The sequence below is a fragment of the Salsipaludibacter albus genome (assembly GCF_019798055.1).
Taxonomy (GTDB): Bacteria; Actinomycetota; Nitriliruptoria; order Nitriliruptorales; family Nitriliruptoraceae; genus Salsipaludibacter; species Salsipaludibacter albus.
Map to the genome: position 1 here is coordinate 56,473 of NZ_JAHOPH010000010.1, position 57,671 is coordinate 114,143.

General features: G+C 72.0%; 45 protein-coding genes and 1 riboswitch (2 of these 46 only partly in view). Of the genes, 22 read left to right on the forward strand and 23 right to left on the reverse strand.

Translation table 11 applies throughout. The features are described from left to right. The 6 genes from KR546_RS08165 to glgB all read left to right on the forward strand — a co-directional run. On the forward strand, positions 1-20 hold the 3' portion of the coding sequence (locus KR546_RS08165) for an ABC transporter permease subunit (protein ID WP_238444214.1). Its footprint begins 1,636 nt before the window's first position; only the last 20 of its 1,656 coding nucleotides appear in the window; its start codon lies beyond the left edge, outside the window; its stop codon occupies positions 18-20. Positions 21-23: 3 nt separating this feature from the next. Continuing rightward, positions 24-848 carry a helix-turn-helix domain-containing protein gene (locus tag KR546_RS08170; protein ID WP_238444215.1) on the forward strand — a complete coding sequence of 275 codons (825 nt, stop codon included), beginning with the start codon at positions 24-26 and terminating at the stop codon, positions 846-848. A 110-nt stretch (positions 849-958) separates the two neighbouring features. After that, on the forward strand, positions 959-1,312 hold the full coding sequence (locus KR546_RS08175; RefSeq protein WP_238444216.1) for a VOC family protein: 354 nt from the start codon (positions 959-961) through the stop codon (positions 1,310-1,312). Between the two features lie 181 nt (positions 1,313-1,493). Further along, entirely contained in the window at positions 1,494-2,870 is a 1,377-nt protein-coding gene (locus KR546_RS08180) for an alkaline phosphatase PhoX (protein WP_238444217.1), read from the forward strand. A gap of 288 nt (positions 2,871-3,158) precedes the next feature. Further along, a complete protein-coding gene (gene treS, locus KR546_RS08185) occupies positions 3,159-6,527 on the forward strand; it encodes a maltose alpha-D-glucosyltransferase (protein WP_238444218.1) in 3,369 nt (1,122 codons plus the stop codon). A gap of 53 nt (positions 6,528-6,580) precedes the next feature. After that, positions 6,581-8,506 carry a 1,4-alpha-glucan branching protein GlgB gene (glgB, locus tag KR546_RS08190; protein ID WP_238444219.1) on the forward strand — a complete coding sequence of 642 codons (1,926 nt, stop codon included), beginning with the start codon at positions 6,581-6,583 and terminating at the stop codon, positions 8,504-8,506. Here glgB and KR546_RS08195 read toward each other — a convergent pair. Beyond that, on the reverse strand, positions 8,503-9,210 hold the full coding sequence (locus KR546_RS08195) for a hypothetical protein (protein ID WP_238444220.1): 708 nt from the start codon (positions 9,208-9,210) through the stop codon (positions 8,503-8,505). The two genes, glgB and KR546_RS08195, sit on opposite strands and share 4 nt — an antisense overlap. A 170-nt stretch (positions 9,211-9,380) precedes the next feature. Between KR546_RS08195 and KR546_RS08200 the strand changes: the two genes are divergently transcribed. Beyond that, a complete protein-coding gene (locus KR546_RS08200) occupies positions 9,381-10,262 on the forward strand; it encodes a helix-turn-helix transcriptional regulator (RefSeq protein ID WP_238444221.1) in 882 nt (293 codons plus the stop codon). Between the two features lie 55 nt (positions 10,263-10,317). Here KR546_RS08200 and KR546_RS08205 read toward each other — a convergent pair whose 3' ends face one another. Further along, the gene (locus tag KR546_RS08205; RefSeq protein ID WP_238444222.1) at positions 10,318-12,045 is read right to left on the reverse strand and encodes a CHAT domain-containing protein; all 1,728 of its coding nucleotides are present in this window, start codon (positions 12,043-12,045) and stop codon (positions 10,318-10,320) included. 132 nt (positions 12,046-12,177) lie between these two features. Between KR546_RS08205 and KR546_RS08210 the strand changes: the two genes are divergently transcribed. The 7 genes from KR546_RS08210 (at position 12,178) to KR546_RS08240 (ending at position 19,163) form a co-directional block, all read left to right on the forward strand. After that, positions 12,178-13,473, forward strand: a complete 1,296-nt coding sequence (locus tag KR546_RS08210) for an FG-GAP-like repeat-containing protein (protein WP_238444223.1) — start codon at positions 12,178-12,180, stop codon at positions 13,471-13,473. A 149-nt stretch (positions 13,474-13,622) separates the two neighbouring features. Then, positions 13,623-14,135 (forward strand): hypothetical protein, encoded by a 513-nt coding sequence (locus KR546_RS08215; protein ID WP_238444224.1) that lies wholly within the window; start codon positions 13,623-13,625, stop codon positions 14,133-14,135. Between the two features lie 198 nt (positions 14,136-14,333). After that, positions 14,334-16,124, forward strand: coding sequence for a M14 family zinc carboxypeptidase (locus tag KR546_RS08220; protein WP_238444225.1), 1,791 nt, complete (start codon positions 14,334-14,336; stop codon positions 16,122-16,124). A gap of 252 nt (positions 16,125-16,376) precedes the next feature. After that, on the forward strand, positions 16,377-16,871 hold the full coding sequence (locus tag KR546_RS08225; protein WP_238444226.1) for a methylated-DNA--[protein]-cysteine S-methyltransferase: 495 nt from the start codon (positions 16,377-16,379) through the stop codon (positions 16,869-16,871). Between the two features lie 58 nt (positions 16,872-16,929). Next, positions 16,930-17,919: an NAD(P)/FAD-dependent oxidoreductase gene (locus tag KR546_RS08230; protein WP_238444227.1), complete on the forward strand. Its 990-nt coding sequence runs from the start codon at positions 16,930-16,932 to the stop codon at positions 17,917-17,919. A gap of 138 nt (positions 17,920-18,057) precedes the next feature. Next, a complete protein-coding gene (locus KR546_RS08235; RefSeq protein ID WP_238444228.1) occupies positions 18,058-18,573 on the forward strand; it encodes an RNA polymerase sigma factor in 516 nt (171 codons plus the stop codon). Then, complete coding sequence (locus tag KR546_RS08240) at positions 18,570-19,163, forward strand: methylated-DNA--[protein]-cysteine S-methyltransferase (RefSeq protein ID WP_238444229.1); 594 nt, start codon at positions 18,570-18,572, stop codon at positions 19,161-19,163. Before KR546_RS08235 ends, KR546_RS08240 begins: the two co-directional genes overlap by 4 nt. Positions 19,164-19,178: 15 nt before the next feature. On the opposite strand, the gene KR546_RS08245 is transcribed toward KR546_RS08240, so the two are convergent. After that, positions 19,179-19,613 (reverse strand): SRPBCC family protein, encoded by a 435-nt coding sequence (locus KR546_RS08245; protein WP_238444230.1) that lies wholly within the window; start codon positions 19,611-19,613, stop codon positions 19,179-19,181. A 198-nt stretch (positions 19,614-19,811) separates the two neighbouring features. Between KR546_RS08245 and glgX the strand changes: the two genes are divergently transcribed. The 3 genes from glgX to KR546_RS08260 all read left to right on the forward strand — a co-directional run bounded on the left by glgX (position 19,812) and on the right by KR546_RS08260 (position 26,429). Beyond that, the gene (gene glgX, locus KR546_RS08250) at positions 19,812-21,983 is read left to right on the forward strand and encodes a glycogen debranching protein GlgX (protein ID WP_238444231.1); all 2,172 of its coding nucleotides are present in this window, start codon (positions 19,812-19,814) and stop codon (positions 21,981-21,983) included. A 65-nt stretch (positions 21,984-22,048) separates the two neighbouring features. Further along, entirely contained in the window at positions 22,049-24,187 is a 2,139-nt protein-coding gene (glgP, locus tag KR546_RS08255; protein ID WP_238444232.1) for an alpha-glucan family phosphorylase, read from the forward strand. A 172-nt stretch (positions 24,188-24,359) separates the two neighbouring features. Continuing rightward, positions 24,360-26,429, forward strand: coding sequence for an acyltransferase family protein (locus KR546_RS08260; protein WP_238444233.1), 2,070 nt, complete (start codon positions 24,360-24,362; stop codon positions 26,427-26,429). A gap of 51 nt (positions 26,430-26,480) precedes the next feature. On the opposite strand, the gene KR546_RS08265 is transcribed toward KR546_RS08260, so the two are convergent. The 5 genes from KR546_RS08265 to KR546_RS08285 all read right to left on the reverse strand — a co-directional run bounded on the left by KR546_RS08265 (position 26,481) and on the right by KR546_RS08285 (position 31,719). Further along, positions 26,481-27,683 (reverse strand): RimK family alpha-L-glutamate ligase, encoded by a 1,203-nt coding sequence (locus KR546_RS08265; protein ID WP_238444234.1) that lies wholly within the window; start codon positions 27,681-27,683, stop codon positions 26,481-26,483. Next, positions 27,680-28,858, reverse strand: coding sequence for a succinylglutamate desuccinylase/aspartoacylase family protein (locus KR546_RS08270; protein ID WP_274387798.1), 1,179 nt, complete (start codon positions 28,856-28,858; stop codon positions 27,680-27,682). Before KR546_RS08270 ends, KR546_RS08265 begins: the two co-directional genes overlap by 4 nt. Next, positions 28,855-29,319, reverse strand: a complete 465-nt coding sequence (locus KR546_RS08275; protein ID WP_338019119.1) for an ATP-dependent zinc protease family protein — start codon at positions 29,317-29,319, stop codon at positions 28,855-28,857. The genes KR546_RS08270 and KR546_RS08275 overlap by 4 nt, the downstream gene beginning before the upstream one ends. A gap of 142 nt (positions 29,320-29,461) precedes the next feature. Then, the gene (locus KR546_RS08280) at positions 29,462-30,571 is read right to left on the reverse strand and encodes a branched-chain amino acid aminotransferase (protein ID WP_420804247.1); all 1,110 of its coding nucleotides are present in this window, start codon (positions 30,569-30,571) and stop codon (positions 29,462-29,464) included. Positions 30,572-30,630: 59 nt separating this feature from the next. After that, the gene (locus KR546_RS08285) at positions 30,631-31,719 is read right to left on the reverse strand and encodes an ArsR/SmtB family transcription factor (RefSeq protein ID WP_238444237.1); all 1,089 of its coding nucleotides are present in this window, start codon (positions 31,717-31,719) and stop codon (positions 30,631-30,633) included. 155 nt (positions 31,720-31,874) lie between these two features. On the opposite strand from KR546_RS08285, the gene KR546_RS08290 reads away from it, so the two are divergent. After that, positions 31,875-32,018 carry a hypothetical protein gene (locus KR546_RS08290; protein ID WP_238444238.1) on the forward strand — a complete coding sequence of 48 codons (144 nt, stop codon included), beginning with the start codon at positions 31,875-31,877 and terminating at the stop codon, positions 32,016-32,018. Between the two features lie 94 nt (positions 32,019-32,112). Here KR546_RS08290 and KR546_RS08295 read toward each other — a convergent pair whose 3' ends face one another. Beyond that, positions 32,113-32,286 (reverse strand): CsbD family protein, encoded by a 174-nt coding sequence (locus KR546_RS08295; protein ID WP_238444239.1) that lies wholly within the window; start codon positions 32,284-32,286, stop codon positions 32,113-32,115. A 149-nt stretch (positions 32,287-32,435) separates the two neighbouring features. Between KR546_RS08295 and KR546_RS08300 the strand changes: the two genes are divergently transcribed. After that, positions 32,436-33,356, forward strand: a complete 921-nt coding sequence (locus KR546_RS08300) for an alpha/beta hydrolase (RefSeq protein WP_238444240.1) — start codon at positions 32,436-32,438, stop codon at positions 33,354-33,356. Positions 33,357-33,369: 13 nt separating this feature from the next. Here the strand turns inward: KR546_RS08300 and KR546_RS08305 are convergent, their stop codons facing one another. From KR546_RS08305 to KR546_RS08345, 9 genes are all read right to left on the reverse strand, one after another. Then, positions 33,370-34,608, reverse strand: a complete 1,239-nt coding sequence (locus KR546_RS08305; protein WP_238444241.1) for an ATP-grasp domain-containing protein — start codon at positions 34,606-34,608, stop codon at positions 33,370-33,372. A 42-nt stretch (positions 34,609-34,650) separates the two neighbouring features. Beyond that, a complete protein-coding gene (locus KR546_RS08310) occupies positions 34,651-35,406 on the reverse strand; it encodes an esterase family protein (RefSeq protein WP_238444242.1) in 756 nt (251 codons plus the stop codon). Beyond that, complete coding sequence (locus tag KR546_RS08315) at positions 35,403-36,479, reverse strand: alpha/beta hydrolase (RefSeq protein ID WP_238444243.1); 1,077 nt, start codon at positions 36,477-36,479, stop codon at positions 35,403-35,405. Before KR546_RS08315 ends, KR546_RS08310 begins: the two co-directional genes overlap by 4 nt. Positions 36,480-36,497: 18 nt before the next feature. Further along, the gene (locus tag KR546_RS08320; RefSeq protein WP_238444272.1) at positions 36,498-36,899 is read right to left on the reverse strand and encodes an NYN domain-containing protein; all 402 of its coding nucleotides are present in this window, start codon (positions 36,897-36,899) and stop codon (positions 36,498-36,500) included. Between the two features lie 110 nt (positions 36,900-37,009). Continuing rightward, complete coding sequence (locus KR546_RS08325) at positions 37,010-38,104, reverse strand: ABC transporter ATP-binding protein (RefSeq protein WP_238444244.1); 1,095 nt, start codon at positions 38,102-38,104, stop codon at positions 37,010-37,012. A gap of 262 nt (positions 38,105-38,366) precedes the next feature. Then, entirely contained in the window at positions 38,367-39,992 is a 1,626-nt protein-coding gene (locus KR546_RS08330) for an ABC transporter permease (protein ID WP_238444273.1), read from the reverse strand. A 136-nt stretch (positions 39,993-40,128) separates the two neighbouring features. Further along, the gene (locus KR546_RS08335; protein ID WP_238444245.1) at positions 40,129-41,295 is read right to left on the reverse strand and encodes a thiamine ABC transporter substrate-binding protein; all 1,167 of its coding nucleotides are present in this window, start codon (positions 41,293-41,295) and stop codon (positions 40,129-40,131) included. Positions 41,296-41,355: 60 nt separating this feature from the next. Next, complete coding sequence (locus KR546_RS08340; protein WP_238444246.1) at positions 41,356-42,012, reverse strand: thiamine diphosphokinase; 657 nt, start codon at positions 42,010-42,012, stop codon at positions 41,356-41,358. Beyond that, positions 42,006-42,131, reverse strand: a riboswitch (TPP riboswitch). Its footprint overlaps the gene before it by 7 nt. Before the next feature lie 75 nt (positions 42,132-42,206). Further along, positions 42,207-43,157: a helix-turn-helix transcriptional regulator gene (locus tag KR546_RS08345; RefSeq protein WP_238444247.1), complete on the reverse strand. Its 951-nt coding sequence runs from the start codon at positions 43,155-43,157 to the stop codon at positions 42,207-42,209. A 244-nt stretch (positions 43,158-43,401) separates the two neighbouring features. Here KR546_RS08345 and KR546_RS08350 point away from each other — a divergent pair, with 244 nt between their 5' ends. After that, the gene (locus tag KR546_RS08350; protein ID WP_238444248.1) at positions 43,402-43,599 is read left to right on the forward strand and encodes a hypothetical protein; all 198 of its coding nucleotides are present in this window, start codon (positions 43,402-43,404) and stop codon (positions 43,597-43,599) included. 185 nt (positions 43,600-43,784) lie between these two features. Here the strand turns inward: KR546_RS08350 and KR546_RS08355 are convergent, their stop codons facing one another. The 5 genes from KR546_RS08355 to KR546_RS19655 form a co-directional block, all read right to left on the reverse strand. Further along, entirely contained in the window at positions 43,785-45,194 is a 1,410-nt protein-coding gene (locus tag KR546_RS08355) for an NAD-dependent malic enzyme (protein ID WP_238444274.1), read from the reverse strand. A gap of 198 nt (positions 45,195-45,392) precedes the next feature. Then, complete coding sequence (locus tag KR546_RS08360) at positions 45,393-46,484, reverse strand: ABC transporter substrate-binding protein (RefSeq protein WP_238444249.1); 1,092 nt, start codon at positions 46,482-46,484, stop codon at positions 45,393-45,395. A gap of 4 nt (positions 46,485-46,488) precedes the next feature. After that, positions 46,489-47,316, reverse strand: a complete 828-nt coding sequence (locus KR546_RS08365) for an ABC transporter permease (RefSeq protein WP_238444250.1) — start codon at positions 47,314-47,316, stop codon at positions 46,489-46,491. Then, positions 47,313-48,149 (reverse strand): ABC transporter ATP-binding protein, encoded by an 837-nt coding sequence (locus KR546_RS08370; RefSeq protein WP_238444251.1) that lies wholly within the window; start codon positions 48,147-48,149, stop codon positions 47,313-47,315. The genes KR546_RS08365 and KR546_RS08370 overlap by 4 nt, the downstream gene beginning before the upstream one ends. Beyond that, positions 48,146-49,285, reverse strand: a complete 1,140-nt coding sequence (locus KR546_RS19655) for a pyridoxamine 5'-phosphate oxidase family protein (RefSeq protein ID WP_338019123.1) — start codon at positions 49,283-49,285, stop codon at positions 48,146-48,148. Before KR546_RS19655 ends, KR546_RS08370 begins: the two co-directional genes overlap by 4 nt. Positions 49,286-49,597: 312 nt before the next feature. On the opposite strand from KR546_RS19655, the gene KR546_RS08385 reads away from it, so the two are divergent. Together KR546_RS08385 and KR546_RS08390 are read left to right on the forward strand one after the other, a co-directional pair. Further along, on the forward strand, positions 49,598-54,298 hold the full coding sequence (locus tag KR546_RS08385) for a prealbumin-like fold domain-containing protein (protein ID WP_238444252.1): 4,701 nt from the start codon (positions 49,598-49,600) through the stop codon (positions 54,296-54,298). A 368-nt stretch (positions 54,299-54,666) separates the two neighbouring features. Then, positions 54,667-57,671 carry the beginning of a DUF11 domain-containing protein gene (locus KR546_RS08390; protein ID WP_238444253.1) on the forward strand. The gene runs 5,401 nt beyond the window's last position, so 3,005 of the gene's 8,406 nt are visible here — the first part of the coding sequence; its start codon is at positions 54,667-54,669; its stop codon lies beyond the right edge, outside the window.

Below are 57,671 nucleotides of genomic sequence, written 5' to 3' on the forward strand. Positions count from 1 at the left end.
GACGCGACCTTCGTGGTTGAGGGATGGAGGTCGAGCAGTTGGACGAGGATGCCCGGGGCATCGTGGCGCCGGACCGGGCGACCCGGGAGTGGTCCCTGGTCCGCTTCGCCCCGTCACCACGGGCCGCGCGCGTGCTGGATCGCACCTGGGTGGCCGCCTGGTCGCTGCCTCCCGGTTTCGTGCACGAGCAGCGGGTCCTGACCCACCCGGTCGCCAACCTGGTGATCGAGGACGCAGCGGCGACGCTCGGCGGCGTGGCCACGCGGACGTTCGCGCGTCGACTGGAGGGGACCGGCTGGGCCCTGGGCGCGATGTTCCGGCCCGCTGGCCTGCGCGTGCTGGTGGACCTGCCGGCCGACGAGCTCACCGACCGCAGTGGCCCCGCCCGGGCCCTCCTCGGCGGGACCGTCGACGACCTCGCGGACGCCGTGGCCCGTGCCGCGGATCCCGACCAGGCCCACCGCCTGGTCGACGACTGGATCGCCGCGCGCGTGCCGGACGAGCACCATCCGTGCGAGGACACGTCCCGGCTGGTCGAGCGGGCGGCGGCGGACCCCGACCTCGTGCGGGTCGACGACCTCGCCGAGCGCGCCGGGGTGAGCGTCCGGACCCTGCAACGTCGCTTCCGGGACCACGTCGGGGTCCCACCGAAATGGGTCCTGCGGCGCTACCGGCTGTACGAGGCCGGCGAGCGGGCCAGGGGCGGCACCGACGTCGACTGGTCGGCGGTCGCGCACGACCTGGGCTACAGCGACCAGGCGCACCTCGTGCGTGACTTCCACGAGGCGTTCGGGATGCCCCCGGCCGCCTACGCCAGCCACAACCGGCCAGACGAATCACCCGACTGACCTCGGACGACGTCGACCGCAAGGCGTGGCGTGTTCCTTCAAGGCCGCGCCCAGGTCGTCCGCCACCGTGGCTGCCGCCACGTTCGCTCCGACCAACGGGAGACCGCACGATGACCCACCCCACCCTGTCCGCCATCTGCATCGACTGCCAGGACGCCTCGTCGACGGCCGCCTTCTGGGCCGCCCTGCTGGACGGCGAGGTGACCCACGACGCCGACGGGGTCGCGGCGGTCGAGGCCCCCGGAGCCACGCTGTACTTCGACGAGGTGGAGGGGTTCACGTCGCCGGGGTGGCCGGCCGACACCAAGCAGTTCCACCTCGACCTGCAGGGTCCCGACCCGTCGTCGTTCGCCGACCGCGTCGTCGAGCTCGGCGGGAGCGTCCCGGACTTCCAGCCCGGCGAGGAACGCTGGACGGTCTACCTCGACCCGGCCGGGCACCCGTTCTGCATCTCCGCCGGCTGACCGGCCCGGGCCGAACCTCGCACGGGTCGGACCACGCCCAGGTCGGACGTTGGCCGATGTTGACCCAGCCTTCACCCGCGCGTGTGGTCACCGTCACCGGCCCGTGTGGGGGGCCTCCGTAGCGTGCGGAGCGCACCCGGACAGACCCGTCCGGACGTCCGCTCCCACAGGAGATCCCCCCGTGTCCGACATCACCCTCGACCGGCGCTCGTTCCTGCGCTCCGCCGTCGCCGCCGCGGCGGTCGGCACCGCCTCCGGCACCCTGCTCAACCTGTCCGCGACGATGGCGTCGGCCAACCCCGGCGTCGGCAACAACCGCGGTGGGACCTCGCCCGACAACGGTGGCTACGGGCCCCTGGTGCCCGACACCCGCACCGACAACCCCTGGGGCGCGCCCCTGCTGTCGCTGCCGGCGGGGTTCACCTACACGGCCTTCGGCCTGACCGGCGAGGTCATGTCGGACGGCAACCCGACCCCGGGCAACCACGACGGCATGGCCGCCTTCCCGGTCGCCGGCGACCCCGATCGCGTCCGCCTGGTCCGCAACCACGAGCTCAGCCCCAACGCCAGCCCCGACACCCGCGCCGACGGCGTCCCGCTGTACGACGAGGGCTCCTCGGGCGGCACCACCAACCTCCTCTACGACCTGCGTGCCAACGTCGTCGAGGAGGCGTTCATCAGCCTCGGTGGGACGACGCGCAACTGCGCCGGCGGACCGACCCCGTGGGGCTCGTGGCTGTCCTGCGAGGAGGACTACGGCACCGGCTTCCCGACCATCGACCACGGCTACGTCTTCGAGGTGCCGGCGGACGCGACCGGCCCGGTCGACCCCGTGCCACTGCGCGACATGGGTCGGTTCGTCCACGAGGCCGTCGCCGTCGACCCGGCCACCGGGTACGTCTACGAGACCGAGGACCGCGGGACGTCCGGGTTCTACCGCTTCGTGCCCACCACCCCCGGTGTGCTCGCCGACGGGGGCACGCTGCAGATGTTGGCCATCGAGGACCAGCCCAACTACGACACGCGGGGTGGGCAGCGGGTCGGCAAGCCGTTGCCGGTCCGCTGGGTGGACATCGCCGACCCGGACCCGTCCGGCAACGACGCCCTCGGGGTGTACCGCCAGGGCATCGCCGGCGGGGCCGCGACCTTCGACCGCCTGGAGGGCGCCTGGTACGGCGACGGCGCGATCTACTTCGTGTCGACCAGTGGCGGCGACGCCGGGGTCGGCCAGGTCTGGGAGTACCGCCCGCGTGGCACCAGCGGTGGCCAGCTGGTCCTGGTCTTCGAGTCGCCCGACTCGGACCTGCTCGAGGCCCCCGACAACGTCTGCGTCTCGCCCGGCGGTGGCCTGATGCTGTGCGAGGACGGCTCGGGACCGGACTTCCTGCGGGGGATCGACCAGAAGGGTCGGATCTTCGACTTCGGGCGCAACGACCTCAACGGCAGCGAGTGGTGCGGGTCGTGCTTCAGCCCGGACGGCTCGACGATGTTCGTGAACATGCAGAGCCCCGGGATCACGTTCGCCATCCAGGGTCCGTGGGACCACGGCGTCCTGTGACCGACCGGCGCGTGTCGGGGGCACCCCGCGCGGACCGTCCGTCAGTCCCGTCCCGACGGGTCGGGCAGGGCGAACGTCCAGCAGGCGGCGGTGCCCTCGACCGCCACGGTCCCGTCGCCCGGTCGCACGGGTGCACGGAAGTCCAGGCATCCTACTCCCGGACACCGATCGGATGGCCGGGGAATCGGCCGGATTCGACCGGATGGCCGGTCGTCCGGGGGTCGCCGGCATGGGGCGAGCCACTAGCGTCGTTGGTGACGCGCGTCCCGACCCGCCGGAGTCCCACCCGTGGTCCCACCTGCAGCGACCGATGATCCCCTGTGGTTCAAGGACGCGATCATCTACGAACTGCACGTCCGCGCGTTCGCCGACAGCGATGCGGACGGCATCGGGGACTTCCGTGGCCTGACGTCGAAGCTGGACTACCTCGCCGACCTGGGCGTGACCGCGCTGTGGCTGCTGCCGTTCTACCCGTCGCCGCTGCGTGACGACGGCTACGACATCGCCGACTACGACACCGTCAACCCGATGTACGGCACCACCCGGGACTTCCAGCGCTTCGTCTCCGAGGCCCACGCCCGCGACCTCAAGGTCATCACCGAGCTGGTGATCAACCACACCTCCGACCAGCACCCGTGGTTCCGCCGCGCCGTCAAGGCGGCCCCGGGTTCGCCGGAGCGTGACTTCTACGTCTGGTCGGACAAGCCGGACAAGTACGAGGAAGCCCGGATCATCTTCCAGGACTTCGAGGGGTCGAACTGGTCGTGGCACCCCGAGGCCGAGGCGCACTACTGGCACCGCTTCTACCACCACCAGCCGGACCTCAACTTCGACAACCCGGCCGTGCGCACCGCCGTCAAGGACGCGCTCGACCACTGGATGGCCATGGGTGTCGACGGCCTGCGGCTGGACGCGATCCCCTACCTGTACGAGCGCGAGGGCACCAACTGCGAGAACCTGCCCGAGACCCACGAGTTCCTCAAGGAGTTGCGTTCCCACCTGGACGACAAGTGGGACAACCGCCTGTTCCTGGCCGAGGCCAACCAGTGGCCCGAGGACGCCGCCGCCTACTTCGGCGACGGCGACGAGTGCCACATGAACTTCCACTTCCCCCTGATGCCCCGGCTGTACATGGCGGTGGCGATGGAGGACCGCTTCCCGATCCTGGACATCCTCGCCCAGACGCCGGAGATCCCCGACAACACCCAGTGGGCCCTGTTCCTGCGCAACCACGACGAGCTCACCCTCGAGATGGTCACCGACGAGGAGCGCGACTACATGCGGCGCACCTACGCGTCGGACCCGCGGATGCGCATCAACCTGGGGATCCGGCGACGCCTGGCGCCCTTGCTCAACAACGACCGGCGCCTGATCGAGTTGCTCAACGTGCTGCTGTTCACGATGCCGGGCACCCCGGTGCTGTACTACGGCGACGAGATCGGCATGGGCGACAACGTCTGGCTCGGTGACCGCGACGGGGTCCGCACGCCGATGCAGTGGAACGGCGACCGCAACGCCGGGTTCTCGCGGGCCAACCCGCAGAGCCTGTTCCTGCCGACCATCATCGACCCCGAGTACCACTACGAGACCGTCAACGTCGAGGCACAGCAGTCCAACCCGCGGTCCCTGTGGTGGTGGATGAAGCGCTCCATCGGGCTGCGTCGCCAGCACGACGTCTTCGGCCGGGGCGACATCACCTTCCTGCCGGTCGACAACCCCAAGATCCTCGCGTTCATCCGGTCCCACGAGGACACCGACGTCCTGGTGGTGGCCAACCTGTCGCGCTACGCGCAGGCCTGCGAGCTGGACCTGTCCGACCATGCCGGGTCGATCCCCGTCGAGATGTTCGGGTCGACCCCGTTCCCGCCGATCGGCGACTGGCCGTACTACCTGACCCCGGGGCCGTATGGCTACTACTGGTTCGAGCTGGTGCGCGACCCGGCGTCCACCGATCGCAGCTACCCGGGCGGGTCCACCCTGCCGGTGCCGGAGGCCGACGCGACCCCCGTGCTGACCACCACCCTGCACGGGACCGACCTGGTCCGGGGTGAGCACTTCGGCTCGATCACCCGGCGCCTGGAGGAGGTCCTTGCCGGCCAGCGCTGGTTCGCCGGCAAGTCCCGCACCATCCGCCGGGTCTCCGTGCTGGACCACGCCACGGTCGTGGCGGCCGGCGGCGACGCGGCCCTGGTGCTGGTGGAGGTCGAGTTCACGACCGGCGACCCCGACGTCTACGCGATGACGGTGGCGTTCGCCTCGGGCGAGGAGGCGCACCGGATCTCCAACGAGTCGCCCGGGGCGGTCCTGCTGGACGTGCGGGCACGCACCGACGACGCGGTCGACGGCGTGCTCTACGACGGCCTGTGGGACCCGACGGTCGCCCATCGCCTGCTCGACGGGATCCGCCGTGGGCGCACGGTCGAGACCCGCCACGGCGAGCTGTCGACCTGGCGCTCGGACCGCCACCCGTTGCCCGCCACCTCGGCGGACCTGCCCGTGACCCCGCTGGGCGCGGAACAGTCCAACACCTCGGTGGTGTTCGGCAGCGACTACGTCCTCAAGCTGGTGCGACGCCCCGAGGAGGGGGTCAACCCGGACCTCGAGGTGACCCGGTTCCTGAGCGAGCGGACCGACTTCGCCAACGTGCCACCGGTCGTCGGGGCGATCGAGCATCGCACCGGGCGCCGGGCCGAGCCCCGGGCCGTGGCCATCCTCCAGGGCTTCGTCCCCAACGAGGGCGACGCGTGGAGGCAGGCGCTGTCGGCGGCCGACCGCTGGCTGGACGAGTCGTGGCCCACCGAGGTCACGTCGACCCGGCGCAACCTCGCGCCGATGGCACTGGCCCGCCGCGCGTTCCCCGAGGCCGTCGAGGACTCCATCGGGCCCTACCTGCAACTGTGCCGCCAGCTGGGGTCGACCACCGCCGCGATGCACGCCGCGCTGGCCAGCGACTCCGAGGACCCGGACTTCGCCCCGGAGGGCTTCACGGCGCTGTACCAGCGCAGCGTCTACCAGGCGATGCGCACCCGGACCCGTCGGACCATGCAGCTGCTGGAGCGGGTCGTGCGCCGCGTGGGCGACGACGACGAGCGCGAGGGTCCGCGACCGTCGCTGTCCGGACTGCTGGACCGTTCCGACGACGTGCTCGACCGGTTCACCCACCTCAAGGCCGACCGGCTGTCCGGCGCGCGGACCCGGATCCACGGCGACTACCACCTCGGCCAGGTGCTGTGGACCGGCAAGGACTACGTGGTGCTGGACTTCGAGGGCGAACCGGCCCGGTCGCTCAGCGAGCGGCGTCTGAAGTACTCGCCGCTGCGCGACGTCGCCGGGATGCTGCGCAGCTACCACTACGCCGCCCACATCCGGACCCGGGACCTGTTGGAGCGCGGGGCGGTCAGCGACGACGAGGTGGCCCGGCTGGACACTGCCGCGACGTGGTGGGGGTCCTGGACCGGTGCGGCCTTCCTCGCCGGTTACCTCGCCGACGCCCCGGCCGACGTCCTGCCCGACACGCGCGACGAGACCGCCAGGCTCCTGGACGCCTACGTCCTCGAGAAGACGCTCTACGAGCTCGAGTACGAGCTCAACAACCGCATCGACTGGGTCGACATCCCGCTGGTCGGCATCCTCGACCAGCTCGATGCCAGCTGGTGAGCCCGACCGACCTCCCGACCTCCCGACCTCCCGCGACGACAAGGCCCGACACCATGGCCGACGACTCCACCTCCGTTCGCAGTGGCGGCTCGCTGCTGGGTGACCAGGACCTCTACCTGTTCAACGAGGGCACCCACCTGCGCCTGTACGACAAGCTCGGTGCCCACCTGACCGAGGTGGACGGTGACCCCGGCGTGCACTTCGCCGTGTGGGCGCCCAACGCCACCCGGGTGGCCGTCGTGGGTGACTTCAACGGCTGGGACGGCCGCAGCCACCCCCTGGAGGTCCGGGGCGACTCGGGCATCTGGGAGGGGTTCGTCCCCGGCGTCGAGCAGGGGACGACCTACAAGTACCGGATCACCCGCAAGGACGGCTCCGACAAGGACAAGTTCGACCCCTACGCCGTCCACACCGAGACGCCACCCAAGACCGGCTCGAAGGTCTGGGACCTGGACTACGACTGGGACGACGACGAGTGGATGGCCGGCCGCGGCGAGCGCCAGACCCAGGACAGCGCCTTCACCATCTACGAGGTCCACATGGGCTCGTGGCAGCGCGGTGACGACGACCGGGTGCTGACCTACCGCGAACTCGCGCCGCGCCTGGCCGAGCACGCCACGAACATGGGCTTCACCCACGTCGAGTTCCTGCCGATCATGGAGTTCCCCTTCGAGGGCTCGTGGGGCTACCAGACGACGGGCTACTTCGCGCCGTCGTCGCGCTACGGCACGCCCCAGGACTTCATGTTCCTGGTCGACACGCTGCACCAGGCCGGGGTCGGCGTGATCCTGGACTGGGTGCCGTCGCACTTCCCGACCGACGACTACGCCCTGCAGGAGTACGACGGGACCCACCTGTACGAGCACGCCGACCAGCGCAAGGGCTTCCACCCCGACTGGAAGTCGTCGATCTTCAACTACGGCCGTCACGAGGTGCGCTCGTTCCTGCTGAGCTCGGCGATCTCGTGGCTGGACCGCTACCACGTCGATGGCCTCCGGGTCGACGCCGTCGCCTCGATGCTCTACCTCGACTACTCCCGCGAGGACGGCGAGTGGATCCCCAACGAGTTCGGTGGCAACGAGAACATCGAGGCGGTCGACTTCCTGCGTCGGCTCAACACCGAGGTGTTCGGCAACTTTCCCGACGTGCAGACCTTCGCCGAGGAGTCGACCGCGTGGCCCGGCGTGTCCCGACCGACCTACCTGGGCGGCCTGGGGTTCGGGTTCAAGTGGGACATGGGCTGGATGCACGACACGCTCGACTACTTCCAGCGTGACCCGGTGCACCGGCGCTTCCACCACGACCGCCTGACCTTCCGGGCGATCTATGCCTGGGCCGAGAACTACTGCCTGCCGCTCAGCCACGACGAGGTGGTGCACGGCAAGGGGTCGCTGCTGGGCAAGATGCCGGGGGACGACTGGCAGCAGTTCGCCAACCTGCGGTGCCTGCTGGCCTGGCAGTTCGCCACCCCGGGCAAGAAGCTGCTGTTCCAGGGCCAGGAGTTCGGGCAGCGAGCCGAGTGGAAGCACGACGCGAGCCTGGACTGGCACGAGCTCGAGTCACCCCTGCACGGTGGCGTGCTGCGGCTGACCCGCGACGCCGCGCACGCCTATCGCGACAACCCGGCCCTGCACGTCGGCGACGTCCACCCCGAGGGGTTCCGCTGGGTCGACGCGTCCGACACCGACCAGTCGGTGCTGTCGATGCTGCGCCAGGCCCGGACCCATCCGCCGGTGCTGGTCGTGGCCAACTTCACTCCGGTTCCCCGCCACGGCTACCGGGTCGGCGTGCCGATGACCGGCTCGTGGACCGAACTGCTCAACACCGACGCCGAGGACTACGGCGGGTCGGGCGAGGGCAACCTGGGTGCGGTGGAGGCCGAGCCGGAGCCGATGCACGGCTTCTCGCAGTCGGTCGCGTTGACCCTGCCGCCCCTGTCGGTGCTGTTCCTGCTCGCGCCCGACCGGGAACCGGCCTAGCCGGCCACCTGGTCGGGACACACGGTGTCCGGGTCGGTCACGGCGGCCGCGCCGAACTGGCGCTCGACCCGCCAGGCCGGCTCCTCGGCCGACCCGGTCGCGACGATCCGGACCAGCGCCGGGCCACCCGGGACCTCGATGTCGCCGAGCCCGTAGGTGACGAAGATGCAGCCGGGTCCGGCATCGAGCACCTCGACGTCGGTGGTCTCGAGGGGCTGGTCGGGCAGCGGCACGCCGGCCAGGCCGGTCACGGCGAACTGCACGAAGTCCTCGAGTCCCGCACCGACGAAGCGCTGGGCAGCGATGGCCCGGACGGCCTCCTCGTCGTCGCCGGCCTGCTGCGCCTGGCGGCCGACCTCCAACTCGAGGTCGGACAGGTCCTGGACCAGGGTCGCCGCGTCCGTGTCGTCCGGCGGGTCGACCGCGACCGGCTCGACCGACAACGGCGGGTCCGCCTGGGTGGGGGCAGCGGGTGCGCTCGTCCCGGAGGCCGTCGGGGCATCGGTGGGCTGCGGGCTCGTCGGCTCGGGGGCCGTCGTCGGGGCGACGTCGGGCGACGGCGTCGCCGGAGCCGGGGCCGGGGAGGCATCCGACGTGGTCGGGGCGGCGGTGTCCGTCGGTGACGGCGCAGGGTTGGCGTCGCCACCTCCGCAGCCGGCGAGGAGGACGGCCGCGAACGCAGCGGCGAGGACGTGGCGTGACATGGGGATTCCGTGGGGAGGGTCGCGTGCAGGGAATCAGTCCACGCGTCCTGCCATCCGCCCTCGACCCGTCCGCGTGGCCGGTGGAGGTCGCGATCCGCGGTGCCGTCGGACCGGTTGAGGGTGGGCCGCGGACCTGCGATGCTGGTCGTGGTGCGGACAGGAGACGACGCGTGGGCCATCCCGGTGACGTGCAAGGCGCCGTCCGCGAGGTGGTGGTCGACCGGGGCAGCGTGACGACGGGGTGGTTCCGTGCCCGACCGGGTGACCTCGGGTTCGGCGGCGGGACCACGGATCGGGCGATCGTGGTGTTCCCCCGGACGGCCGTGGGCATCCGCCACCGGCGACGTGCGGAGGTCGTCGCCGACGCGACGACGGCCATGCTCTACAACCCCGGTGACGCCTACCACCGGCGTCTCATCGATCCGGTCGGCGACCGCTGCGAATGGGTGTCGATCCCGGGTTCGTGGTGGGAACGGCTGTGCGGCGACGTGGATCCCGAGGGGCGGGTCCACGATCGGCGGTTCCGCGACGGACGGGTCTTCGCCGTCGACCACTGCCCGTTGCCCGACGACGCCTACCTCCGCCAGCGCTGGCTGACGACCGGGCTCGCCCGCGCCACGCTGTCGACCCTGGCAGTGGAGGAGACCGCCCTCGACGTGCTGCGCGAGGTGCTGGAGGCCGGCGCCCGACGTCGGCCGGCCAGGTCGTCGACCCAGCCGTCGACCGGGCGACGCCACCGTCGCCTGGTGCAGGACACCCGCGAGTTCCTGGGCGCCTGTCGTGGCGTCGACGTCGACCTCGCGGGCGTGGCCGAGGCCGTGGGGTCCTCGCCCTGGCACCTGCACCGGGTGTTCCGGTCACGCACCGGGACCACGATCCACGCCCACCAGACGTCGCTGCGACTGCGGACCGCACTGGGGTGGCTGCCGGACCGTGAACTGGCGGCGATCGCCCACGACCTGGGGTTCTCCAGCCACAGCCACTTCACGGCGGCGTTCCGCCGCGCCTTCGGCAGCACGCCGTCCCAGGTGCGGGCCGACCTGGCGAACTGACGAGCGCGTCGCCTGCGACGGGCGGGTGTCGCGATGTGGGGTCGTCCGGAGGTGGTCAGGGCACCGGCACGGCCTCGGTGGTGAGGTTCTCGCAGGCCAGGTTGAAGGTCACGGTGACGGCCTCGAGGGCCGTCTCGCCCGGCGTCACGGTCAACACGGCGTCGAGCACCTCGTCGGGGTCGAGGGTCTGGGCCTCGGCCAGGACGCCCTCGTTGGTGGTCAGGAGGTTGCCGTCCTGGTCGCGCACCTCCGTGACGCCGTTGATGACGTACTCAGCCCGGGGGTCGACGTTGACGACGTGCACCGGCAGACGCACCAGCCGGCCACTGCGCTCCGCCGGACCGAGGTGGCCGGACAGCTCGCCCGTCTCGCAGGCCGACGCCACCCGGACGGCGCCGGCCGGGACCGACGACCCGTCGTCGGTTCCCACCTCGTCGTCCCGTGTCGCCCACCAGCCGAATCCCGCGATCACGACGACCAGCACCGTGACCACCGCGATCGCGACGCCGCGGCCACGACCCGTCCGGGTGACAGCACGTCCGTGCGGTGCCGATCCGTCCGGGTCGCGGGTGGCACCGCGTTCGGGACCGCGCTCGCCCGGCGGGTCGCGTGGCCTCGGCGGGATCGCGAACGGCGTGACCTCGGACACGGGCTCATCGGACGTGGAGACCGGGTGCCCGGGCGCCAGGTCGAAGATGCGTCCGTCGGGCGTGCGCATGAACAGCACCGGGGTGGCCCACTCGACGTCGTTGCCCGCCGCGAACAGGGCCTTGCGCCCCTCGGAGACGGCCGCGTCGATCGGGAAGCCGTCCGCGATCGATCGGTGCAACGCCCGCGAGAAGATGATCGCCGCCCGGTCGGTGATCTCGAACTGCATCGCCACGACCGCCGGGATGCCCTGGCGAACGAGTGCCTGCGCGACCCCGCCGTAGGGGTCCTCGGCCCCGGTCCGGGCGCCCTCGCAGGAGTTGAGCACCACCAGCCGGAGTGGGCGATGGTCGTGCAGGATGGTGCCCAGCTCGTCGGCCGTGACCAGCCGGGGCCGGCCCTCCGCGTCCTCCAGCACCACCACCCCCTCCCCGGTGCCGGGGTCGAAGCCGCCGTGGCCGACCACGTGCAGGACGTGGGCGTCGCCACGTCGCAGCCGATCCTGCAGGCCGTCCGCCGTCCCGTCCGGCAGCTGCTCGAGCACGACCCGGCCGGTGGCGACAACGGGCGCGAGCGCGTCGCGGAGGTTGGCCGCCTCGCGGTCGACGTCCAGGGCGGCGGCGCCCTGCGGGAGGGCCACCAGCGCGACCACCCGCAGCGGGGTCGCGACCTGCAACGGTCGAGGCGTGCGGGCCAGGTCGAGGTAGCGCACCAGCGGCGTGTCGAGCGACACGACCAGGAACCGTCCGAGCTCGTCTGACCAGAGGAACTCCCACGGGACGTCGTGGAGCTCCGGGACGTCCGTCAGTCGCAGCCGGATCCGCAGCCGCGCGTCCTCGCGCTCCACCGCGTCGAGGCTGCGCAGCAGGCAGGTCCCCACGGCGCCGCCGAGGACGGTGTCGTGGAGCTGCTGGCCGAAGCTCCGTGCCCGGGCCATCTGTGGGGAGCCGACGCGTCGGACGCCGATCCTGGTCCGTCCCGCCGTGAGCACGAGGAGCTCGAGGTCCCGTGCGTCGAAGGGCCAGTCGAACCGGTGCTCGGCCTGGCCGACCGGCGACTCCAGCACCCGTGCGACGAGGCGGTCGCCCTCGCGGACGACGGCCAGGTCGAAGTTGCGGTAGGTGGGCGGCTGCATGACGACCTCCCGCCCATCCTACGTCGCGGTGGTGCCGTGGCGGGGGATCGCGTGATCCTCGCAAGATCGTGACAGCCGCGGCCGTGTCCGTCGTCGATCCTTGACGTCGTCGCCCCCCACCAGGAGACCACCATGCGACTGGGCCGCACGATCATCGCCGCTATCGTCCTCGCACTCGCCGCAGCCGGCACGGCCGCCGCCGCCCCCGGCTTCCTCGAGGACGACGTGGTCGTCATCGATCGCCTCGACGGCGAGGAGGTGAACGGGTGGTACGGCTGGGTCGCGGCCAACGTCGACGACGTGGACGGCGACGGGGTCGACGACCTCGCCGTCCCGGAGATCAACCACTCACCCGCCGGCGCCGGGAAGGTCACCGTCTACTCCGGCGCCACCAGGGAGGTGCTGGCCGAGCACCTCGGCGCCCCCGGGAACAACCTCGGCTGGTCGACGTCGGCTGCCGGGGACGTCGACGGCGACGGGGTGCCCGACTATGCGGCCGGCGGCCCCGGGGCCTCGGCGTCCGACCCCGGTCGCGTGGTGGTCTGGTCCGGCGCGGACCACGGTGTGCTGCTGGACCTGGACGGTCCGGCGGGACTGCTGTGGGGGTTCTCGGTGTCGGCCGCGGGCGACGTCGACGGGGACGGTCACGACGACGTGGCACTCGGCGCGCTGTTCGCCGATGGCAACCGGGGCCGGGTGTCGGTGCGCTCGGGCGCCGACGGCACGGTGCTGTGGTCGATCAGTGGCCCGAAGGTCGGCGACCTGCTGGGCTCGGCGCTCGGGCTGGTCGGGGACGTCGACGGCGACGGGACCCAGGACCTGGCCGTGGGCGCCACGGGCGGTGGACACGGCGGTGGCGTGGCCTTCGTCGTGTCCGGCGTCGACGGCACGATCCTGCACCGGCTCAACCCGCAGGGCGACGCGGTGGCCTTCGGCCAGTTCTTCGCCTCCGGCGCCGGGGACGTCGACGGGGACGGGATCGGTGACGTGTACGTCGGGGACTTCGCCGGCGGCAAGGCCAACCAGGCCAAGAACCCGCCCTTCAGCGGCGCGGCGTACGTGTTCTCCGGCGCGACGGGCGAGCGGCTCCACCGGTTCACCGGCGAACTCCCGGGCGAGGGCGTCGGCCCCGGTCGCGGCGTCGGGGATGTCGACGGCGACGGCCACGCCGACCTGGTCGTCGCCGGCTACCTGTCCGGTGCCGGTGCCCCGACGGCCGGCAAGGCGTGGGTCCGGTCTGGTCGGACGGGTGACGTCCTCCAGGAGATCACCAGCACGACGGCCGGGGAGAACTTCGGGGTCGACGCCCTGGGCCTGGGCGACGTCGACGGCGACGGTCGCACCGACTTCGTGGTGACGGCGGTGGGCCTGAGCTTCGCCGGCACCGCCCCCGGCACGGCCTACGTGGTGGCCGGAACGACCGGGTGACCCGGGCGGTGGGGGCGACGGGACCGTTGGCGGGGCTGTCAGGTCCTCGTCCGGGTCGTAGCGTCGACCGCGGTCGCACCAGCCGGGCGAGCCGGCCGGTCGCGACCGCCGGTGGCCGTCGCCGCCGGCCCGACGACGGAGGAACCACGATGGTGTCGACGCGCGTCCTCGGACTCGGGATCTCCTCCGCGCAGGACCGACGCTGGAGCTACCTGTCGGACCACGTCGCCGGCGCGGCGGCCGGGTTGGCGCTGGTGCGCCACTGCCGCGACGTGCACCGGGGCACCCCGGCGGGGCCGGTCTTCGGCGGGGTCGTGGTCGACATCGAGCAGGACGAGGCCTGGCTGCGACAGGTCTGCGACACGCTGGTCGTCGAGCCCTCGAGGGTGAAGCAGGCCGCGGCCCTGCTCGGTGAGCGCGCGACCCGTGCCAAGCCCAACGGCCGCCTCCTCGGCTCGTCCCCGCTCAGCCGACTGGTCGAGCTCGAGACCCTGTGCTCGGGCATCGCCGGCAAGCGGAGCCTGTGGCGGTCCCTGCAGGAGGCACTGCCCGGCGAGCCGCTGGAGGTCGTGACCCTGGCCGAGCTGGTCGAGCGGGCCGACGACCAACACGCACGTGTCGAGTCGATCCGCCCGGTGATCGCGGCCGCCGCACTGGCCTGACGGCGGTCGGGCCGGGTGGCGTGACGTTGGTCGCGGTGGGTCGACGTGAAACACCGGTGACATCACCAGGACATCCCCGGGACGGCACCGGGACCTAGGGTCGTCGGCGACGCCGGCCTCCGGGAAGGAGGTGATGGATCTGCGTGGCCCCGGGCCACTGCTCTCCCCGAGATCTCGATCACCACACGAGGCACACCCATGCGAACACCATCCATGTCATCGGGCCGCCATCGGCTCGTCACCCTGCTCGCCCTGGCCGCACTCGTCGCCAGCCTGCTGGCCGTCACCGGGCTGCGTCCCGGGTCGCCGGCCGCCGCCCAGGTCGCTCCCGGCGAGGCGCGCGTCTCGCTCGTCGAGGTCGACACCTCCACCGACGAGGCACGCGAGGCCCTCGCCGACCTCGAGTTGGACGTCGAGTCCATCGCCGCCCCGACGACGTCCGTCCTCGTGCAGGACGGGTCCGACCTGGAGGCGCTCGACGAGGCCGGGCTGGACTGGGAGACCGTCGTCCCGGACCTCACTGCCCGCAACCGCGCGGCCCGCCGGGCCGAGGAGCGCCGAGCGGCGCGCCTGCCCGGCGGGGCTGATGCCGCTGCGGCGGTCGCGACCGCCGACGACGACCTGCCCGAGGAGGTCGACGAGGCCCTCCTGCCCCCGATCGCCCTGGCGGAGGACGGCGTGCTGCCGGCAGAGGCGTCGGCGTTGCCGACCGGCCGGGTGACCTACCGCACCCTGCCGGAGGTCAACCACGAGTTGGCCCACCTCGCCGAGACCTACCCCGACCGCGTGCAGTTGTTCGAGCTGCCCGAGGAGAGCCTGCTCGGCCAGGAGGTCTGGGGCATCGAGATCACCCACGACGTCGCGACGAGGTCCGGCAAGGCCGAGATGCTCATGAGCGGTGTGCACCACGCCCGCGAGTGGCCGACCGTGGACTACACCATGGAGCTGGCCTGGGAACTGCTGCTCAGTGACGGCGTCGACCCCCGGGTGACCGACCTGCTGGACCGGGTCCGGGTCGTGTTCGTCCCGGTCGTCAACCCGGACGGCTACGACATCTCGCGCCGCCTCGTGCAGGAGTTCAAGCGCAAGAACTGCCGGGTCGCACCCGGCGAGATCCCGACCCGCGAGGAGTGCGAGGACCCGGCCAACTTCAGCCAGGGCGTCGACCCCAACCGCAACTACGTGTCCTACTGGGGCAGCATCGGCGCGAGCTTCCGTCCCACGGCCTCCAACTATCGTGGCGAGGCGCCCTTCTCCGAGCCCGAGATCCGCAACATGGAGTGGCTGGCGGGTTCCCGCCAGGTCACCGTGGCGATCAACAACCACACGCCCGACGAGCGCATCCTGCGGGCGCCGGCCGACCTCAACGAGCCGGACCCGGTCGACGAGGCGCCCTACCAGGCCCTGGCCGAGCACCTCGCCGAGCCCCCGAACTACCTGCCGGGGCCGTGGGACGAGATCTACTACAACGGCAGCGGCGTCGCCGAGCAGTACGCCTTCTACTCGACCGGCGCGTGGGCGTTCACGCCCGAGCTCGACCTGGGCGAGGGCGGGTTCCACCCACCCTACGACGGCGTCGCGGACGAGTGGCCCGAGCACCGCGAGATGTACCTGCGGGCCATGGAGGCCGCCGCCGACACGTCCGGGCACGCCGTGATCACCGGGACCGCGCCGCCCGGCGCCGAGCTGACCGTTCGCAACGACTTCGTGCTGTCCAGCGCACCGCCCCAGCTGTCGGGCGGGTCACAGGGCCCGATCATCCAGGTCGACACCACCCGCGAGTCCTCCATCGTGGTCGGCGAGGACGGGACCTTCACCTGGCACGTCACCCCGTCGGTGCGACCGGCAGAGTTCGTGAGCGCCCTGGTGACCGATGCGTGGACCGTGTCGTGTGCCAAGAAGCCCGGCAAGAAAGTCCGTGAGGAGGTCGACGTGGTCGTCGACCGTGGCGACGTCGCCACGGTCGCGTTCGACGACTGCGGCACGTGACCACGCCCCCGTCCTGACGGCCGTGGCGAACCCGGGGCCGGCCGACGTGGCCGGCCCCGCTCCGTGGGTGGGTTCATCCTCCACCGGATGCCCGTTGCTGGTCATGGTCAGTCCCTCGGTCGTCACCGCCGTACGCATCGACGCGAGGGCGGCCCGGTCCGGCCGGGCCCGGCCGGACGTCGTCGTCGGACCTCACGTCGCGGGGCGCCGGTGCGTTGGCATGCTGTGTGTCCACCGTCCAAGGTCGCCATCGTGTCCACGGTCCATGTCCACCATCCCAGCCCGCTGGGGCCGCTGACACTGGTCGGCGACGACCACGTGCTGGTCGGGCTGCACTTCCAGGACCGGACCCATCCCCCCGACCCGGCCGACCTCGGCGCGCACGACCCGGAGTCCCTGGCCGAGGCCCGCCGCCAGCTCGACGAGTACTTCGCTGGGGAGCGCACCACGTTCGACCTGGCCATCGACCCCCGTGGCACCGACTTCCAACGGCGGGTCTGGGAGGAACTGGTCGCCATCCCGCACGGCGAGACCCGCAGCTACGGCCAGGTCGCGGCCCGGGTCGGGGGTCCCTCGACCACCCGCGCGGTCGGGCTGGCCAACGGTCGCAACCCGATCGCCGTGGTCGTCCCGTGTCACCGCGTGATCGGGGCCGACGGCGGCCTCGTCGGCTACGGCGGGGGGCTGGACCGCAAGCGCTGGCTGCTGGACCACGAGTCCGGCACCCAGAGCCTGTTCACGGGCTGACCCCGTCGAGGTCGACACCCCGTCCACGGCACGGTTGGCTGGACCCGGGAGGTGCAGCGTGCAGGTCGTGGTCGTCGGTGCCGGGGTCGTCGGGCTGATGGCGGCACACGCGCTGTCCCACCGCGGCCATGCGGTCGAGGTGCTGACCCACGAGGACCCGCTTGCCACCACCAGCGCGACGGCGGGTGCCAGCTTCAAGCCCCGGCTGGTCGACGACTCGCCACTCCTGCGTCCCCTGCTGGTGGCCAGTCGCGACGTCCTGGTCGGCTGGACGTCGAGCGGCTTCGCGACGACCTTGGGCATCCGCCGGCATCGCCACGCCGTCGTGACCACGAACGGCCCGTTCGAAGGCGACTGGCTCGACCTGGTCGACGACGTCAAGCGCTCCGTGCCGGGGCCCGGGGCCGGACTGTCCGGTGTCGCGGCACCGGGGGACACCGCCGCCGTCGCGTTCACCACCTGGTTCTTCGACGTCGACGAGGTCCTGCCGGCCCTGCTGGGACACCTCCAGGGCGACCACGCGGTGGTCCCCCGCCATCGTGTCGTGTCCCGGCTGGAGGAGGTCGTCGACCTGGGCGAGGTCGTGGTCAACGCGACCGGTGTCGCCGCCAGCCGGCTGGTCGGCGACCCTGACGTCGTCGCGGTCCGTGGAACGGTCGTGCGGGTGCGATCGGCGGCGGTCGCGGACTGGGACCCGGACCGATCCATGTCACGCCACGGCAGCTACGTCTACCCCCGGCGGGACGGGGTCCTGGTCGGCGGGACGGCCGACTGGGGCGCGCACGACCGCACGCCCGACGGCGGCCTGGCCCGTCGGCTGGTGGACGCCGCGGTCCACCTCGCACCGGGGCTGGCCGACGTGCGCGACGCCGAGCTCGAACCGATGGTGGGGCTGCGCCCATGGCGTCGAGGCGGGGTGCGGGTCGAGCGCGGGACGGACCTGGCGGGGACGCCGGTGATCCACGCCTACGGCCACGGCGGTGCGGGTTGGACCCTCGCCCCCGGCACCGCCGAGCGCGTCGCCGACCTGGTCGCGACCCTCCCCTGACCGCTCGCCTCCGTCCGCCCGTCCCAACCCCCTGCCGAGTGTGCAGGGATCGAGCAACAGTCGGCGCCCGTCGGTCACGCTCGGGAGTCGTCGAGGAGGGCCGGCTCACGTTTCGCCCGCGTCGTACGTTGGCAGGGTGTGAACACGCTGCCGTTCGACCCGACCGCGACCCAGTACGCCGACACGGTGCTGCGGGTCTGCCGGGCCGTGCTCGGGCCGACCCCGGAGGCCGAGGACGCGTGGTCGGAGGCCTACCTCGCCGCACTCCGGGCATGGCCCGACCTGCGTCCGGACAGCAACGTCGAGGGCTGGCTCGTCACGATCGCCCACCGCAAGGCGATCGACGTCGTCCGGGCGCGGCGACGCCACGCCGTCCCGGTCGGGGCGGCCCCGGAGCCCCGGCGACCTGGACCCGCACGTGCCGGCGACGACGGGATCCCGCCGCTGCGCGACCCCCGGATCTGGGACGCGCTGGCGGCCCTGCCGGACAAGCAGCGGGCCTGCGTGACCTACCACCACGTCGCCGGCCTGCCCCATGCGGAGGTCGCCTCGATCGTGGGTGGTTCCGTCGCGGCCGCCCGCCGGGCCTCGTCGGACGGCATCGCACGCCTGCGCCGCGACCTGGCCGACGTCCTCGAGGGAGGCGGACCATGACCGATGCCCTGTTCGCCGGGCTCGACCCCGACCCGGCCACCCGTGATCGCCTGCGTGCGCGACTGGTCCGTGACGCGGCCGCGGCGGACCTGCTGGACGTGGTCGTCCGCACCGTCGACAGTCCCGTGGGCCCGCTGCTGCTGGCCGGCACCGACCGCGGCCTGGTCAAGGTGGCCTTCGCGCGCGAGGACCACGACCGGGTCCTGGCCACGCTCGCCACGGAGATCGGGCCACGACTGCTGGCTGATCCGGCCGGTCTCGACGACGTCGCCCGCCAACTCGACCAGTACTTCACCGGCGCCCGCACGTCGTTCGACCTCGACGTGGACCTGCGCCTGGCCCACGGGTTCCGCCGCGATGTCGTCGCGCACCTGCCCGCGATCGCCTACGGCCACACGGCCAGCTACGCCGAGGTCGCCCGCGCCGTCGGTCGGCCCCGGGCGTCGCGCGCGGTCGGCACGGCGTGTGCCCGCAACCCGCTGCCGCTGGTGGTCCCGTGCCATCGGGTCGTGCGCAGTGACGGCACCCCGGGGCAGTACGGCGGGGGCGAGCGCGCCAAGCGATGGCTGCTGGACCTCGAGGCCGGCTGACCGGTCGGTTCGGCCTCAACTCCCCAGGCGGTCGCGCAGCCCGGACGCCGTGCGCTTGCCGACGACCTTGAACAGCGGGGTCGCCGCCGCGTCGACCCAGTCCGGGGCGTCCGAGTCCACCTCGGCGTGGTAGGTGATCCGGGTGCCGGCGTCGTGGGGGGCGAACCGGATGTCGTCGGTCGAGACGAACGACTCGGCGGTCCCCACCAGCACCACCCGGTGCGGCGGGTCCCAGGTGGCGATCCGGTAGTCGATCGTGACCTCGCGGTTCGCGACCTCGGCCACGACCCGGAAGCGGGCTCCCTCGCCGAGGGGCTCGTCGGGGTCGAGGCGCTCGGCCTGGTCGAACATCGGGTCCCACTCGTCGAGGTGGGCGAAGTCCGCGACGTAGAAGAAGGCCGTCTCCGGCGTGGCGTCGACGTCGATGGTCTCGGTGACCGCTGCGGGCATGGTTGCTCCGGGATCGGGAGGCACCCATGGTGGCGACACCTCCGACACGCGCGGTGGCCGATCGGTGGGGCACGGATCCGTGGGTTTTGTTGGCCGTGCCGGGTGGCCGTAGAATGGGCGTTCGTGCCGCCGGCGTCCCTGCCGGGAGTCTTCGGACGTCCGAGCGGCGTCCTCGTTCGATCCGACGCGGGAGCGTGCATGCCCCACTATGAGGTCTGGCCGGGCTCGGCCGAGCCCCTCGGGGCGTCCTACGACGGTCTCGGGACGAACTTCGCGCTCTACAGCGAGACCGCGGAGGGCGTCGAGCTGTGCCTGTTCGACGACGACGGCGCGGAGACCCGGCTCGAGCTGACCTCGTTCACCAACCACCGGTGGCACGGCTACGTCCCCGACGTCGGCCCCGGGACCCGCTACGGCTACCGCGTCCACGGGCCGTGGGACCTCGCCGCCGGCGACCGCTGCAACCCGGCGAAGCTGTTGCTGGACCCCTACGCCCGGGGGATCGTCGGGGATGTCGACTGGGACCCGTCGGTGCACGGCCACGACCTGCAGGACATGGCCCGGCGCCCCGATCCCCACGACTCCGCGGACCACGTGCCGCGCTCGGTCGTCGTCTCCTCGTCGTTCAACTGGGGCAACGATCGCCCGCCCGAGCACGAGTGGGCCGACATGGTCATCTACGAGGTCCACGTCAAGGGGTTCACCCACCGGATGCCCGACGTGCCGCGCCACCTGCGTGGCACCTACGCCGGCATGGCCCATCCGGCGGCGATCGACCACCTGACCCGCCTCGGCGTCACCTCCGTCGAGCTGATGCCGGTCCAGGCCTTCCTGACCGAGGGCGACCTGTCCGGACGTGGCCTGACCAACTACTGGGGCTACAACCCGATCAACTGGTTCGCGATCCACCCCGGGTGGGCCCGCACGGACGACCCCGAGGAGGTCGTCAACGAGTTCAAGGGCATGGTGAAGGCCCTGCACGCGGCGGGGATCGAGGTCCTGCTCGACGTCGTCTACAACCACACCGCCGAGGGCAGCAGTGACGGGCCGATGCTGTCGCTGCGTGGCATCGACAACTTCCAGGCCTACCGACTGGCCGCCGACGACCGGTCGCACTACGTCAACTACTCGGGGACCGGCAACACCGTCGACCTGCGTTCGAAGTCCATGGTCAAGCTGGTCATGGACTCGTTGCGCTTCCTGGTCACCGAGTGCCGGGTCGACGGGTTCCGCTTCGACCTGGCGACGGCGCTGGCCCGGACCGACCACGGCTACTCCGACCAGGCCGGTTTCCTGTCGGCGGTCAACCAGGACCCCATCATCAGCCAGACCAAGCTGATCGCCGAGCCCTGGGACGTCGGGCCCGGCGGCTGGCAGCAGGGCCGCTTCCCGGCCCCGTGGGCCGAGTGGAACGCGACCTTCCGGGACACCGTGCGCGACTTCGGGCGTGGCGCCGACGGCACGCTGGCGCGCGTCTCGTCGGTCATCGCCGGCAGCCAGGCGCTGTTCGAGCACAACGGGCGTGGCCCCGGCTCGAGCATCAACTTCGTGACCGCCCACGACGGCTACACGCTGGCCGACCTGGTCGCCTACGAGCGCAAGCACAACGAGGCGAACGGCTACGACAACACCGACGGCCACGACGACAACCGGTCATGGAACAGCGGTGTCGAGGGCCCCACCGACGACCCCGACGTGACCGCCCTGCGCCAGCGACGGGCCCGCAACATGCTCACCATGCTGCTGCTCAGCCAGGGCGTGCCGATGCTGCTGGGTGGTGACGAGCTCGGCCGGACCCAGGGCGGCAACAACAACGCCTTCTGCCAGGACAACGAGACCACCTGGTTCGACTGGGCCGCGGCCGACGACGACCTGGTCGCGTTCACCGCCGGCCTGGTCGCCCTGCGCCGGGCCCACCCGGTGTTCCGTCGGCGCCACTTCCTGGCAGGCGGGTTCGGCGACGACGGCGACTACGACGTCGCCTGGCTGACCGCGGGCGGCGAGGCCATGCGTGAGCAGGACTGGCACGCCCCCGGCGTCAAGACCCTGCAGGTGCTCCTCAACGGCAGTGCCATCGCCCGGCGCGGCGACCGTGGCGAGCCGGTCGAGGACCTGACCTACCTGTGGCTGCTCAACGCCCACGCCGACGGCCGTACCTTCACGCTTCCCAACGGGGACCGCGGACGCACCTGGCAGCAGGTGCTGGACACGGCCACCGGTGCGCCCCCCGCCGACGACGGCCAGGTGTACGAGGCCGGACACGAGATCCGTCTCCTCGGCCACCACCAGCTCCTGCTGCGCCACGTCGACGCGCCCGAAGGCCCGGTCCCGCGGCCTCCGGCAGCGACCCGGGCACGCCCCGGCTCCTGACCCGCACGATCCGCACGACCCACGATCCCACCATCCCTGACCCGGACCACCTCGAAGGTGCCTCCATGACCACCCTCCCCCAGCCCCTCGACGTCGTCGAGGACTCGCTCGCCACGGCGATCGACGACCTCGCGCGACGCCTGCCCGAGCCACTCCGGCCCCTGGCCCAGGTGGCCTACAACTACCGCTGGTCGTGGACCCCCGGGGCCATCGACGTCTTCATGGCGGTGGACCCGGGCCGGTGGCACGCGGTGCACGCCAACCCGGTCCGCCTCCTGGTCGAGGCGTCCCCGACCCGGCTGGAGGCAGCCGCGGACGACCAGGAGCTGGTCGCCCGCATCGCCGCCCTCGCCGAGGAGCTCGACGACGACCTCGCGCGTCCCAGCATGGACGACTTCGACCCGTCGTCGCCCGTGACGTTCCTGTGTGCCGAGTTCGGCGTCCACGAGTCCATGCCGCTGTACTCGGGTGGTCTCGGTGTCCTGGCGGGCGACATCCTCAAGGAGGCCTCGGACCTCGCACTGCCCATGGTGGCGGTCGGGCTGTTCTACCGGAACGGCTACTTCCAGCAGCGGCTCGACGCCAGTGGCTGGCAGGTCGAGTCGTGGCAGGCCACCGACCCCGCCCTGTCACCGATCGTCCCGCTGCGTCGTGACGGCGAGCAGGTCACGGTGACGGTGCCGATCCGTGGGACGGAGGCGACCGCCCGTGCCTGGGTGATCCAGGTCGGCCGCGTGCCGCTGCTCCTGCTGGACACCGACCTCCCGGAGAACTCGCCGGCCGCCCGGTGGACCACCGCCCGGCTCTACGACGGCAACGACGACGTCCGCCTGGCGCAGTACGCCACGCTCGGGATCGGGGCCGTGCGCCTGCTCGACCGGTTGGGCGTCGAACCGTCGCTGCTCCACCTCAACGAGGGCCACGCCGCACTGGCCGCGGTCGAGCTGATCGCGCAGCGCGTGGCCGACGGCGCCGACTTCGACACCGCCCGCGATGCCGTGCGGGACCGCTGCGTGTTCACCACCCACACCCCGGTCGCCGCCGGCAACGAGACCTACCCGCCGGACGTGCTGGTGGCGGCGCTGCCGGGCCTGGGCGACCGCCTGGGCATCGGGTCCAACGGCCTGCTCAACCTCGGCCGCATCCAGCCCGGCGATCCGCACGAGCCGGCCGGGATGACCCCGATGGCGATGCGCCTGGCCCGCAACACCAACGGCGTGGCCAAGCGCCACGGCGAGGTCGCCCGCGGCATGTGGCAGCCACTGTTCGGTGGTGAGGTCGAGGACGTGCCGATCGGGCACGTGACCAACGGCGTCCACCTGCCGACCTGGATGGGCAACGAGTTCCGTGGGCTGCTGGACACCCACCTGGCCGAGGACTGGTGGCGTCGGGCCGACGACCCGGCCACCTGGGAGCCGGTGGCCGACATCCCGGCCGCCGACCTGTGGGCCGCACGCACGACGGCCCGGGCGAGCCTGGTCCGCTGGGCCCGCGAGGTCGCGGCCAGGGACCGCCTGCGTCGTGGGGACACCCTGGAGTGGGCGGAGCTCGGCATCACCGGGCTGTCCGAGGACGCCCTGACCCTGGGCTTCGCCCGTCGGGTCGCCGGCTACAAGCGCCTGTACCTGCTGACCCGCGACGTCGACCGGATGGCCCGGCTCATGGGTGGCGACCAGCCCGTCCAGTTGTTGATCGCCGGCAAGGCCCACCCCAAGGACGACGGTGCCAAGGCGATGGTCCGGGACCTGTTCGCCAACCGCGGACGTCCGGAGCTGGCCGAGCGGGTGTTCTTCCTCGAGGACTACGACATCGAGATCGGTCGCCGGCTGACCGCCGGCTGTGACGTGTGGGTCAACGTCCCGCGTCCCCCGATGGAGGCGTCGGGCACGTCGGGCATGAAGGTGGTGCTCAACGGTGGCCTGAACCTGTCGGTGCTGGACGGCTGGTGGGCCGAGGGCTACGACGGCACCAACGGCTGGGGCATCGACGGCGCCGTCGACGACGACCACGGTCGCCAGGACCACGAGCACGCCATGATGCTCTACGACCTGCTCGAGCAGCAGGTCGTGCCGACCTTCCACGACCGCGACGACGACGGCATCCCCCAGGGCTGGGTCGCGATGATGCGATCGTCCCTGCAGACCCTCGGCCCCCAGTTCTGCGCCAGCCGGATGATGCACGACTACGCCGGCCAGGTGTACTGAACACCGCCGTCGTGAGGACGTGGTCCCTCCGGGGTGGGGGAGGTGGGCTGGGGTAGAGTCGGCGGCAGCCGTGATCGTGCGTGAACACGGCTGCCGCGCGACCACGGGGTGGCGGTCGTCAGCCGCAGCGCCGGCCTGATCCTCGCGCACCGATCCTGCCCAGGCGACGCCCGTGCCCCGACCCGTATCCGGCTCCGCGACGTACCTGCCCGGCCTCGACGGGCTGCGGGCGATCGCCGTCGTGGCCGTCATCCTCTACCACCTCGACCCGGCGTGGCTGCCGGGCGGGCTGCTGGGCGTGGGGATGTTCTTCACCCTCAGCGGGTACCTGATCACGTGGATCCTCGTCAGGACCTGGGACCGGCTCGGCGGCCTGGACCTCAGGAACTTCTGGATCCGCCGCGCCCGACGGCTGCTGCCCGCCGTGGTCCTCCTGCTGGCGGTGGTCGTCGCCACCACCGCCGCAGTCGACCTGGCCGACCTCGGCACCCGGGTGCGCGAATCGCTGGCAGCGCTGTTCTACGTGTTCAACTGGACCACGATCGCCTCCGACGTCTCCTACTTCGAGCGCTTCGCCGGGCCGGGGCCGTTCGACCACCTGTGGTCGTTGGCCGTCGAGGAGCAGTTCTACCTGCTGTGGCCCCTCCTGCTGCTCGGGCTCCTGAAGCTGTTCCGCGGCAGGATGACCCGCGTCGCCGCCACGACGATGGCCCTCGCCGCACTGTCGTTCGTGTGGATGACGGTGCTGGCGCAGCCCGGGTTCGATGCCACCAGGGTGTACGAGGGCACCGACACGCGCGCCGGTGGCCTGCTCGTCGGCGCGGCCGTGGCGATGATCTGGCGTCCCGACCGCATCACCGCCGACATCACCCCCCGTGCACGGGCGATCGTCGACGGGCTGGGGATCGTGGCCCTGGCCACGATCCTGGGCCTGTTCGTGTTCATCGACCCCTGGGGCCAGGTGCTCTACGACGGCGGCCTGCTGCTGCTGAGCATCGCCACCGTCGTGCTGGTCGGCGTGGTCGTCCACCCGGCGTCACGCCTCGCTCGCGCCATGGGCCTGGCCCCGCTGGTGTGGGTGGGTGAGCGCTCCTACGGCATCTACCTGTGGCACCTGCCGGTCATCGTGTTCACCCCCGCGTCGGTGCTGGCCGGTGCGCCGCTGGTCCGGGCCGGGCTGCAGGTGACGGTCAGCTTCGTCCTGGCCGCCCTGTCGTGGCGACTGGTCGAGGACCCGATCCGCCGGCACGGCATGGGGGTCCTGGCGGACCGGCCCGTGATCGTGCGGCCGTCGTGGTGGCGCTGGCCGAAGGCACCGGTCGCGCGACGCGCCGTCGTGCTGGGTGCCGCGGCCACCGTGACGCTGTCGAGCGTGGCCCTGGCCGGGGGATCGTCCACCGGCCCCGACCCCGACAGCGGCATCGCGGCGCAGGCCGAGTCGACCATCGACCCGGACCCGTCGCCGTCCGATCCCGACCCGGGCGACGCTGCGGCCACCCCCGACGAACCGGCCGAGAGCGCACCGGCGGACGACGGTCCGTCGGCGACCCCGGAGTCGGCCCAGACGCCTGCCCCGGCGGCGCCCGCGTCCGACGACGGGTCGTCGACGTCGGCGTGCACCTCCGTCGTGCACGTCGGTGACTCGACCTCGCTCGGGCTGGACGACGTGGCGTACCTGCCCGACGAGGACGACCAGATCCCGGCGCGCTACGCCGAGGTCGGGGCCGAGGAGGTCATCACCCAGATCGACGGGGCGATGTCGATCGTGGAGCGGTTCAAGGACCGACCCAACGCGACCATGCGCGTGTCGCAGCTCGTCGAGGACGGCCAGGACGGCTGCTGGGTGCTCGCGATGGGCACCAACGAGGCCGCCAACGAGGCGGTCGGTGGGGGGATCCCGTTCGACGAGCGCATCGCCATGCTGATGGAGGAGGTCGACGGACAGCCGACGATGTGGACCACGACCCGCAGCCTGGAGGACACCGGCCCCTACGCGGACCAGGAGATGGCGGCGTGGAGCGAGGCGGTCGTGGCCGCCTGCGAGACCTGGCCGAACCTGCGGGTCTACGACTGGCGCTCGGAGGTCCGGGACGACTGGTTCATCGACGACCAGATCCACTACACGTCCGAGGGCTACCGCAACCGCGCGGAGCGACTGGCCCAGGCCCTGGCGCGGGCCTGGCCCGCCGACGGCGACCCCATGTCGGACTGCCTCGTCTCGTCGGGCCTCGACGAGGAATGACCAGGGTCGGGCCCGGGCTGGACGGTGCGATCTGCCGCGCCGACATCGCCCTCAGCCGGCCGCGGCATCGATGTCGCGGGTGCGCAGCTTGCGGACCCGGACCTGGGCCCGGCGCTGGGCACGGGTCGGGATCATGTCGCGCATCTCCTCGAGCTTGCCGAAGCACAGCAGGCGGTCGCCCGGCTCCAGGACCCGGTTGCCTCGGGGGTTGGGGACCACGGTCGAGTCACGGTGCAGCGTCAGCACGCTGATGTCGCGCTCGCGCAGCCCGGACTGGGCCAGCGTCGTCCCGACCAGGTCGGCGCCCTCGCGCACGAGCAGTTCGGCCACGCCGTAGCCGGTCGAGACGCTCAGCCGCTGGTGCACGTCCAGCTGGGGGAACGCCACCTGGTTGTCGATGTAGTCGATGATCGCGCCCGCGACGTCCAGCCGGGTCGCACGCTCGATCCCCTCCAGGCCCGGTGACGAATTCACCTCCATCACCAGCGGGCCGTCGTCACCCTCCAGCATGTCCACGCCGGCCACCCGCAGCCCCATGATCTGGGCCGAGCGCACGGCGGTCGCGGTGTACTCGTCGTCCAGCTCGACGGCCTCCACCGACCCGCCGCGATGGACGTTGGAGCGGAACTCGTCGCCCTGGGCGGTGCGACGCATCGCGGCCACCACCCGGTCGCCGATGACCAACGCCCGGATGTCACGACCCTTGCTCTCGGTGATGAACTCCTGGATCAGGACGTTCTGGCGGGTGCTGTGCAGGGTCTCGATGATCGCCTCGGCGACCTTGGTGTCGGGCGCGAGGATCACCCCGATGCCCTGGGTGCCCTCGAGCAGCTTGATGACCACCGGTGCGCCGCCGACCCGCTCGATGGCGGGCAGGACGTCCTTGCGGTCGCGGACGAACGCCGTGGCGGGCATGCCCACCTCGTGGCGCGACAGGATCTGCATCGCCCGCAGCTTGTCCCGAGAGTTGGTGATGCCGTTGGCGGTGTTGGGCGTGTAGACGTCCATCTGCTGGAACTGGCGCAGGACCGCGGACCCGTAGTAGGTGATCGAGGCACCGATCCGGGGAAGGACGGCGTCGTAGTCCGACAGCCGGCGACCGCGGAACTGCAGGTCGGGCTCGTCGCCTGACAGGTCGATCGCGAATCGCAGCGTGTCCAGCACCCGGCAGTCGTGGCCGCGCTCGAGCGCGGCGGTCTTGAGGCGCTGGGTGCTGTAGGCGGACGGGGCGCGGGAGAGGATGGCCAGCTTCATGGGGAGTCCGGTTCGGGGCGGTCGGTCGTGGTGCGATCGGTCGTGGTGTCGGGATCCGTCGTGCGGGGGTCCGACGTGGGTTCCGTGGTGCGGTCCGGGGCGGGCGGCACGCCGGGCGGGCCATCGGCGCCGTCGTGCTCGTCGAGGTCGGCGATGCGGGCGACGTGCACCAGTGCGTCGCCCTGGTGGCCGAGTGGGTGCTGCGTGTGGCCGATGATGATCCCGTCGAAGCGCGCCCGTGCCTGGGAGAGCCTGCGTCCGAGCGAGTCGTGCACGACCGCGACCCGCTCGCCCTTGGCCACGCGGTCGCCCAGTGCCACGTCCAGCGAGACGATGCCGCTCCGGCGTGCCCGGATCCAGGCGCTCTTGCGGCTGGCGACCGGCACGGGTGGCGGGGCGACCTCCACGCCGGAGTCCATGTCCAGGCGTGCCAGCACCCGGTGGATGCCGTCCACCCCCGCGGTGATGGCCTGGGGGTCGAACCGGAGGGCCTCGCCGCCCTCGAACAGCAGGACGGTCTTGCCGGCGGCCGTGCCGGCGGCACGCAGGGACCCGTCCCGCACCCGGGCGTGCAGCATGACCGGGGCACCGAAGGCCTCGGCCAGGTCGCGGGTGCGGGGGTCGTCGAGGTCGCCCCGGACCTGGGGGAGGTTGGTGCGATGGTCCGACCCGGTGTGCAGGTCGATGCCCACGTCGCTGCGGGCCACGACCTCCTCCATGAACACGTGGGCGATCCGCGAGGCCAGCGACCCGGTCGCCGAGCCCGGGAACGACCGGTTCAGGTCCCGGCGGTCCGGCAGGTAGCGATCGCCGACCAGGAAGCCGTGGACGTTGACGATCGGCACCATGATCACGGTCCCGGCGAGGCTGCGTGGGTCGAGGTCCTCGTTGACGCGGCGGATGATCTCGACGCCACCGATCTCGTCGCCGTGGATCGACGACGAGATCCAGATCGTCGGGCCCTCGTGGCGCCCGTGCACGACCCGCAGGGGCAGGGAGATGCGGGTGCCGGTGACCAGCCGAGGCACGGGCAGCTCACCGGTCTCGCGACGTCCCGCGCGTACCTCGAGGTCCCCGATCCGGAACGGAGGTCGGCGTCGCAGTCCGGATCGCCGTCGGCGCGTCGGGGCCGGGTCCGACGACAGTGGCGGGGCCGGGGGCGGATCTTCGGTCATCGGTTGCGCCGTCGGATGTCGGCCGGCGGGCGGCCGCCGAGGTAGGAGCGTCCCGGGTCGACCACGAACCGCCCACGCAGTGCCTCGCGACCGACCAGCATCCGGAACCCCATCTCGTCACGGTTCGTCAGCGTGAGCTCGATGGGCGCCACCAGCCCGACCAGGTGCAGGTCGGTGTGCACGACCGGCCGGCGCTGGGTGTCTCCGCTGGACGAGCGGACCTCGCGATGGTCGACGACCGGCGCCTCGACCTGCACCGGGTCGTCGTCGGAGCCCTGCCACGGATGCAGCGAGAACCGGACCCACGGGGATCCGTCCCGGTCGAACGGCTCGAGGTCCCAGGCATGGATTGCCGAGGTCCGTGCGCCGGTGTCGACCTTCGCCTTCATGTGGTCCACACCCCAGTCGGGCAGTGCCACCCACTCGCGCCACCCGACGGCGACCGGAGCCCGCTCACCCACGGGCGTGGACGCGAGGCGGCGTGGTGGCGTCGGGCATGGACGGTCCGGTCGTGTGGAGGATGGGAGGACGTCGCCGACGACGCGGCCCGAGCGAGGCGTTGCGGGCCGAACCGGGTCGGGGCGGGGGACGAGGTCGGGGAGGTCAGGCCAGGCGGGTCATCCAGCCGTGGGGGTCGTCGGCCCGGCCGTACTGGATGTCGACCAGGGCCTGGCGCAGCGCCATCGTGACCTCGCCGGCGGTCTCGCCGTCACCCATGGTGATGGTGGCGTCCCCGTCGCGCAGCGTGCCCAGCGGGGTGATGACGGCGGCCGTCCCGCAGGCGAAGACCTCGGTGATGGCACCGGATGCGGCGCCCTCGGCCCACTCGTCGATCGACACGCGTCGCTCGACGACCTCGTGGCCCGACTCTGCGGCCAGGGTCAGCACGGATGCGCGGGTGATGCCCTCGAGGATCGTCCCGGACAGCTGCGGCGTCACGATCGTGCCGTCGGCGTGGACGAAGAACAGGTTCATGCCACCGAGTTCCTCGACCCAGCGACCCTCGGTCGCGTCGAGGAAGCACACCTGGGCGCAGCCGTTGGCCGTGGCCTGCTGCTGGGCGGCCAGGCTCGCGGCGTAGTTGCCACCGCACTTGGCCGCACCCGTCCCACCGGGGGCCGCGCGGGTGTAGTCGCGCGACAGCCAGATGTCGACCGGGGCCGGACCGGAGGCGAAGTACGGGCCCACCGGCGAGCTGATCACGTAGTAGGTCACCTCGTGGGCCGGCCGGACCCCCAGGAACTTCTCGCTGGCGATCATGAACGGCCGCAGGTACAGGCTGGACTCCTCGAGCCCCGGCACCCAGGCCTGGTCGGTCGACACCAGCTGGCGCAGCGACTGCAGGAACGCCCCGTCGGGCAGCTCGGGCAGGGCCAGGCGGCGGGCGGACCGGTTCATCCGGGCGGCGTTCTGTTCCGGGCGGAAGCTCCACACCGAGCCGTCGGCGTGGCGGTAGGCCTTGAGCCCCTCGAAGATCTCCTGGGCGTAGTGCAGCACGGCTGCCGCCGGGTCGAGCGTGATCGGTCCGTAGGGCTGGATCCGGTCGTCGTGCCAGCCCTCGTCCAGGGTCCAGGTCGCGACGGCCATGTGGTCGCTGAAGTGCCGTCCGAAGCCCGGGTCGGCAAGGATCGCGGCGCGGTCCGAATCGGTGACCGGGTCGGTCGATGCCTCGACCGGGAAGGACAGGGACGTGGCGAGGGCGGTGTCAGTCATCATGCTTGCACGCTACTGCCTCCCCCGTCCCCCCTTCCACCCCGGCCCGGCCCCGGTCATCACCGGAGCAGGCTGGCTCGCAGGGCGTGGCCGAGGTCGCCGACGACGTCCAGGTCGAGGTCGTGGAGTCGGAAGTGTCCCTGCTGGCGCACCTCGACCAGCCCGGCCTCGCGCAGGACCGTCAGGTGGCGCGAGACCGTCGGCTCGGTCAGCCCGGTCAGGCCGGCCAGCTCGCGGGTCGACCGGGCCTCGTTGGCCAGCAGCGCGGCCAGGCGGAGCCGGGTCGGGTCGGCCAGCGCCTCCAGCCGTGCCGCCGTGACCTCCAACGGGGGCAGCCCGCCGGTGGGGGCCCGCCGGTGCACGGGGTACTGGAGGCACAGGGGCCACCGGGGGTTGGGCTGGGCGATGACGTGCGGGTGGCACAGCAGGCTGGGCACGAGGTGCAGGGGCTGGTCGGGGCTCGGCGCCATGGTGGCCGTGAACGACTTGTCGATGACGACGTCGTCGTCACTGGCGCGGACCCCGTGGCCCAGCCCGGCCAGCAGCGCGGTCGGGCCGCGGGCCTCCAGCAGCCGGGTCGCCTCGTCGACACTGCGGGCCAGCGTGGGGCGCAGGCCCGCCCATTCCTCGCCGAAGAACGCGTCGCGACACCCGGCCAGGAAGTCGACGAGCCGTCGTTGCACCCGTGCGGGGTCCTCCAGCAGGCCTCGGGCGACGTCCTCCACCGCCGGACCGCGCGCCCGGGCGTGGGACAGCAGCTGGTCCGGTCCCTCCCCGGGGCGATGCCCCGGAGACAGGTTCTCGCCCAGTCGGGTTCCCAGCGGTTGCAGGGCCTCGGTCGTGAGCTGCTCGGTGGGCACCGCGGCCAGCGCCGCCAGCTCGTCGTCGAGCGTGCGCACCGGCGGCAGGGCATCGGACACCACCAGGAGGAAGTTGGCGCGGTAGCCGTCCCACAGGAACTCCAGCGCGACGCGCTCGCGGTCGAGCGGCCCGGGCAGCCGTCCCAGCACACGGGTCCGCCAGTCGGCCAGGAACAGGTGGTGGTCGAGGCGGGTCAGGACGTGCAGGGCGGCACCGAGCTCCGCCAGCGGCGACAGCGTGGGCAGTACGAGCGAGCTGGTCCCGTCCAGCCGGACCGTCACCGCCATGGCGGCGCCCCGGGGTGGCTGGTCGCACGGGTCACGCGGTCTCCGACGTCCGGTGTGGGGAGTTTGCCGTGTCCGTGCAATCACCGCGCGTGGATCGCGCCAGGGCCCCACACTGGGCCGCCCGACGTCGACCCGACCCCTGAAGGAGTGCCACCATGGTTCCCATCGGCACCATCGAGGTGATCGCGGCCCACCGTGACGACCTGCTGCACGAGGCGGACGACCATCGTCGTGCCCGCGGCGACGGCATCACGCCTCCTCGCCGACTGCGCCGGATCCCCGGCCTGCGACACCGCTGACCACCGACTTCCCATCGCCCGCACCACGTGGGCAACGAACGATGCCGCGACCCAACGGGGTCGCGGCATCGTGTGTGTGGGTCCGTTGCGGCGCTCAGTCGTTGGTCAACGCGTCCTTGGCCTTCCGGGCCGCGTCCTTGGCCTTGCGGCCGGCGTCCTTCGCCGAACCCTTGGCCTGGTCCTGCTTGCCCTGGCGCTCCAGGGACTCGTCGTCGGTGGCCCTGCCGACCGCTTCCTTGGCCTTGCCGCGCGCGTTGTCGGTACCCATGGCATCCTCACTGATGGCGGGTCGTTTGGTGTCGGCGAGCGTACGAACCACCCTGTCGTGACGTCGTGTCCGTTCGGCCCCCCACGTCCCCCCACGTCCCCCGACGGCCCGCTGACGGGTCGTGCGACGTCGTCCGTCCAGGAGTTGCCATGCAGTTGCACCCCGCCACCGAGGTCGAGCCGTGGGCCGGTCCGCCCGGTCCCGACGAGGTCGTGCGCCAGCGGGCCCAGCGGGATGCGGAGGCGGCCGCCGTGGCCGGCGAGCCCGTGGACGTCGCCGAGGTCGTGGCGCGCCGCATCGGTGGGGTCGACACGCGGGTGTACCTCCCACGCCGTGACCAGTCGTCGGCCTCGTCGGGGGCCGTCGTGTGGCTGCACGGGGGAGGCTGGGTGTTCGGCAGTCTCGAGACGGCCGACGGTGGCTGTCGGCGACTGGCCCGGGCCTCGGGGCTGGTGGTCGTGTCGGTCGACTACCGCCTGTCGCCGGAGCACGTGTGGCCGGCGGCGACCGACGACGGCGAGGCGGTCCTGGAGGCCCTGGCGACCGGGGGCGACGACGTCGCCGACCTCGCGATCGACCCGGACCGGATCGTGGTCGCCGGGGACTCCGCCGGGGGGTTCCTGGCGGCGGTGCTGGCCCGCCGCGCCCGCGACGCCGGTCGTGACCTTGCCGGGCAGGCGCTGGTCTACCCGGTCGTGCAGCGAGCGGCGCTCGACGACCTCGCGGACGAGGCCGGGGACCCCGAGGGCCTGTCCGTGGCGGCCATGCGGTGGTACTGGGAGGCGTTCCTGGGAGCGGGCGGCCCGGATCCCGCCGGAGACCCGGACCTCGATCCCCTGGCCGCCGACCTGGTCGGGCTGCCGCCCGCGCTGGTCCTGACGGCCGAGCACGACATCCTGCGGGCCGAGGGCGAGCAGTACGCCCAGGCGCTCCAGTCCGCCGGGGTCGACGTCGTGAGCACCTGCTTCCAGGGCGTGCCACACGGGTTCTTCCGCCACCTCGCCACGCTGTCCGCCGCGGCGGTCGCCGTGGACCAGGTCGCCGCCTGGTGCGCGACCCGCGCCAGGTGAGAGCTCCGCGGGGTCAGCCAGGGGAGTGGTCGTGGCGCCACAGGTCGAGCAGGCCACGGAAGTGGGCCAGGAACCGTTCGTGCTCGTGGTCGGGGTAGGTGGCGCGGACCGTGCGGACCAGCAGGTCGTCGAAGTCGGACGAGTCGACCCACTCCCGGACGAGCTCGTCGACGTGGGGCAGGGAGGTGGCGCAGAACTCCTGGTAGCGCTCGGTGTCGAAGTGGCGGTCCGCGAGCTCGCCGTAGGCGGCGAGCCGGTCGGCCGACGTGCGGTCCGGGTCGTCGGCGATCGCGAACCAGTCGGGGGTCGACACGTGGGCGTCGAAGCGTCGGTCGGTGGCCAGGCAGAAGGCCGACCACCGCAGCAGCGCCGTCATCGCCCACGGGAAGTAGTAGTGCAGTGACGTCAGCGCGACGTCCGGGCAGGCGTTGGCGTAGTCGATCGGCATCAGCCGATCACCGGCGGCCAGCATCTCGCACGAGTTGAACTCCCAGCGGAAGAAGGCGTTGACGGTCCGGGTGATCGCGATCGCGTCGCGGCCCGCCTCGGCCGACAGGAAGTCGTGCGCGACCTCGTAGCGCTCGTGCATCGGGCGCTCCGGCCGGAACTTCATCACCATCGTCTCGGGACCGATCGCCAGCGCCCGGACGAACACGTCGTAGTCGACCGCCTGCTGCAGGTGCATCAGCATCTCGCCGGAGGCGTCGTAGGCGGCCTGCAGGTCGTCGGGGCCCTCGATGCGCGACACGCCGCGCCAGCCGCCGCCGTCGAAGGGCTTCATGTACAGCGGGTAGCCCAGTTCCGCGGCGATCTCGGGCAGGTCGAAGGGCTCGTTGTAGTGGTCTGCGGTGTAGGCCCAGCGGACGTTGTCGACCGGGTTCTTGTAGGGGACGAGCACGGTCTCGGGGACGTCGAGGCCCAGCCGGATCATCGCGCAGTAGGCCGCGTGCTTCTCCATCGACTGGAACGTGAACGGCGAGTTCAACAGGTAGACGTCGTCCATCAGCGCGACCTTCTTGAGCCACTCGCGCGGGTGGTAGTACCAGTGGGCGAGCCGGTCGATGACGAGGTCGTGGCGGGCCGGGTCGCGCAGCGAGAAGGGGGTGATCCGGACCCGCTCGGTGTCCATCCGGTGGTCGTTGCCGGCATGGGTGAACACGCCCAGCCGCTGGGCGAGGACCTCGAAGGCATGTGGCCAGTCCTCCTCCGTGCCGAGCAGCAGTCCTACGAGGTGGTCGTCAACGTCGCTCACGTCGTGCTCCGGATCGGGGGGGTTCGGGATGGGTGGCGCGGGTCAGCAGAACCGGGGGAGGTGGTGGGCGAGCTGGCGCTGCCACCACGGCCAGTCGTGCGCGGCGTCGTGGCCCCACACGTCCAGCTCGTGGCGGATGCCCTTGTCGGCCAGCAGGTCGGCGAACGCCCGGGTCGACGGCAGCGAGCCCGTCGGGTCGACCTCCCAGGCGCCCTGGCCCACCACCAGCAGGAGGCTGACGTGCTCGCGCAGCCAGTCGAGGTGGTCGCCGTGCAGGTTCGCGACATAGGCGGTCGGGTTGGCGAAGTAGGTGGCCTCGCCGGGCGGCCCCCAGGCACGCCAGCGCTCGACGTCGTAGTTTCCCGACAGCCCGATCGCCAGCGGCACGAGGTCGGGACGCTGCAGGGCCAGGTGGACGGCGTGGTAGGCGCCCATGCTGCAGCCCAGCGCCAGGGGTTCGGCCCCGTCGCTGTCGTCGGCCACGAACGGCAGCAGTCGGGTCACGACCCAGTGGTGGTAGGCCCCGTGGCGGCGCGCCCGCTCCTCGACGTCGACGTCACGGTCCGACCACGAGAACGCGTCGAGCGAGTCGACGCAGTACAGCTTGACCCGTCCTGCCTCGACCAGGTCACCGACGGCATCCACCATGCCGTTGTCGGCGAAGTCCCACGCCCGGCCGGCCTCGGACGGGAACACGATCACCGGTCGCCCGAAGTGGCCGTGGACCTGGACCGACAACGACGCCCCGTGGTCGAACAGTGGTCCCTCCAGGGGCAGGTCCAGATGGCGCGGGCTCATGGGGTCTCCTCGTCGCCGGACGCCGGCGGGTCGCCCGGCCCGCCCCAGGTCCGGACGAGCAGGTCGCCCAGTCCGGGTTCGAGCCCGTCACGCCACGCGGTGTAGTTGTGGAGGTCGTCGAGGTCGTGCAGCACGACGTCGTGTCCGACCGCACGCAGGGTCGCGGCCATGGCGACGTTGTTGGCGTGGTTCTCCTCGCGACGCCCGCAGGTCAGGACCACGTCCAGCCGGTCCTCGGTCACCACGTCGGTGTCGCGCTCGGCGACCCAGCCGCTGACCCGGTCGAAGTGGGGATAGGCGCCCTCCTGGGGGTCGAGCTCGGGACGGAAGAAGGACCCGGACTGGGAGAACACCCCCCGTGTCGCCACGCCGCCGGCCAGCGCCACCTGCAGTGCGGCCAGTCCGCCCAGGCTGGCGCCCATGGTCACCAGCGCCCCACGGCGGGGTCGGCGTCGGTCCGCCTCGGCGACGACGGCCGTGACCGCGTCCGGCCAGCGGGGGTTGACCGCGTACCACGCGTCGCGCTCGACGGGTTGGAGCAGGGCCATCCGGAAGCGGGGGAGCCGCCCGGTCGCGACGGTGCTGGCGGCCCACTGGCCCAGCCCGGCGAGCCGGTCGTACTCGGGGCCGTCGTGGACGACCAGGAGCGGGGCCGGGGTGGTGTCGGGGAGGTCGGCCGGGAACCAGGTCGTGACCGGGACGTCGCCCACGACCGTCGGGACCAGGTCGTGGTGGCGCACGGCCTCGACCCCGGGTTCGTCCAGCCAGGCCGGCGGCTCGTAGCCGGGCAGGAGGGCGACGCTGCGGTCACCGAACGCCGTGGCGACCCGCTCCGGGTTGTCGGGGTCGAGCACGACCTGTGCCGCGCCGTGGTCGTCGGTCACCAGGAACCGGTACTCGAGTCGTCCCAGCGGTGGCAACGGGATCGCCAGGCGCCACCCGTCGGCGGTGCGGCGGAAGCGGTGGTCGGCGACCAGGTCGTCGTCGACCTCCAGCCGGACCATGGCGAGGTGGTGCTCGGGGTCGTCGACCGCGAACACCAGCCGGTCGTCGGCGACGGTCGGGGCACCCATGGGACGTGACCCTAGCCGTCAGGGGTGGTCGTCCGACGACGACGCCGAGGACTCCGACGTGGTCGGGGACGGGGTCGGCAGCCGTGCGAGCAACGAGGTCGGACCGACCACCGCGGCACCCCGGGCCCGGACCCGCTCGGCGAGCCGCCGGTCGGCCGTCACGACCGTGGCCGGCGTGTCGGACGTGCCCACCAGGTCGACGATCCGGTCGTCGGCGGCGTCGCGCCCCCGACCGGCGTGGTGGACCTCCACGCCGTCGACCACGCCGTCGGGCAGGCGCTCGTCCGGGGTCCCGTCCACCACGGCCGTGATCCGTTCCCCGGAGGTGTCCGCCAGCAGTGCCAGTCGTCGGACCAGCCCCGCCGCCGCACCGGTCCGGTCACGCCACCAGCCGTCGGGCCGGGAGCCGACGACGTTCATGACGTCGACCAGCAGCCACGGCCGCTCGTCCCGCTCGTCGTGGTCGTCCACCTCGTCCTCCTCGACACCCGTCCTGCGTCGTGCGCCCGCCGCGATCCGGGCGTCGTGCCTCAGTCCACCGCGAGCGCCCGCCACGCCTCGTCGGGGACCCGGACGGCGACGGCGTCGTCGTCCGCCGGCATGGCGTGGATCGGCCCGGTGGCACGCACGACGATCGGACCCGTGCCCGTCTCCACCTCGTCGAGTGCCACGTCGACGGCGACGTGGTCGCCGGCGAAGTGGCGCGCCACGACGTGTCCGGTCCACGACGTCGCGCCGTCGGTGGCGCGCGGGGTCGTGGGCAGGTCCGTGTCGACCTCGACCCGGGCGGCGTCCACGCCGACCAGCGCCGGGTGGCCGAGGGTCGCGAGGATCCGCTCGTCCAGCGGCAGGTGGGGATGGTCGTCGTCGGCGTCGGCCCGGGTCGTGGCGAACACGTCGTGCCAGCCCAGGAACCGGGCCACGAACGCGGTCCGGGGGTCGTCCCAGAGCGCACCTGGCGGGTCCAGCCGGACGATCCTGCCCGCGTCCATGACCGCGACCCGGTCGGCGACGGCCAGTGCCTCGTCCTGGTCGTGGGTGACGTGCACGACGGCGGCGTCGACGGCCGCGAACACCTCGGGGAGCTCGGCGAGCAGTCGGTCGCGCAGGCGCCGGTCCAGCGACGACAGTGGTTCGTCGAGCAGCAGCAGTCGTGGCTGGGGGGCGATCGCGCGTGCCAGCGCCACGCGCTGGGCCTGCCCTCCCGAGAGCGCGTCGACCCGCCGGTCACCCAGGCCCGCCAGCCCGACCAGTTCGAGGACCTCGTCGATCCTGGCGCGACGCCGATCCGGCGCCCACCCCCGCATCCGCAGGCCGAAGCCGACGTTGTCGCCGACGTCGAGGTGCGGGAACAGCGCGCCGTCCTGGAACATCAGTCCGGTGTCGCGCTGGTCCGGGCGACGGCGCGACACGTCCTGGCCGTCGACCAGGACGCGCCCGGCGTGGGGGACCAGCCCGGCGATCGCCGCGAGCAGGGAGGACTTGCCACAGCCGGAGGGTCCCAGCAGGGCGACCACCTCGCCCGGGGCCACGGCGAGGTCGACGTGGTCGACCGCCAGCACGGCCCCGTAGCGCACCGCGACGTCCTCGACCGCCAGCCGCGCCGCCACCTCCGAGCCCGTCACGCTCCCACCTCCCCGTCACCAGCATGGTGTGCCGTTCCCGTGCTTCGCGGCACGGCACCAGCACACGATCCTCCGAGGGTGCTGGCGGGGATCGCGGGCTTGCGGACACGGTGTGCGGTTCCCGTGCCTGTTGGCACGGCACCAGCACACGATTCCCCGTGGGAGGTGGCATGGGTCGCGGGGGGATGGACATGGTGTGCGGTTCCCGTGCCTGTTGGCACGGCATCAGCACACGCTCGTCGCGGGGCGGGTGCGGCCGGCATCAGAAGGCTCCCAGGTCGGCGACGCGGAGCCGGTCGACGGCGGCGACGACCACGATGGTCACGACCATCAGGATGCAGCTCATCGCCATGGCCCGCCCGAGGTTGATCGCTCCCGGCTGGCCGAGCAGCCGGTAGATCGCGACCGGTATGGTCGGGCTGGTGGCCCGGGCGATGAACACGGTCGCGCCGAACTCGCCCAGCGAGATGGCGAAGGCGAAGCCCGCGGCCACGGTCGCGGACCGGAACAGGATCGGCAGGTCGACGTGGCGCCAGGTCCCGGTGGGCGAGGCGCCGAGCACCGCGGCGGCCTGGCGGAGCCGGTCGTCGATCGCCTCCAGGGCCGGCACCAGGATCCGCACCACGAACGGGATCGCGACCAGCGCCTGGGCCAGCGGCACCAGGATCGGTGACGCTCGCAGGTCCAGCGGCGGGGTGTCCAGCGTGATCAGGAACCCGAACCCGACCGTGACGGCCGACACCCCCAGCGGCAGCATCAGCAGCAGGTCGAACGCCCGGCCCCAGGTGGAGCGCCGTCGCCGGGTGATCGCGACGGCCGCGGCCCCGCCCACGACCGTGGCGACCGCGGCCGCTGCCACGGCGAACACCAAGGACGTCCGCACCGCCTCCCACGGCGCGACCGCCAGCACCGAGTCGGTATCGGCCAGGGCCCGGTACCACGCCAGCGAGTGCCCGTCGGCCGTGGCGAGCGAGCGCTCCACCAGGACGGCGATCGGCAGCCCGATCACGACCGCCATCAGCAGCACGGTCGCGCCGACGCCCGCCCACTGCAGCCCACGTGGACGCTGGAGCCCCCGATGGGCGGCCGTGGTGATGCCCGACGAGCCGGCCCGGTCCCGGCCGAGCCGGGCGTTGACAAGCAGGGCGGCGGCGACCGCCACGACCTGCAGCAGCGCCAGCGTGGACGCCTGCGGCAGGTCCAGCAACTGCGCCGTCGCTCGGTAGATCGCGACCTCCAGCGTCGCCATCCCGGGTGCGCCGAGGATCAGCACGATCCCGAACGAGGTGAACGTGAACAGGAACGTGATCGCGCTGGCGGCCGTGATCGCCGGTCGCAGCAGCGGCAGGGTGACCGTGCGGAACGCCTGCCACGGACTGGCACCCAGCGACCGGGCCGCCCGGACCAGTCGTGGGTCGAGGTTGGACCAGCGTCCCCCGACGGTGCGCACCACCACGGCGACGTTGAAGAACACGTGGGCGAGCAGGACCGCGGCCAGGGTCTGGGTCAGGCGGGGCGGGGCGTCCAGTCCGAACAGCCCGGCGATCCACGCCATCACCGGCGACCCCGACCCGAGCAGTCCGGTGAAGGCGCTGGCCACCACCACCGTCGGCAGCACGAACGGCACCGTCACCGCCGCGCGGAACAGCGTGCGTCCGGGGACGTCGACCCGGGCAACCAGCCAGGCCCCCGGGAGCCCGACGGCCAGGGTCAGCACGGTGGACAGCACTGCCTGCCAGGTCGAGAACCACAGCACCCGCCGGGTGGTGGGCGCGAGCAGGACGTCGAGCGCGTCGCCACCCGCACCCGCCTCGGTCAGCCCGGTGGCGATGATGGTGCCCACCGGCCACACGAACAGGACGGCGAAGAACACCGCCGGCACCGCCACGGTCGCGACCCGCCACCCGGTCGGGAGCGTCCGCGTGATCGCGCGGGCCGCGTCGGGCACGTCGGACCCGTGGGACGGAGCGGCCGGGGTCGTCACGACCCGGACCGTCCGCTGGCGGCGTGCCCGGTCGGGTCGCTCATCCGAGCACGATCTCGGTCCAGCGCTGCACCAGCTCCTCGCGCCGGTCGTCGATGGTGGCCGGGTCCATCGTGATCGGGTCGTCGGGGACCGCGCTGTACTCGACGAACTCGGGAGGCAGTTCGACGTCGGTCCGCGCCGGGAACACGAACATCTGCAGGGGGATGTCGGCCTGGAACTCGGGCTGGACCATGAAGTCGACCAGGGCCCGTGCCCCGGCCTCGTTGTCGGTGCCGGCCAGCACGCCGGCAAACTCGACCTGCTGGAAGCACGACGCCGTGATCACCCCGGTCGGGGCCTCGTCCAGCTCCTCCTCGGCGAAGATCACCTCGGCCGGTGGGCTGGAGGCGTACGACACGACAAGCGGCCGGTCGCCCTCGGAGCCCGCCGCACCGGAGAACACGCCGTAGTAGGCGTCCTCCCAGCCCGCGCTGACCGCGACGTCGTTGGCGACCAGGTCCTCCCAGTACTGCTCCCAGCCGTCCTCGCCGAACGTGCTGTAGGTGGCCAGCAGGAAGGCCAGGCCCGGCGACGACGTCGCAGGGTTCTCCACGACCAGCTGGCCGGCGTAGTCCGGCTCGGTGAGGTCGTCGAGCGTGCTCGGCGGCTCGCCGTCGGTGTAGGCCGACACGTCGTAGTTGAGGCAGACGTCGCCACGGTCGATCGGGGTCACCCGCCACTGGTCGTCCAGCACCAGGGCGGGGTCCAGCGCGTCGGCCTCGGCCGGCTCGTGCGGGACGAACACCTCGGCGTCGAGGGCACGCGACAGCAGGGTGTTGTCGACCCCGAACAGGACGTCGCCCTGGGGGTTGCCGGCGGTGAGCACGGCCGCGTTGACCGTCGCGCCCGCGTCGCCCGAGCGCAGGACCTCGACCTCGTAGCCGGTCTGGTCGGTGAAGGCCGCGAGCACGTCGTCGCTGATCGCGAACGAGTCGTGGGTCACCAGCTGCACGGCCGGGTCCTGCGGCGTCGTCGGCGCGTCGGAGGGGTCGGTCGACGCGGTGGCTGCCTCGGTGGCGCCGGAGGGCTCGGGAGGCGCATCCGGGTCGTCGGCGGCCTCACCGGCGCAGGCGCTGGCGAGGAGCGCGACGGCGGCGGCGACGGCCGCGAGTCGGAGGCCGCGTCCGCGGGTGGGGCGTCGATGGCGGGGGAGGGACTGGTCCATGGTGTGGGTCCTGGTGGGTGTCGGGCGGACCGCCGGCGGGGACACCGGCGTCGCGTCGACTCAGCGCCCGGGTTGGACGGCCAGCAGCGTGCCGGCCTCGATGGTGACCCGGGCCTCCGGAGCGACGAGCTCGTTGGACACCCCACGACTGGAACCCGGGACGAGCGACTCGTCCGACAGCTGGTACAGCAGGCCGGTGGTCGCGATGCCGTCCACCCGGCCGAAGACCGGCAGCAGCGTGACCACGTCACCGACCGAGCCACGCAGCTCGCGCGCGTCGGTGATGACCGACACGACCGCCTGCGTGGTCACGACCGTGACCCGGGCGTGCCGCGCGGCACGGGCCGCCACGAGCACGTTGGCAAGCTGGTGGTCGAACCGGTCACCGCCCCCGTCGCACACCACGATGTGGCGCGCGCCCCCCGCCAACGCCAGGTCCAGCGCGAGGTCGAGGTCGGTTGCGTCCTTGTCGGTGCTGTGGCGGCGGACGTCGATGCCCGCTGCGACCGCCCGGGAGACCTGCTCCGGGTCGACCGAGTCGAGGTCACCGACGAGCACGTCGACGTCGAGGTCGAGCCGATCCGCGAGCGCCAGGCCCTGGTCGGCAGCGATGACACGGACGTCGTCCGCGGAGTCGGGGAGGTGCGCGGCGAACCGCGCGAGCGCCAACACGGTGGTCACGTCGCCACCGGCGGTGATCACCGCGGTCGACACCATGACTCGCCCCTTCCTCCGCTGGCATTGTCCAGCTCAGGTTCCACGGGTCGGTGGCGCCGCCACGTTCTGGCAAGCCACCCTCTCAGCCCGGTCCTGCCCGAGCTCCCCGGGGGTGCACACGCCTCGAGGACGTGCAGGACGAGCCTAACGACTCGCTCGACCGACCCGCCACGGCCGATGTCGGCACGCGGGCCCTACAGCCAGCCGTGCCGTGATGCCTGCACGCCCAGCTGGAACCTCGTCTGGGCGCCGAGCAGTTCCTGCAGCTGGCTGATCCGCCGACGCACGGTCCGCTCGGACACCTCCAGGTCCCGGGCGATGGCCTTGTCGGTCAGCCCGGCGGCGAGGTTGGTCAGCAGCCGTCGGGTCTCGGTGGACTCCTTGTCGATGTGGGCCGCGGTGGTCGAGCCCGACACCGGCACGGCCAGACGCCAGAAGGCCTCGAAGACGCCCACCATCGTGTCCAGGAAGTCCGAGGCGTGGATGATCACGCCGTCGGCGAGGCGGCTGGAGGCCACCCGCACCACGACCAGGGCGAACAGGTCGTCGGAGATCAGGAGGTTCATCGGCACCCCGGGGAAGACGCGGGCCTGCTCGCCGTGGAGGATGCAGTCCTGGACCATGGCCAGGGCCCCGGGGTTGCGCAGGACCTCGGCGCCGTAGATGGACCGCACCGTGGTGCCTCGATCGAGGGTCTCGAACAGCCCTTCTGCGATGCGGAGCCGCTCGGTGCTGGAGCCGATCGACAGGGCCCGGACCTGGTCGCGCGAGTCGGCCAGCACCCGGGCCTGGATGCGTCGTGCCGCCTCCATCGTCGGGACGATCTCGAGGTAGTCCGCCCGTCCCTGGTGCAGCGACCACAGTTGCCCGAGCTGCTCGGCGGCCGTGCGGGCCAGGTCCGCCTCCCGTGCGCGGGCTCGGGCATACCGCTCCAGCGGCGTGCGCGGGGTGACCGCGACCATGCGTCCATCGACCCACACGAGCAGGCCGAGTGACTCGAGGTCCTCCACCGCGGTCTTGACCTCGTCGGCCGAAATGTCGAGATCGCTTGCCAACCGGCCCTCCGACGTGGCACGGTGGGCCATCAGGTGCGAGTAGACCCGGGTCGCGGGACCCGATGCACCGAGTTCGTGGAGCGGATCCAACGTCGACGCCTTTCCGGGCTTGGGGGGCGGCCAATGGCCGTCGTGGCAGGGGTACGTCGCGCTGTCCGGAACCGGCCACGCCGGAAGCGGCCACCAATCCGTCTCGCGTTCCGGCCGACCGTCACCATAAAGTCTCTGGAAGACGGATTCGGCCCATCCCCCCGCAGCCGGTGAGGTCCTGGGGAGACACTATCCCATGGACGCCCGTCCACGACTGCCAACCACAGGGAAGGACAGGACTCACATGAAGCGGAAACTCGCCGCTCTCCTCTCCGCGGCAACGCTCGTCGGCTGCTCGGTGATCGCGACGACCGCCACGGCTGCGGAGGACAAGGCTCCCGAACAGGGCGCCACCGCCATCTTCGACATCGGCAACCAGAAGTCGGATGTCCTCGACATGGACCTGGTTCTCGGGTTCATGGGGATCTTCGACATCGGCTGATCAACAACGTGCTGTCGGCCGCGCACCCCCCCGCTCGGCCGGCAGCAGGTCCGGCGTCCCCGCGCCAAGGACCAGCAGGGTGCCACCCCCCCGGCACCCTCCAACGGGGCGGGCCTCTGGCCCGCCCCGTTTCTCTGTGCTGCCCGGCTGATCTCTCGACCCCCCGGCCGGGCTCCCACCCGTCGTCAGACCAGGTCGTCGGCCTCCTCGAGGTCGAACGATGGTGCGGGAGCGGCGTCCTCGCCACGCTCCACGACGTCGCGGATGGCCGCGGCCACCGCGGGGACGACGTCGGTGTTGAACACGCTGGGGATGATGTGGAACGGGTGGAGCTCGTCGGCGTGGACCGTGTCGGCGATCGCCAGCGCGGCAGCCACCTTCATCTCCTCGGTGATGGCACGGGCCCGGGCATCGAGGGCACCGCGGAACACCCCCGGGAACGCCAGCACGTTGTTGATCTGGTTGGGGTAGTCGCTGCGCCCGGTGGCCACGACGGCGGCGTGGTCACGGGCCAGGATCGGGTCGACCTCCGGCTCGGGGTTGGCCAGGGCGAAGACGATCGCGTCGTCGGCCATGCGGGACAGCTCGCCGGCGTCGAACAGGCTGGGGCCCGACACCCCGATGAAGACGTCGGCGCCCTCCAGGGAGTCGACCACCGAGCCGGTGACACGCCCCACGTTGGTCGTCTCGGCGATCCACTGCTTGCCGCTGTCGGGCTGGTCACTGTCGCGCTCGATGATGCCGTGACGGTCGACCACCCGGACGTCGCCGATGCCCTGGGCGACGAGCAGCTTCGCGATCGCCACACCGGCGGCGCCGGCGCCGACCATCGTGGCGGTGATGTCGCCGATGTCCTTGCCGACCAGCCGCAGCGCGTTGGTCAGCGCGGCCAGGACGACGATGGCGGTGCCGTGCTGGTCGTCGTGGAAGACGGGGATGTCCAGTTCGTCCCGGAGCCGCTCCTCGATCTCGAAGCAGCGGGGGGCGGCGATGTCCTCCAGGTTGATGCCGCCGTAGACCGGCGCCATCGCCTTGACGATGGCGATGATCTCCTCGGTGTCGGTCGTGTCCAGCGCGACCGGCCAGGCATCCACGTCGGCGAACTGCTTGAACAGCACCGCCTTGCCCTCCATGACCGGCAGGGAGGCCACGGGTCCGATGTCGCCCAGGCCGAGCACCGCCGTGCCGTCGGTGACGATCGCCACCGTGTTGCCCTTGATGGTCAGGGACCGGGCGTCCTGGGGCTTGTCGACCAGGGCGAGGCAGACCCGTGCCACGCCGGGGGTGTAGGCCATCGACAGGTCGTCGCGGGTCTTGAGCGGCACGCGTGAGCGCACCGCGAGCTTGCCACGCAGGTGGCTCAGGAAGGTGCGGTCCGAGACGCGGTGGACGTGCACGCCCTCGAGCTCCTCGACGGCCTCGGCCAGCCGGGACGAGTGATCGCTGTCACGGGCGTTGGCGGTGACGTCGACGGTCACTCGCTGGTCGCGGGTGGACACGAAGTCGACCGCCGTCACGCTGGCCCCGTGGTCGCCGACGACGGTCGTGACGCGCCCGATCGCGCGCTGGTCCTCGGGGTCGAGGTACAGCCGCATGGTGATCGCGTAGGACGCGCTGGTGGTCGGCACGGTGGGACGCTCCGGGGAGGGGACGGATCGGTCCCCGACCGTACTCCGCCCCCCGCCACACCTCCCCGTCTCCGCGACCCAGATCCACGTCGAGTTCCACGTCGAGTGTGCGGATCGCGGCCGCCCGTGGCCCCGATGCGCACACTCGACGCGTGCCGTGCGTGCTCAGTCCCCGAGGAAGTCCGTGGTGAACGCGTCGTCGACGTCGATGGGGGCGGAGATGGCGTCCTCGGCGACCAGGAGGTCGTGGAGGTCCTGCCACTGCTCGGCGGTCTGCCAGCCCAGGCCGTGCTCGTCGGTCATCGGCGAGGTGGCGTCGGCGAGCTCGGTGTCGAGCATGGCGCGCTGGTGGTCCCGGTCGGCCTCGGGGCCGGTCCACTCCAGCACGATGTCGACGGCCTGGTCAGGGTGACTGGCGGCCCAGGCGATGCCCTCCATGGCCGCATCGACGAAGTCGTCGAGCAGGTCGGGGTCGTCGGCGACCGTGTCCGCCGTGGCGACGTAGGTCAGCCCGAGGGTCGGCACCCCGAAGTCGGCCGCGTCCCACAGGTTGAGTTCGTATCCCCACGAGGCGAGCGTGTCCGGCTCGTTGGACTTGTAGATCGGGTAGACGTCGACCTGGCCCTCGGTCAGCACCCGGGGGTCGAAGCCGACGTTGACCAGCTCGACCTCGTCGCGGTCCAGCCCGACGGCGTCCATGATCGCGAAGACGTCGGGGGCGGGCGTGCCCTTGAACCCGACGGTGTGCCCGGCCCAGTCCTGCGGGGTCTCGATGCCGGAGTCGGCCAGGGACACGTAGGCCTGCTGGCCGACCTGGCCGAGCAGGGCGAGGCTGACCAGCGGCAGGCCCGGGTCGGCACGGCGTTCCAGCAGCACGGCGGCGTCCTGGGTCGTGACCTGCACGGTGTCGTTGGACAGCAGTTGGAGGTGCTCGCCCCCGCCCCCCGAGTGGGTGATCTCGACGTCCAGCCCGCGGTCGGCGAAGAACCCCTGCGCGTCGGCGACGTAGACCCCGACGAACGGCAGGTTGGCCTGTGGCGAGAACCCGGCCATGAAGGTCATGGACCGCATCTCGTCGACGGGGTCCTCGCCGGTCGCTCCACCTGCCGGGGAGGAGGTCACGGTCGGCGAGGTGGGCTCGGTCGTCGGCGTGGCCGCGGGGGTCGAGGAGCAGGCGGCCACCAGGGCCACCAGGCCGACCGCGACGAACAGGCGGCGCAGGGAGGTGTGCACGTGGATGGCGGTTCCTCGGGTCACGGCGTCAGGCCCGTCGCCAGGCCAGCGCACGTCGTTCCAGGCGGGTGACGAGGTGGTAGACCAGCGCGGACAACGCGGTCAGCACCAGCACGGCCGCGAACAGCGCGGGCATGCGAAGGTTGGTGTAGGCCAGCCACATCGAGCGGCCCAGCCCCGACGAGGCGCCCATCCACTCGGCCACGACCGCGCCGATCATCGCCAGTGGCGCCGACACCTTCAGGGCGGCGAACAGGTAGGGCCACGAGGTGGGCCAGCGCGCGTGGCGGAACACCGTGACCGGGTCGGCGTCGACCGAGGCGAACCAGTCCTCGATCGCCGGGTCGAGCGACCGGAACCCCTCCAGGGCGTTGACCAGCATCGGGAAGAACGTCAGCAGGGCGGTGACCAGGACCTTCGGGGCGTGGCCGAACCCCAGCCAGATGGTCAGGATCGGGGCCACGGCGATGATCGGGGTCGACTTCGCGAGCAGGGCCATCGACAGCACCGCCTGCTCGAGGTTGCGGAAGAACGTGATCACCACGGCCAGTGCGAGCCCGACCGCCGTGCCGAGCACCAGTCCGGCCGCGGCCTCGCCCAGGGTCACCAGCGCCGCCGGGGCCAGGCTCGACGCGCCGTCGACGAGCGCGCGGACCACGGCCGTCGGCGCCGGGACGATCCACTCGGGCGTGCCGGTCAGCCGGACCCCGAGCTCCCAGGCCACGGCGGCGCCAACCAGCAGCAGGACACCGGCGACCGGCGTGACCCGCGACCTCGTCGCGGCAGCCGGCGACGGGTCCGCCGTCGGCGATCCCGTCGTGTCGGCTCGCGTGTCGGGGACGTCGAGCAGGCTCATGCCCGCGCCCCCGGTCCGGCGCCGGCGACCCGGCGTGGAGCGAGGTCGGACGTCGCCACCGTCACCTCGTCGACCGACCCCAACAGGTGCCGCGCCTCGCGCACCAGGTCCTGGACGGCCGGCGCCGTGACGTCGCGGGGGCGTGGCAGGTCCACCTCCAGGTCACCCACCACCGTGCCGGGGCGGGGGCCGAGCACGACGACCCGGTCGGCCAGCGACACCGCCTCGGTGAGGTGGTGCGTGACCCACACGACCGTGGGACGCAACCGCTCCCAGATCCCCAGCAGGTCCGCGGCCAGGCCCTCGCGGGTCAACTCGTCGAGGGCGGCGAGCGGCTCGTCCATCAACCACAGTGGCGCGTCCTGGGCCAGCATCCGTGCCAGGGCGGCCCGCTGCTGCATCCCGCCCGACAGCTGCCCGGGCAGGGCGTCGGCGAAGTCACCCAGCGACACCAGGTCGAGCAGTGGATCCAGGTCCGGCGCCGACCGGGGGGTGGCCACGATCTCGCGGGCCAGCGCCACGTTGTCGCGCACCGTGGCCCACGGCAGCAACGCCGGTCGCTGCGCGAGCCAGCCGACCTGCTTGGCCCGCCGCACCTCGGCGGGGTCGTGGTCCCCGATCGCGATCCGGCCACGGGTCGGTCGGTCGAGCCCGGCCACCAGCCGCAGCAGGGTGGACTTGCCACAGCCGGACGGGCCCACCACGGCCACGAACGATCCGGCCGCCACGTCCAGGTCGATCCCGTCCAGGGCGACGACCCGGCCGTGGTCGTGGCCGACTCCCCGCAGGGTCAGCGGCGGGGGGGCGGTGGTCGGGGGCGCGGGGTGGCTCATGCTGCTGCCTCGGCGAGGCCGGCCCGGCCGTGGATGCGGTCGGGGACCACCCGGATCGCGGTCCAGCCATCGCCGGAGGTCACCATGGACCTGGCCTGCTCGGCGCCGAGGTGTCGCGCTGCCATCCGACGGCGCAGGCCGTCCAGCCCACCGTCGACGAGCCGGTCCACCTCGTCCGTCGTGACCGGCTCGGCCCAGCCCGTCACGAAGACCCGGCGCAGGGCGGGCCACGGCTCCTCGACGTTCAGGGACACGTGGCTGCCGGTGCCGACGTAGCCCGCCCAGGACGCGCCCGGGGAGGCGGTCAGCCACATCGACTCGCCGTCCCAGTCGAACCACAACGGCACGACGTGGGGGGTGCCGTCTTCGCGCAGGCAGGCGAGCTGGGCACCGTGGCGACCGCGCAGCAACTCCTCGACCTCGTCGGGTGCCAGCGGTCGGCCGGGCTCGAGGTGTTCGCTGCGGGACGCCGCCCCCCATGGCTGCCACCGGGGCGCGCCCAGTCGGAGGGACACGGCGATCGCCAGGTCGCGCACCACGCGTGCCACCGCGGCCAGGTGGTCGTCGTCGGCCCGCTGGCGGGGGACCCCCACGACAACGGCGGCGATGGGGAGGTGGCCGTCCCGGCAGATCGGTGCGGCGATCTCGACTGCCTCGTCGCCGACGACCCGTGCGACCGCGTCGTCGTCCAGGCCGTCGGGAGCGCAGGCGCGGGCGTCCGCCCCGCCGTCCCCGCGCTCCTGGCCCACCCCGTAGGCGCATCGGACGGGCCGGTCGGGTTCGTGGACGGCGATGACCAGGCGGCTCGATCCGGCCGGCCGCACGAGCGCGACGGTCTCGTCGACCCGGAGGTCGGCCAGCACGTCGTCCAGGGCCGTGCGGAGCGCGTCGTCGTCCTGTTCGAGGGGCGGCGCCACCCGGCGCAGGCCCGGCCCGACCCGGTAGCGCCCGGCGGGGTCCTGGGCCAGCCAGGAGCGGTCCTTCAGGGTGTTGAGCAGGGCGAACAGTCCCGAGCGCGATCCGTCGACCACGTCCTCGAGCTGTCCGGACGTCAGCCCGTCCCGGGCGTCCCCGACGGCCTCCAGCAGGTCGATCGCCCGCGCCACCGCGGGCACGTGTCGTCCGTAGGTGCCCACCCGCTCCCACCTCTCCGAGTCGGTGCGAACCACGGGAAGTCCATCCACGTGGACCGCTGTCCAGCATGGCGATCAAGCCTATCCCCGTCGGCGAGGCACGGTCCGGGATGTGAATCACGCCCCCGGCCGAGGACGTTTGCGTGCGCTGGTCGCGCACAACGTCGTGGCCCCCCACCGGCGGTGACGGCACATGGAACGACACCGACTACAGTCGCAGAAGTTCGATCGAGCCCGTCGTCGTGACGGGACGATCGGTCGGCTGTAGGGGCACGCCACACCGGACGCTCGCGTCCGCACGAGGGGGAAACTCTGATGACGTCTCAAACTGCATCGATTTCGACCAGCACGCGCCTGTGGATCATCCTGGCCGCGGCCCTGCTGGTCATCGTGGCCCCGGGGCTCGCGTTCAGCCTCGCCGCCAACGCGGACGAGGCCGCGACCGCCGAGGAGGCCGCCGCCGAGGAGGAGGCTGCCGAGGAGGCGGCGTCCGCCGCTCGGTCGGCCGCGCCCGCCGAGGAGCCGGTGGAGGAGGTCGAGTCCGCCCCCGCCGAGGAGAAGGCTCCGGCCGAGGAGAAGGCCGCCGAAGAAGAGTCGGCCAAGGACGAGTCGGCCGCTGAGGACGAGGCTGCGGCGGAAGAAGAGTCTGCCGAGGAGGGTGAATCCTCGTCGGACCAGACGTCGTCGGAGGACGAGGCCGCCGAGGCCGTCGGAATCGAAGAGGAGGCGGTCGAGGAGGCCGTCGCGTCCCTGCTGACCCTGACCCCCGAGGCCAACTGCCCCCTGACCGGTGGTACCGGCTCCGGGCTCGCGGCTGGTTTCTCCATCGACGGCAACTGCGGCATCGACCCAGACGACCCCGGCGACACGAACACCGACTGGGACAGCGCCGTGGTGGGTGACCAGCCGGTCTTCATCGACGGGCTCGACGACGCCACCCAGTACGGCAACGGCGCGTCGGAGAACGACGATCCCCTGACCTGGGGAACCTCGAATGCGACCGCGTCCGGCCAGGCCGACATCGACCAGGTCTATGCCTGGGGCACGACCATCGACGGCCAACTCTGGGGCTACCTCGGGTTCACCCGCGGTCCGGTCACGGGCAGCATCGGCTACACCGTCGAGCTCAACCAGTTGCCGAACGTCATCGCCCCCTCCGGCGCGAGCGTCCCGAACCGCTCGGTCGGGGACCTGCGCTTCAACTTCACGCAGGGTGGCAACGACGAGCTCTTCCTGGAGCAGGTCGACCGCTGGGACGGCGACTCGTGGGTTGACGCGTCGGCCGACATCGACGCGAGCACGTTCTTCTCCGGCGTCAGCACTGGCAAGCAGTTCGTGGAGATCGCCCTGAACATCACCGGGCTGCTCGACATCGCCCCCGGCTGCCCGCCGGCTGCCGACTTCGCCCAGCTCAACATCCGGTCGCGCCAGGCCGACCAGCTGAACTCGGCCATGAAGGACTACGCCCAGACGCTGTTCGAGATCGAGAACACCTGCACGGCACTCGAGGTCACCAAGAACGTCGAGGGCGTGGCGGGTGACTGGGGTCCGTTCCAGTTCGAGCTCGAGGGTCCCGACGGGACCGAGGGCTTCTCGCTCGACAGCGACAGCCCCTCGATCGTGTTCGACGAGCTGAGCCCGGGTGACGAGTACACGCTCACCGAGACTCCGGTGGAGGGCTACATCGCCGGCGACCTCGAGTGCACGTTCAACGGGGAACCGTTCGGTGACACGGACGGCACCTCGGTGACGTTCACCGCGCCGTCGGGCGACGGTGACAACACCACCATCGAGATCGAGTGCGAGATCACCAACACGGCGATCCCGTCCGAGGTGGAGGTGACCAAGACGGTCGCGGGTGTCGACGACTCCTTCGAGTGGGACTTCGAGTTCACGATCACGCCGGACGCGACGCCGGCCGGTGCGCAGACGGCGTCGGGGACGGGTGACGGTTCGGCCACGGTGACGTGGACCGACCTGGTGCCCGGCGAGGAGTACACGATCGCCGAGACCGCGGTCGAGGGCTTCGAGGCGGGGACGTTGGTGTGTGAGGATGCCGAGGGCAGTGTGGACACCGACGGTGTCGACGACGCGTCGGTGACCTTCATCGCCCCGTTGGGTGGCGAAGGTGTCGAGATCGTCTGTTCGATCACCAACACCGCGATCCCGTCGGAGGTCGAGGTGACCAAGACGGTCGCGGGTGTCGCCGACTCCTTCGAGTGGGACTTCGAGTTCACGATCACCCCGGACGCGACCCCCGCGGGTCCGCAGACGGCGTCGGGGACGGGTGACGGTTCGGCCACGGTGACGTGGACCGACCTGGTGCCCGGCGAGGAGTACACGATCGCCGAGACCGCGGTCGAGGGCTTCGAGGCGGGGACGTTGGTGTGTGAGGATGCCGAGGGCAGTGTGGACACCGACGGTGTCGACGACGCGTCGGTGACCTTCATCGCCCCGTTGGGTGGTGACGGCGTGGAGATCGTCTGTTCGATCACCAACACGCCCATCTCGTCGGAGGTCGAGGTGACCAAGACGGTCGCGGGTGTCGCTGACTCCTTCGAGTGGGACTTCGAGTTCACGATCACCCCGGACGCGACGCCTGCCGGTGCGCAGACGGCGTCGGGGACGGGTGACGGTTCGGCCACGGTCGGCTGGACCGACCTGGTGCCCGGCGAGGAGTACACGATCACCGAGGCCACGGTCGACGGCTTCGAGGCCGGCGACCTCGAGTGCGAGTTCGACGGCGAGGCCTTCGGCGAGACCGATGGCGCGTCGGTGACCTTCGTCGCGCCGCTGGGCGGCGAGGGTGTCGAGGTGACCTGTGAGATCACCAACACCGCGATCCCGGCCGACGTCGAGGTCACCAAGACCGTCGACGGCGTGGCGGACGACTTCGCGTGGTCGTTCGACTTCACCATCACGCCGACCCCGGACGGCGAGACATCGCCGCAGTCGGCATCCGGGTCGGGCAACACCTCGGACAGCGTGGCCTGGGGGAACCTGGTCCCGGGCGAGCAGTACACCATCACCGAGGTCGAGCAGGCCGGATACGAGGCCCAGGTGCTGGAGTGCGACGTCGAGGATCTCGATGGTGAGGCAGATGCATCCGTCACCTTCGTCGCCCCCCTGGGCGGTGAGGGGGTCGAGATCAACTGCACCCTGGTCAACGAGGCCCAGGCCGGTCAGCTGTCGATCATCAAGATCGTCTCTGGGGTGGCCGACGACTTCGCCTGGGGACCCTTCACCTTCCGCCTGACCCCCGACGACGGGTCCGAGCCGAGCGAGATGACGGTCGACAGCGACAATCCTGCGGCGCAGTTCGTGGACCTCGTGCCGGGCGTGAGCTACCTGCTCGAGGAGGTCGACGTCCCGGCCGGCTATGACGCGGGTGCCATCGAGTGCTCTGTGTTCCGCGCCGACGACACGTTCGGACAGATCAGCCTTCCGTACCTGGTCCAGCCTGGGGACGACGTCGTGTGCGACGTGACGAACGTCGCGCGGCCGTCCCAGGTGACGGTGACCAAGGAGGTCGTCGGGATCGACGAGTCGCTGGACTGGGAGTTCGAGTTCACGATCAGCCCGGAGACCGACGGGGAGGACGCCACACAGACCGCCTCCGGCACCGGTGAGGGCACGTCGGTCGTGGGTTGGAACGCGCTCGTCCCGGGTGAGACCTACACGATCACCGAGACGACGGTCGGCGGCTACGACGCCGGCGACCTGACCTGCCAGCTCGGCGAGGGCGACTTCGGCGAGAGCGACGGCGTCTCGGTGACCTTCGAGGCCCCGCTGGACCTCGATGCCGAGGGTCCGGAGATCACCTGTGGGATCACCAACACGGCGATCCCGTCCGAGGTGGACGTGACCAAGACGGTCGAGGGTGTCGCGGACGACTGGATGTGGTCGTTCGACTTCACGATCGACCCGGTGCCGGGTGAGCAGGACGCCACGCTGGCGGCCGCGGGGACGGGCGACTCGTCCGCGACCGTCGGCTGGACCGACCTGGTTCCGGGCGAGTCCTACACCATCTCGGAGACGACGCAGGCCGGGTTCGAGGCGCCCACGCTGGTGTGTGAGGGTGTCGACGACACCGACGGCGCGGACGACGCGTCCGTGACGTTCGTCGCGCCGCTCGGTGGTGAGGGGGTCGAGATCACCTGCTCGATCACCAACACCGCGCGTCCGTCGCAGGTCGAGGTGACCAAGACGGTCGTCGGCATCGCCGACGACTGGGACTGGTCGTTCGACTTCACCATCGCCCCGGCCACGGACGACGAGGACGCCACGCAGACCGCCAGCGGCACCGGTGACGGTGACGCCACGGTCGGCTGGGACAACCTCGTCCCCGGCGAGACCTACACCATCGCCGAGACCACGATCGACGGCTTCACCGCCAGCGAGTTCGTCTGCGAGGGTCTGGACGACCTCGACGAGGACCCGACCACGGTGACCTTCGTGGCACCCCTGGACGTCGACGAGCAGGCACCCGAGGTGACCTGTTCGATCACCAACACCGCCGCACCCGGCATGCTGGAGATCGTCAAGTCGACCGTCGGTGGTGACGGCAGCTTCACCTTCGCGTTGACGCCCGAGGGCGGCGACCCGGTCAACCTGGACGTGACCACGTCCGGCGGCACCGGGAGCGTCGTCGTCAGCGACATCGTCCCGGGCACGACCTGGACGCTGTCCGAGGTCGAGCCCGGTGGAGGCTGGATCGCAGGCGACCTGACCTGCACCGTGACCCACGTGGACGCGTCGACCGAGGACGTCGATCCGGCGATGGCCTTCACGGTCCTGCCGGGTGACGCGATCAGCTGCGCGATCACCAACACGTTGCCCCCGCCGCCGCCGCCGCCGCCGCCTCCGCCACCGCCTCCTCCGCCGCCGCCTCCGCCGATCCTGCCCCACACCGGGGTGGACCTGCCGTGGCTGGTCGCGGCCGCGAGCGTGCTGCTCCTGGCCGGCGCTGCCCTGGTGGGCGTCGGTCGCCGCGACCGTCGCCGCGAGGTCTCGTGACCTGACGCACTGAACCGGCCGCGGGCCGTCGATCCGATCGGGGTCGACGGCCCGCGTCGTCTGTGCGCACGTGCGGGACGGGTCGGCGTGCGCACAGCGAACGCGACCTGCGAGCCCACCAGGTCGCCGAAATCGCCGCAGGAAGGAACCCCGGCGTCTGGACACCGCCATTGACCACCTCTCGTGACGTCTGGGTGTTCGTGGCTGGTTGCGAGGGCGAGGACGACGGCTAAGTTCGTGTCGGACTACCGGGTCGTGGCCGACTCGACGGGGCGGTCGCGCCTCTCGTGCCCACGGCACAGCGTGTTTCACGCGGGTGGTCCATGCGTGCTTGTTGTTGCGCCGGGTCGCCGGCCGGAGGGGAACACATGAAGACCACCGCGGAGATCAGCCCGTTCCGACGCCGCCTCGTCCTGTGGCTCGCGTTGCTCGTGGGACTCGTGATCCCTGCCGTCGCCTACACCACATGGGCGGAGGCGGCCCTGCCAGGCCACACCGCCCCGGGCGAGTTCACCAAGTTCGAGATCGACGGCAACATCGCGGGCGCCAATGACTGGGCTGGGGGCGGCTACGGCCCGTACACGACGCCGCAGAATCGTCCGTCGACGGGGACGATCGGGTTCACCGAGGCGGTCGACGCCTGCGAGGTCGGGACCGAGGACGGCTGGGCGGGGGCGCTCGAGGGCCAGCCCTTCCCGTGGACCGTCGAGACCGAGAGCATGCCTCGCAAGACCGACATCTGTGAGTTCGGCGCGGCCTACGAGATCGTCGACGTGGATGGCGAGTACCACTACGTGCTGTACGGCTACGCCGCCCGGGCTGCGGACGCCACTGGTGACCAGTCGCTGTTCTTCCTCCTCGACCGACCGGGCCAGGCGGTCGGCGACATCATCCTGGAGTACGACTTCGACCCGTCCGGGTCGAGCCAGCCGACCGAGTTGCGCTGGGACGGCTCGGACTGGGCCTCGTCGACGCTGTCGGCCGGTGTCCAGGAGGGCGTCGGACCGAACCCCTTCGTCCCGGGCGCGAACCCCGAGACCTTCGTCGAGTTCGCCATCGACCTGACGGCCAACGAGATCTTCCCGCCGGTCGTCGGCGGTGTCGAGCAGTGCATCACCTTCGTGGCCACCGGCTTCGCCACGAACAACTCGAACAGCCTCAACTCGCAGTTGAAGGACCGCGCGGCCTTCCCGGGTGACCAGGCCGTCACCAACTGCACCGAGATCACCATCAGCAAGGAGGCGAACGTCGACGCGCCAGGCGTCGAGTTCCTCTACGAGCTGGACCAGGCGGACGGCGAGACGGTCCACGACGGCACGCTCGACCCGCCGGATGGCGTCACTGACCTGGACGGGGGGCCGAACGGCATCGCGGCGAACATCGAGGTCGGGGAGTCCCACCTGTGGCAGAACGTCATCGCCGAGCCCGACTACCAGCTCCAGGAGGCCGTCCCCGACGGCTGGGACCTGGTGGACATCACCTGCACCTGGTACGACCCGTTCCTGGAGACGACGCGTACCGAGGTCGTCACGACCGGTCCGGACGATGCGAACACGATCGAGCAGACGTTCCAGATCCCGCCCCCGACGGTCGACAACGGCGTCAAGACGTCGTGTGTCATCACGAACGAGACGTCCGGCCTGGTGATCGCCAAGGCCGGTGAGGGCGCCGAAGGCAGCGAGTTCACCTTCAGCGCCTCGCCCTCGCCCGAGGGCAACTACGTCGTGCCGCTGAATGGCGACACGGGCGTGATCGCCTACGACCCGGGCACGGACGTCACCATCGAGGAGACCGCACTGCCCGACACCGAGCCCGGCTGGGTCTACCAGGGCGCCGAGTGCCTCAGCGACGCCGAGGGCGCCGAGCCGGTCCTGTTCGACGTCGGCGAGACCGTCGAGGTCACGACCGTCGGTGGTGAGGTCATCACCTGCACCTTCACGAACAACCAGCAGGGCCAGATCAACGTGGCGAAGGAGGGTCAGCCAGCCGATGGGGGACCGTTCGGCTTCGACACCAACTACGACGACAACACGGTCGACCCTGACGGCAGCGAGGACTTCTCGCTCACCATCGATGGCCCTGCCAACAACTCCGACGACCTCGCGCCGGGTGAGTACACGATCGTCGAACTGCTCGACGAGGCCAACCTGACGCAGGACCCCGACTACACCCTGGGCGACGTGGCCTGCGAGATCACGACCACCGGCACCGGCGACTCGACCTTCACCACGTCCGTCGACGACGCCAACGCGGTGGTCGACCTCGCCGCTGGCGACATCGTCGACTGCACGTTCACCAACGTCCAGGCCGGTCGCCTGATCGTGGTCAAGGAAACCGATTTCGCCGACGACACCTTCGAGTTCAGCGGTGCGGTCTCGGGCACCATCACGACCTTCAACGGCGCCACGGACGACGGCGACGAGCTGATGGCCGATCTCGCCCCGGACACCGACTACACCGTCGACGAGACGGTCCCGGCCGGCTGGGACGCGACCGGCGCGACGTGTGACAACGGGTCGGGCACGTTCACCGACGGCGACGCCGTCGCCGGCCTGTCCGACATCGAGATCACCGCGGGCGACACGGTCACCTGCACCTTCACCAACGAGCGCGAGACCGCCAACCTCACGCTGACGAAGCAATGGGGTCCCGACGCCGTGCCGGACGACACCGTCGAGCTGACCGCGACCGGCGACGACCCGCAGACCGCCGGTCCCGCCGAAGGGGACTCCACCGTCGGTGGCGCGACCAACGACGCCGTGCTGACCGTGTACCCGGGCGAAGTCGTGACGCTCGAGGAGGCCTTCGGGGACAACGTGGCCGACTACGAGGCCCTGCTCGGGTGCGACCCGGGCGACGCCGGCACGCTCGACTACACCGAGGGCGACCTGTCCGGCACGTTCACCGTCCCCGACGACGACCCGGTCGACGTCACCTGCACGTTCGTCAACGAGCGCCTGCGCGCCGAGCTGACCCTGGAGAAGGAATGGGTCGACGGCTTCGGCGGTGACACGGCGGAGATCACCGCGGACGGTTCCGACAGCGGGACCACGACGTCCACCGCGCCAGACGGCGCGTCGGTCACCATCGACGTGCTCTCGGGCGAGGTCGTCGACCTCAGCGAGGTGCTCGGCGACAACACCGGGACGTACACGACGACGCTGGAGTGCACCGACGAGGACGGCCTGAACTACGTCGAGGGCGAGCTGGACGGGACCTACGAGGTCCCGATGGTCCCCGAGAACGTCACCTGCACCTTCACCAACACCCGCACCTCGACGACCCTCACCCTGGACAAGTCCTGGACGAACCCGGCGGACGGTGACAGCGTCGACCTGGCGATCACCGGCGAGGCCGGTGAGGGCACGGGCAC

Bases quoted from the DNA above. Each gene is read 5' to 3' on its own strand.
- KR546_RS08370 (WP_238444251.1), bottom strand. From the start codon at position 48,149: ATGAGCCACCCCGCGCCCCCGACCACCGCCCCCCCGCCGCTGACCCTG.
- KR546_RS08175 (WP_238444216.1), top strand. From the start codon at position 959: ATGACCCACCCCACCCTGTCCGCCATCTGCATCGACTGCCAGGACGCC.
- glgX (WP_238444231.1), top strand. From the start codon at position 19,812: ATGCCCCACTATGAGGTCTGGCCGGGCTCGGCCGAGCCCCTCGGGGCG.
- KR546_RS08300 (WP_238444240.1), top strand. From the start codon at position 32,436: ATGCAGTTGCACCCCGCCACCGAGGTCGAGCCGTGGGCCGGTCCGCCC.
- KR546_RS08385 (WP_238444252.1), top strand. From the start codon at position 49,598: ATGACGTCTCAAACTGCATCGATTTCGACCAGCACGCGCCTGTGGATC.
- KR546_RS08335 (WP_238444245.1), bottom strand. From the start codon at position 41,295: ATGGACCAGTCCCTCCCCCGCCATCGACGCCCCACCCGCGGACGCGGC.
- KR546_RS08285 (WP_238444237.1), bottom strand. From the start codon at position 31,719: ATGGCGGTGACGGTCCGGCTGGACGGGACCAGCTCGCTCGTACTGCCC.
- KR546_RS08350 (WP_238444248.1), top strand. From the start codon at position 43,402: ATGAAGCGGAAACTCGCCGCTCTCCTCTCCGCGGCAACGCTCGTCGGC.
- glgB (WP_238444219.1), top strand. From the start codon at position 6,581: ATGGCCGACGACTCCACCTCCGTTCGCAGTGGCGGCTCGCTGCTGGGT.
- KR546_RS08315 (WP_238444243.1), bottom strand. From the start codon at position 36,479: ATGGGTGCCCCGACCGTCGCCGACGACCGGCTGGTGTTCGCGGTCGAC.
- KR546_RS08270 (WP_274387798.1), bottom strand. From the start codon at position 28,858: ATGACCGAAGATCCGCCCCCGGCCCCGCCACTGTCGTCGGACCCGGCC.
- glgP (WP_238444232.1), top strand. From the start codon at position 22,049: ATGACCACCCTCCCCCAGCCCCTCGACGTCGTCGAGGACTCGCTCGCC.
- KR546_RS08355 (WP_238444274.1), bottom strand. From the start codon at position 45,194: ATGCGGCTGTACCTCGACCCCGAGGACCAGCGCGCGATCGGGCGCGTC.
- KR546_RS08220 (WP_238444225.1), top strand. From the start codon at position 14,334: ATGCGAACACCATCCATGTCATCGGGCCGCCATCGGCTCGTCACCCTG.
- KR546_RS08215 (WP_238444224.1), top strand. From the start codon at position 13,623: ATGGTGTCGACGCGCGTCCTCGGACTCGGGATCTCCTCCGCGCAGGAC.
- KR546_RS08365 (WP_238444250.1), bottom strand. From the start codon at position 47,316: ATGAGCCTGCTCGACGTCCCCGACACGCGAGCCGACACGACGGGATCG.
- KR546_RS08290 (WP_238444238.1), top strand. From the start codon at position 31,875: ATGGTTCCCATCGGCACCATCGAGGTGATCGCGGCCCACCGTGACGAC.
- KR546_RS08265 (WP_238444234.1), bottom strand. From the start codon at position 27,683: ATGAAGCTGGCCATCCTCTCCCGCGCCCCGTCCGCCTACAGCACCCAG.
- KR546_RS08195 (WP_238444220.1), bottom strand. From the start codon at position 9,210: ATGTCACGCCACGTCCTCGCCGCTGCGTTCGCGGCCGTCCTCCTCGCC.
- KR546_RS08320 (WP_238444272.1), bottom strand. From the start codon at position 36,899: ATGAACGTCGTCGGCTCCCGGCCCGACGGCTGGTGGCGTGACCGGACC.
- KR546_RS08245 (WP_238444230.1), bottom strand. From the start codon at position 19,613: ATGCCCGCAGCGGTCACCGAGACCATCGACGTCGACGCCACGCCGGAG.
- KR546_RS08205 (WP_238444222.1), bottom strand. From the start codon at position 12,045: ATGCAGCCGCCCACCTACCGCAACTTCGACCTGGCCGTCGTCCGCGAG.
- KR546_RS08340 (WP_238444246.1), bottom strand. From the start codon at position 42,012: ATGGTGTCGACCGCGGTGATCACCGCCGGTGGCGACGTGACCACCGTG.
- KR546_RS08170 (WP_238444215.1), top strand. From the start codon at position 24: ATGGAGGTCGAGCAGTTGGACGAGGATGCCCGGGGCATCGTGGCGCCG.
- KR546_RS08310 (WP_238444242.1), bottom strand. From the start codon at position 35,406: ATGAGCCCGCGCCATCTGGACCTGCCCCTGGAGGGACCACTGTTCGAC.
- KR546_RS08295 (WP_238444239.1), bottom strand. From the start codon at position 32,286: ATGGGTACCGACAACGCGCGCGGCAAGGCCAAGGAAGCGGTCGGCAGG.
- KR546_RS08240 (WP_238444229.1), top strand. From the start codon at position 18,570: ATGACCGATGCCCTGTTCGCCGGGCTCGACCCCGACCCGGCCACCCGT.
- KR546_RS08210 (WP_238444223.1), top strand. From the start codon at position 12,178: ATGCGACTGGGCCGCACGATCATCGCCGCTATCGTCCTCGCACTCGCC.
- KR546_RS08280 (WP_420804247.1), bottom strand. From the start codon at position 30,571: ATGACTGACACCGCCCTCGCCACGTCCCTGTCCTTCCCGGTCGAGGCA.